Origin of the sequence: Lachnobacterium bovis (assembly GCF_900111325.1) — a bacterium.
Taxonomy (GTDB): Bacteria; Bacillota; Clostridia; order Lachnospirales; family Lachnospiraceae; genus Roseburia; species Roseburia bovis_A.
The window spans coordinates 1-57,671 of sequence record NZ_FOGW01000004.1; the positions used below are offsets into that span (position 1 = coordinate 1).

Genomic DNA, 57,671 nt, shown 5'->3' on the forward strand with positions numbered 1-57,671 from the left:
GACAGCAGTTGCTGTAAGTGACTGTTTTTCATTTCCTTTAGAATCTAAAATTTTTGCAATAACATTTTTAATAACTTTTCCAGCGCCTGCAGTTACAGTTACTTGTACAGTTTCATCTTTATTTTTCTCTAATACAACTTTGGTGTCCTTTTCTTTAACAGAATATCCCTTTTGTGTTGCATTTGTAGATTGTTTTATGGTAGCTACCGATGCACCAGTTTTTTTAGAGTAGAGATTTCCTGATGTTGGATATACTGAATCCTTTGTGATATTATCAGTTGGAAGCGCAGCCGGATCAAAATTTTCTCCATTTTCTGAAACAAATTTCCCTGTTACTTCTTTTGACCATTTGTAAATAGTTTTAGCATTGACTTGGACTGTTTTAACTATGTATAAATTAGGAGTAGTTTTCATTTCATTAAAGTTTCCTTCGGTAACATCTACTTTAGTATAATTATCGCCATTTTTTGTGCAATAAGTTGCGTCTTCACTAAACGCATCACCTACTGGTTCTTCTTCGATTGTAACTCCTGTATCAGTAGCACTCGTTGGTGTGTCAGCTTTAGTATAATTTTCACCATCTAATTTATATACATTATCTGTACCCCACTCATATTTGTCAACAACCGCTGTAGCAGGAGCTTCCTCTTCATAAACTGTTCCATCTTCAGCAACTACTTTCTCTCCTACAGCCGCCTTAACCTCTTGAGCGAAACTACCAACAAGTGGTACACTTGGTGCTAAACTAGTGCCAACAACAGTAGCACTTAATAAACCAATAAGTAATTTTTTCTTTAAACCTCTAATCATCTTGAGTGACCTCCTTATTTTAAAAATAAATTATTTTTCCCCGTTTTTGCTTTTGGATTTCATGTTATTTCCCCTTCTCCAAAATAAAAACGTCTAAATATAAAGATAATTTAGCGATTATCCTTATGTTTAGACGCTCTTTTTATACAACCACGGTCAAGATAAATTAATGTTAGGGATAATGCCTCTGCATCATTCAATTTTCAAGTCCTACATACAATTACTTCTTTAAGCTGTTGCCTTCTAAAATAATTCTTAAATGTAAGCCTCTGTTCTCTCTTACTGCTTACACTTTCTTTTTCGAACTAAATCTAAAAAAACATTATAGGTAAATTTATCTTTTTTTATAATGTATTCTCAATTTTTAATGAAAATTTTATGTCAGTTCACTATTAGTTTACCTTGGTAGTCAAACATTAAGTAGAAATTAAGTATTAATTAAAATTAATTAAGTCAATAAATAAGTTCTAATCTTTATGTCTGTATATTTTATTTAATTTTTACTATTGATATATAACTTATTATATTCATTTTATTTTTTCTGTCAATATCTTTTTTTTATAATTTTTACAACTTATAATACAAATTATTAACTTTGTTAACATTTTGTATCTTTTTCATGATTTATAAAATTTGTCTTGTACATTCTTTTTTTATTAAACAAACGCTGTAATTCCCTGCTTTTGTCCCCTCACACTCTTATTTCGTTTATAAGTAATAAAAAGTTTATAAACTTTTCTAAAATTTTTCATCCAAATCTATTTTATTATAATTTTTTTATTAAATTTACAATGATTTATTAAGACTATGTAAATACGATAACTAACCTGATAATACGTACGATTAGAGGAATCTTCCCTGCACTTGACTTGAAGAATAATGTAAATTGATATGTTATCAGAATCTCAAAAAAAATAGGTACTGGATAAAACTTTTTTATCCAATACCTAGTGGTTTATTTATCATTATTTTTATAATTCTACTCCATTTTCAATCAATAATTCACGTGCGGTTTCAACTGAATCTACACCTTGTGCATTTTTGACTGGAGCAAATTCTTTTTTACGATCTACTTCGAATGATAAGCAATTATCCATCATGTAGACCATATCTAAAATTAATAGTTCAAATTTGTAAGCATTTGGCTCTTCTGGTTTAACTAAATGTCCATCTTCAGCCATGTAAGGAACTTTTTTCTTAACTACGTGAACTGGGAATTTATTATCTACGATTTCCCAAAGTTTATCTACTCTGAATAAATAGTTCAATATAACACCAAATCCGTATAAAAGTGTTCCTTTTTCGTCCGTTGAATATGCCATTTCTTTAGTAAGTTCATAGTATTCTATGATTGATGGTTTACCATCTTCTAAGCAAAGTGCTCCAACTCTTTCTTCTGGATCAGCTTTTCTTACTACCTTGGCACCACATTCATTACCCGAATCGATTGTTGCTCCGATGAAAACTGGATCAGCAATTCTTTGTAAAACATTGTCAACAGCAAAAACATTTAACCACTTAATCTTTCTGCTATTTAAATCTTTATCTAAACCAGCTCTAACCATTGATGAGAACCAGCCACCATTACCGTTAGGTGACATTGCAAGTGATTCTTTTGAGTCTAATAAAATATTGCCATCAAAATCTACTGATGGAACCATATCCTGTACGAAAAATTGAACATAATTTTCATCATATCCAAAATAATCGTGCTCTTTGAAAAATTCTTTTGTTTCTTTATCATTCTTTTCACTAGTCATGATATAAAGTGGCACATAAGCTTTTGCTTCATCTGTAACTTCTTTTAAATTACTAATTAATTGCTCGAATATGTACAAATCCTTATGGATTCCCATATTAAACATTCCCTTAGCCTTATTAAAGCCAAGTCTTGTTCCTTGTCCACCTGCGAGTAAAATTGCTCCAACTTCACCTTTTCTGATAGCTTCTAAGCCTAATTCTTTGTAGTGACTTTTATTTTTTTCGATATCAGATATTTCCATTGCTCCTAATGGAGAAAATTCACCACGTTTTTGACCTTGACCATTGATCAAATCGAGTAAAGACCAATCCATATCTGTAAGTTGATGATCTAATTTATTAGGAATATCTTTAATATCTATATTGCTTAAGTAGTTTTTTAAATACTTCTGATTAGTACTATTAAGCTTATCTAGTATTTCCTTTTTCATTCTTTTCTCTCTTTCCTCATTTTACGTTCAAAATTTAGTTTATATTTTAGTAAAAGTAGTTTTCAACTAAATATAATATCAAACTTTTAACTTTTTTTCTAGGGAAAATCGAAAAATAATCTTTAACTAAACCTATCTATGTAGTATTGAGAATATTTCTCTAGTTCTTTATTAAACTTTTTGTATCCCATTTTTTCAGCTAATGTCTTCTTACTTGAAAAGGCATTAGTACCTAATCCAAGGCGTTCTCCTTTAATCTTAAAGCCCATTGATGCAAGCGTTGTTGGCAACATATCCATAATAGTTATTGTTCTATTTTTATTGCCTAAAACAGGTTCAACACTAGAATTAATAAAACAATTATAAACTGTTCTAACTTCGTCAGATGCACCTTTTACAAGATATCGATCCATTCTAGGATGATCTCCTTGAATTACAATTACAGTGTTTTCAAAGAAATCCTGTGTCTTACACCAATCAATAAATGAAGACAATTGACGATCTGCACATTCAACAACATCAGCAGTTAAACCTTTATTGCATTCTTCTTGACCATGATTGAACTTTTTAGAATAAGTATCACCACACAATCGACATCTATTTCCCATTGGAAAATGTGTATCACATGTAAGCATTGTGAAATTAAATGGTTGTTTTTTAGATGATATACGAGTCAATTCATTTTTAGCGTATTCGTATAATTTTTCATCTTCAAAGCCCCAACCAGAGCGATAATCCTTAGGAACTAATTTTTTCTTTCTAGCAGTATTTAGATCAAAAATATTATAATTTCCATGAGTTTTGAAATATTGTTTTCTACCAGCAAAATTAGCATCTGAACCACATAAAAATTCTTGATAATATCCTTCTTTATCAAGAACTTGTCCTAAAGTTGTGACACCTGAGGCAAATTTTTTCAGTTTACCAGTTTTGTTATACATATTTGGAAACTTAAATGGCAATCCTGATGTTGATGAAAAAATAGAACCAAATGTCCAATCATTACCACATGTATTCCTAATTCCTCTTAAATTAGAATTAGTAGAAAAAGAAATATTTTCTTGTGCTACTTTTTCCATGTTAGGAATTAAGTTCATATTATTAGGTTGGTATCCACCATACTTCTTACTTGCATATGTTGTTTCAAAACTTTCTACATATATATATATAAGATTCTTAGTAGGATTAGCTTTTTCAACAGTTTCTGCTCCAGCGTTATCATCTACAGATGCAACCTCGACGCCCTTATCTTTAGTTATTATAGCCTCTTTTGGATCAATATAATCAGTTTCATAAATCTTAGTATGATTAAACTGCATTACAGCATAAGACATATAATCAATTTTACTATTACAGTAAACTAATGATACTATAAAATAAATAAGCGCTAGTAAAAAGGAAACTATTCTACATATTTTTTTCTTTCTAGCTACTTTAGCTTCCTCGTTAATAAACAATAAGTCATTACGTTTTCTCGTAAAAAACCATTCAACAAAAAACACTAAAAAAATTATCAATAACGAACCAATAGCCGCTGGAATAGCTGCCAAAATAACCTTTTCTGTTATACCAGTATCGCTTCCTTTTAAGGGTGATCTAAGTGTAAAAATTGCAGCATCTATACTTACTTTTATATTTTTTTTATACCAATTACTTAATGGAAAAATTATAGACGCCAAAAAAATTGATACAACTATAAAAATATAATAAAAAAAGCTTCTTATTAATTTTAATTTTGATACTCTCATTACACTATCCTTCTTTTTATATTATTTATCATCCCTAGCTTCTCTTGTAACTCTATTTAGTTCCATTTCGAAGTCCTGTCTATTTTTTGCATACATTGTTTGTAAAATCAAACCTGTAAACAACGATTGTAATGCGGCTATCATAACAAATCCACTCATAATTAAAGTAGGAATTTTAGGTACTAATCCTGTCTTTGTATAATGTACAAATATTGGTACAAAGAAAGCACCTGAAATCACTGCTAAAATAAGAGCTATAACGCCAAAGAACGCAAGTGGTCTATAAGTTTTAAACAAACGAATTATTGTCTTAATTACTTTAAATCCATCTGAGTAAGTATTTAATTTAGACTCACTTCCTTCTGGTCTATCTCTATATTCTATAACTGAATTTTCTACATACATATTCTTATCAATTGCATGTATACTCATTTCTGTTTCAATTTCAAATCCTTTTGATAAAACCGGAAAAGTCTTAACAAATCTATAGCTAAACGCTCTATAGCCAGTCATGATATCTTTGATATCATTTTTAAACAATAAATTTATACTACCTCTTACAATTGAATTTCCAAAATTATGGAATGGTCTTTTATTTTCTTCAAAATATGTTGAAGATAATCTATCTCCGACTACCATATCTGCTTTTTTATTTAAAACTTTATCAACTAATGGTTGAACCTGATCTGCTGGATATGTATCATCACCATCAACCATAACATAACATTCTGCATCAATTTCGGCAAACATTCTTCTGATAACGTTACCTTTTCCTTGCTGATACTCGTATCTTACTACTGCCCCCGCTTTTCTTGCAATCTCATCAGTTCCATCACTTGAATTATTATCATATACATAAATAACTGCTTCAGGTAATTCTCTTCTAAAGTCCGTAACAACTTTTTCAATTGTCTTTGCCTCGTTATAACAAGGTATTAAAACTGCTATCTTGTCCATTTTTTTACCACCTTAAAAATCATATTTTATAAAACTTATAATTATTGTTACTTGCTATTTTTGCAATTTTTAATTTTGAATATACAATAATCACTTTATTATACAACAGTATTAAATTTCTGTAAACGATTCTGTATTTAACAAAGAATATTTTGGTGCAATCATAACTGCAATTCCCATAGGAACTAATAACACAAGTGGGAACACATATCTTAAACTATACGCTAATGGTGTTGCCACAATCATAGTTATCCAAATTCCAATTGCTGGCATCAGTGCTAAATATGAACCGCCTCTACGTCTTCTGTATCCTATTACAACAGACAAAAAAATAAACCAAGCAAACAGAGCACTACTTATTTTTTTATCTACTGAATATAAATTCTGAAATGAAAAACCACATTTATCTTTAACCACATCTCTTATCGGATATGACAATGTAAACCACATAGTATTATGTATATAGCCTGCACCATTTTGTCTACTTATATCCCAAAAGCCTTCATTAGCCAATGCCCAGCCTTTTAAAGCTTTAATAGGATTTTTCCTAACAATATTTAGGTATGTTCTAAGGAATAATCTATAATGATCATTTAAATATTCCTTGTTAAATGATGGCGCCCACTTGATTTTATCTACAATTAAAGGGCAATACAATTTATGTATATCTTCTTGCGGTATAATATTATTAATTACTTCCATATCTTCATTAGATACATCACCATTGTTTTCAATAATATAGCATACTTGCTGTAATGGAATTCCAAAACTTTCTACTTTATCATCCACATTATATTTAAAAGAATCATATATAGGTCCTCTTATCACTGAAAAAACACATATAAGTATAAATGATATTATAGCGCTATATTTTAATAATCTTTTTTCTTTATGATATGCAAAATAAACTAGTAATACAACTGTAAAGAAAAAGAATGCATATATACCATTATTCCTTGAAAAAGATATTAAATATGCTAAAACAGAATACAACAGTATTGTTTGCCATTTAATAAATTTTCTTTCTTCAGCTCTATTCCAAAAAATATTAAATAATAAAACTGAAAAAGCAAAAAAGAAAATCGAAAAAAATGTATCTTTCCACAACGAAACTACATACAACGGTATCAAATTAAATAAGCCAAAATATATCGTTGAAAGAATTATAAATTTTTTTGAAAAACCTTTTTTATATAAACTGTATAAAAAGCAACTTATAACTAAAGCCATCGCTATTGCTTGAACAATTGTGCATAAGAAAATCACATGGTACTCACTTAATGCAAACAAGCCACCTATTCCATACATTATTTCCCAAATCCATGTATATAATAATGGTTGATGGTTATTTATTACTGCCTCTCCTTTTGCCATTAATAACGTATATGTTGTATCAGCAAAAACTCCACCTGGATAAAAGGTTAACACACAAGGTAACCAACATATAATGAGAAGCATAAAAAAAGCAACAAACACTTTTACATTTTTAGTTCTTTCTACATATTCATTTTTCTTTTGTGATAAATTAATGATTTTTTCAATAATTGTTATCCCAACATTAGTCAATAAAAAGCAACAAATAAATAGGCATATATCTAAAACACCAAATTTTGAAAAAAATGCTTCTTTATTACTTGAAAAAATATCACTTGTTATTGTAATTTTATTTGCAAGAACTATCATAATAGAAAACATTATTGCAAATAAATTTTTTATAACAAAAAGATATCCATTTTTTGGAGTCATCTTAAATTTCATATCTTTTTTTAACATGTTTATACCTACTTCTTTTTATTTTTTAAATTTTTAAAAGCCTTATCCGCTAACTCAACCACAGAAAGAATACATAAATATTTACCAATTTGAATCAATCCATATGCTCCGGATGAATAAAATGGTCTAATATACACTTCCATATCTTTTGTAAACCAAGATGTGAAAAATGAAACTCCAAAAATCAAACAATATGCACTTAATGCGATTCCTGTTATCATTAGCCAACATTCTAAATTATCATACTTTTTCTTTATCAATTGATAAAGAACACAAATAGTTATCACTATATATGAAAGAACTGCAGCTAGATTAATAATTTTAGATGTCTTTTTGTACATTTTTATCACACGATTTGATACAATTGCAAATTTTTTTGATTGAACCATTTTGGTATCTTCTTCATTTAATTCAAGTGGTGCATAAACGCCATAACGAACTTCATAATATCTTATTTTTGCAGGATTAGGGTATAATGGTAATTCGCCTTGCATCTTACATTCTGAATAACTTGAAATTTTATTCATATTTTCTACCGATAACATCATGTATTTTGGCAATTCATTATACTTAACACAAGTGGCCTGTTTCGTAAAAAAGATTCCTTCCTTAGTTTTAATCTTTCCATCTTTTCTTGCCGCCTTTAATTCAATATGAACTTTTTTCCAAAAATCATTAGCTGTATTGGCATCTTTATATAATCCCTTATTTTCTGCTGCTTGTCTAAGAGACCATGTTATTAAATCACCTTTTACTTCTTTGCCTCCACCCCAAGTCTTAATGGATTCATTTACTTCTTTTTTTATAGTTCTTAGGGTACTACTATTTTTTAATGCTGTATTTATCGCATCTTTTGAAATCCAAACAGATTTATTTTCATTTTTACCATCTATTCTATATAAATCAGACATTGCGTCCGCAAAATATCCGCCAGTTCTATCATTCACCATAAAGACCCCATAATATTTTTTATTTATAATTTTTATGGTAAATGTACAACAAACTAACATTATTAACGGTAATAAGAATAAAACTGTTTTTTTAATTTTACCTTTTATATCTAGCTCTTTCTTGCCATTAATTAAAAAAGTATCTATAAGATTTAAAATTGTAACTACCAACACGAAAGGCATTACCCATATTGAGTCTTCTCTTAAATAATAAAAATAACACAAAACTGCTCCTGTAGCCAAATTCCATCCCAAAAGTTCTTTAAAACTTTTATTTCTTCTAAAGAAAACTCCAATCATACAAGAAAAAACAATAACTGTCATATCAGGAATTAAAGCATTTCTATACATTCTTTGTCTTGCTAAATAATCCAAACTTATCGGATTAAATAGTAATAAAATATATACTATTTTTAATATATAATCTGATTTTATTTTTTCTTTTATAGCTAATACGAACGTTAATGCTGCTAAAATATCAAGACCACTTAACACAACTGTATAGGGAATCGATGTTTTAACACAAAAAGCTAACAACAAAGAATATGACATTCCCTTTACCAAAGTTTGACTATTATATTCGCCTAACCAATTAAATTTAGCCAATGAATCAGCATAATTAAATAATAAACCATCATCACTTCCAAAATCTGGTCGTATAAGATATGCCATTTTAAAATTCACACAGATACGTACTATTGAAAATAATACACATATCCAAAATAAAATTTTTGAAATATCCTTTTTTTTAATTTTAATTTTTGTCATTTTACTTCCCCTTAATCTCATACTCTACTTAAAAATAAATAGTTTACTAATTACATAATTCAATAGAATAACCACTACTTGTGCTACTATCTTCACTAATAAACTTCCAAAGCCTAACATATTGATAAATACTAACAATATTGCTTCTTCAATAACCAGCGTAATAATTCGTCCAGAATAAAAAGATAACATTTGCTTCATAAAATCTTTAATATTATCAGTTGGTGACGCAAATACCCAAACTCTATTAGTCAAAAAAGCAAACATAACTGTAATTATCCATGATAAAACATTTGCAATTAATGCATCCATTTTCATAGGAACGTTAAACAATGCATATGTTGCAACACTTACTATAAAACTAAGGCCACCAAAAAATAAATACAATAATATTTCCTTATTTTTTTTATAAAATGGATTAAATATATTCAGCACAGGCAAAGACATTATCTTATCAAATATATCTTCTTTCATATAATTATTATTTTTTTCAATGTCCATTTTCTTTTTCCTTTCAAACATTATAAGGCTTTTTCTATTCCGTCTAATGCAAAATCTGGTCTCGCCATTGATAAATTAATATTATAAAATGGATCTCCCTCTATTAAGATTTTTCTCCATTTCTCTTGCATATAAGCAATTTCACCAGCAAATCTAAGTTTTTTCTCTGGTGTATCTTCTTTGCCTCGGCTCTTAGACTCATAATGTAATGCAGTTACATTTGGATCATATACGTTCCAATATCCCGCCTTGGCTACTTTTAAACAAAAATCAACATCATTAAATGCAACTTGTAACTTTTCTTCTAGGCCACCTACAGAATCAAATATCTTGCGCGATACCATAAACATAGCCGCTGTAATTGCACTATAGTTTTGTTGTGTAAATACTCTATTATTATATCCACCAACTTTTCCATCTAATCCAGGATATAAATTCTGAGCAACTCCGCCTAAACCTACTACAATTCCAGCATGCTGAACAGTCTTATCAGGATAATACAAATGAGCACCAACTATTCCAACGCCAGATCTCATACAATTGCCTAGCATTCTTTCCATCCAATCAGGGGATGTAATTTCAATATCATTGTTTAATAATACTAAATATTCACCTTTGGCATATGATGCTCCGAAATTATTAATTGCAGAATAATTAAATATACTCTGCCATACTACGACCTTTATACCTTTTTTCTTAAGTTCTTCGTAATACTCAAAGGTTTTCTCATCTGTACTATTATTTTCTATTATAATAACTTCATAATTGTCGTATGTAGATTTTTCAATAGATTCTATACATCTTGCTAATGTTTCAACTTGATCCTTATTAGGAATCAAAATAGAGACTAATGGATGCTCTTTTAATTGGTATTTCAAATCTAATACACTGTATTTTTCATTTACTACTATATCAGCTTTTTGATTTATTGTTTCTAAGTGCTTCTCTAGAACCTTTTTTTCTTCTTTTAAAATAACACTAATATCTACATTTTGCTTTACACTATGCACTAACACTTTAGGTAAATGTACTATTTCATTAGCATTTTCACAACATTGTAAAAGAATGCTATAAATATTTGATTCAACCTTTTCTAAATCTAAATTTTTTATAAACTCAATATTCATAAATGTTGATTTACTGATTGCAAAAACATTTCCAATGTAATTACAACTTCTTAACATATCAACACTATAATCCGGCTTGAAATCTGGTGTACAATGCACTCCATCTAATATATAATCTGAATCTGTATAAAAAACATCAAATTTTTTATCTATGTAACTATTTGCCAATTCATATAGATAATTTGGTGCGAACTTCTGATCAAGTCGAGTAAATAATATTATGTCTGCCACCGTAGCTCTTGCAACATTTTGAATTTGTTCTGCTATGCTCTTATCTTTATCTAGTATCATTTTTTCAAAAGAATTATGATATTCATATTTAATTCCATAATCCTCTGAGCATTGCTCTTTTTCTAAAATAACACTCTTCCATTCTGTATAAATCTGATTTTCTAATGAAACTATAGCATTATTACATGCCTCATCATTTCCTTGCAAAATAATAACTTCTATTGATGGTTTATTTAACATTTTTAAAACTTTTTTACTTTGACTATCTAATTCTTTATTAGATACTGCTTTATCTAAAAACCATTCATTGTATGTTTCATATGATTTTTTCTTATCTTTTATTTTATTTGCTATCCCGCTTATACCGTATTTAGTATATAAAAATTTTGCTTTCTTTAATTTAAACTCAAATGCTTTATAATTCATGTCTTCTCCTACTTAACTATTTAACAAAATCTTTTGCTAATAATATTTTGCTACTCTCCTTTTGCAATTTTTCACTTCATTGTTATGTTCTAATATATCAAAACACAACATTTATCATTATAACATATCTTATATAAATTTCCAAAAAAAATGAATGCGTAACAAACGCATCCACCTTTTCTCTATTGCAGTTTTAATCCAACATTCAAGTCTATTCTTAAATTCATTTGCAATATTTACTCTATTTTTCCTAAAACTCTCATTTAAATACTCCTAATTTATCTCATATATACTATACCCATCCTGTTGACAAAGTATTTTATATTCAATTTTTTCTTGCTTTAAGATTTTTTCATTTTTTTGTTTAGCCAAAACATATTTGACACCTATTTTCTTTAAATCTTTAGGATTTATTGTTAAGGCTACACTATCATTTGAAAATAATTTTATATTTGTTTTTTCATTAGTCATAGAAACTATATAATTCAAATATCTATTATATACGAAATTTTCTTTGCCTTTAGGATCTAATTTATTCCATTTTTTAAAATCCGGATAAAAGCTAGTTGCACTCAAGCATTTTGCTCCATTTGCCATTGCAAAATTTGAAATCAATTTTTCATCTGGATCCATAACCATCCAATATGAATTTGAATCTTTTTTTACTATTTTTTCAATTTCTCTACTGATTGGATGATTCGTAATTGGAGATATTCCCGTACATACTGGATTAACAAATGCACCTGATAAAAACATTACAATGCACATACTAATAGCAAATAATTTCTTATATCTTAAAAGTGCCATTAATGCAATCACAACTAAAATTGCAATCTCTAAAATTAAAATTTTCTGTGGTAAGTATAAACGCATTTCATCTGTTATCATCATTACATACGCTAATCCGTATAATATAGATGTTAATATTAATTGCGATTTTTTATACTCATCTTTATATTTCCAAATAATATTGATACTCCAAATGTTGAAAATAACACCTGTAAATCCATATCCCATTTGCATTCTGTTTATATAACTAAATAATGTGTATTTTGCAAGTCTTGGTGTAAAGCCAATACACATAAAAACTATTTCTACTAATACACATACTAATAAAGCTTTTCCTATTAATAACTCATCTTTTGCTTTAGCAGAATCTTCTTTACGGAGTATTCTCGCGATGCTTGGAAATAACATTAAAAATAAAGGTGTAAAATGAATAAATGTAGAAACTTCCGAATTATTAAATACATTAGAATCTCTAAACGCTAATGTAAGTGATGAAAGTCCTGTAAAAATATCCTTCAAAGTAGAATCTCCACCAACAGAAATTCTTTTTCCGGGATATACAGTATTCATTAATAATTTAAAATCTGCTCTAGATGTTAAAACAACATAACCAACTATTCCAACTGCAATAATTCCTGCTACAATTACTCTAACTAAGACGTCATATATATTCTTTTTTACTATATTTTTTTCTAGATCACTTGTTATTCCCCATTTTTCTCTATCACGAAGCAATACTGTCACAAGTAAAACAAAGCTTACAGCACCTGCAACAATTTGACATGATGGAAAAATAGATAATACAAAGCCTGCTGCCATAAATCCAGCCAAAATAGTAAACATCCATTTTAAAAATTTATTTGTATTTACAATCAAATAATAACCTAAATCAAATAACATCATCGCATAAACAAATACTATTGGCATATGTGGTATCATCCACCATTGTAATGCGGGTGAAAAACCAATCATACACATTCCTACAATGGATAAAATATTATTTTTTTTAGTTAATATATAAAACATCTCAAATGACGAGATAAAAAGTGCTAACACTAAACCGCACCAATAAAAACTAAGTCCCCTTGCATTACCAAAAATCACATAACCTATGTTAAATGGTTTGGCTAATAATGTAATATCCTTTATTGGGGCATAATAGTCTAATACCATATTAGTTTGATCTATAGACATTTGTTTGCTGTATTTTCTATAATTATTATATTTTTGTGAAAAATACGTTGGTATATGTACCGCATATTCATCACTTCGTATGTCTCTTGATTTTCCAATAATTTTATACTGTCTAGCTTCCATTTCATTAATATGAGTTGGAAAAACCTCATCATACTCTCCCATTGATGAACCATGTAATCCTAAAATAACGCATGCTATAAATATTATTAATGCTATAACATATCGAAATCTTATCATTACATCTAATATATTATTTATACTTTTTTTAAAATTTTTATTATTATTTTTCACCACTTTTATCTAACACCTACCCGAAAAAATTTCGATACCCTTTCATTTACACAATAACTTATATTATATCACATTTATATATTGATTCAAACAAATTGATACACAATTGCCAATCATTTATTTCACATTTTATAAGCCAAAACGTCTTAGACTAAAAAAATAAAATATAAAAACTCAAAAAAAATACCGACCTCTATCTGTTAGATTTAAAATAGTATCTTTTTTACTAGATTATACTCTAGTGAAATAAATACACTTTTTATCTAACCTCTAGAAGTCGGTAAATTACGTTTAATTATAATAAATTATTAACTTCTCATTAGCACTAAATATATATTAAAATCAACTATAAATTACTACAGTTGTACCAATTGGAATATTATCATATATCCATTTTGCTTTATTAATATCTAATCTAACACATCCATGAGATACACCAACGCCTAATCTCCCATCTTTAATATGTGTTGGTGATGAAGTCTGTGTATATAATACTGAATGGAATAAATATCCTTTATAAATTCTTGTTGCATACCAGCATCTTGCTGAACCAGAATCAAAATAAGGTTTTTTATTTACGATGTGGAATAATCCTTCTACTGTAGGAGTCGAAGCTTTTCCATCTCCACATAAGAAATAGTCTACTTCTCCCCATCTACCCTGGGATCCACTAAATATTCCAACTTTGTGTCTTGATCTATCTACAAGGATAAGGTATGGTGATGGGCTACTATATCTTTGAGCAATATTAATCATCGCATCTGTTCCAACTATAGGTGGGGGAGTTGGATGTAATCTTTCTTTTACGTCATTATACAAATTCTGATCAAATTGAGCCTTAGCTTGTCTACCTTCAATTATTCCGATTCCGCCAAAATGCTCAAGGAGCGAAACATCATCATCTCCATATGCTCTTACTAAATCTGGATAATGTGAAGAATAGAAATAATAATCATAAATTGGGGCTAATTCTATTCCACCGTAAACTGTTACAGGATTTTGAAGCGTGGTAACACCACTCGTATGTCTTCCCTCTGCTGCACCATGATTAATATAATGTTTATAATATTCAGGATAATTATTTCTAAATATCAAACGCAAATCTCTATACTCATATCTATATGAGCGAACATCAAAAGTATCATTTCCTTTTCTTTGTTCTCTCATACCAAACTCAGCAAAATGTTTAATTGCACCTGCATCATCATCTGCATATAATCTCTTTAAATCAGGATATCTGTTTATATACTCATGAAAATTATATACCTTTGAATAATCTATACCATTGATTTTAGTAATAATACCTTGTAAACTAGTAACACCACTTGTATGTCTTCCTTCTGCTGCGCCATGTTTAATATAATGTCTGTAATATTGAGCATAATCTGAGAAAAATGCACCACGTAAATCCATATATTCATACCTATATGAACGTACATCAAAGGTATCATTTGCTTTTCTCTGCTCTCGCATACCAAATTTATAAAAATGTTCTAAAGCGCCTGCATCATCATCTCCATAAAATGCCTTTATATCTGGATTGTTCTCTATATAGTAGTGATAATCATAAACCTTAGAATAATCTTCATTGTTTACTCTTGTCAACGGATTTCTTAACTCTGTAACTCCTGTTGTATCTTTTCTATTTTCTCTTAGACCATGATTAATGTAATGTTCATAATACATTTTATAATTTCTTCTAAAATGAGCTCTTAAATCCGGATATGCATATCTATAAGACTTTGGATCAAATGATTCTTTTGCCTGTCTTTGTTCATTCATTCCAAATTCGGCAAAATGTTTTATATATAACGCATCATTATCGCCAAAAGCTTTCTCTAAATCCTTATTATGCAATTTATAATAATCATAGTCATATACTGCAGAATAATCTTTGCCATTATAGGAAGATATGGTTTTCTGAAGTGTTTCACAGCCGGTTGCTACTCTATTTTCATACTGACCATATTGAACATAATGTTTATAATATTTAACCAAATTATTTCCAAAGGCTGCTCTTAAATCTGGGTTTGCATTTTTATAAGATTTAACATCAAAATTAGGACTTGATAATCTTCCTTCTGACATACCAAATCTTATGAAGTGTTCGAATACGGCGCTTGGATTATAAGGATACTCCTCTCTAACATCTGGATTGTTCTCTATATAGTAGTGATAATCATAAACTGCACTATAATCTACACCCTCATAAACTGGTGAAATTGGTTCCACCCTAGGAACATCTTTTTCTTCTTCAAACGATTGTAGCTCATCACTTTGCTCATTTGTATATAATTTTGACTCTTCATTCGATTTTTCTAATTGCTCTTCTTTTTCTAAATTCGAGCCATTCTCTACATCTTGCTGATTAGAATTTTCTTTAATTTCTTCTGCTCGTACATTTTTCAAATTACCAACATTAAACGTTGCAGCAATAATTCCAGCTGAACATATAATTTTTAGAATCTTAAGACCTATATCTTTATCACGATGCATTTTTTATCCCCTCCTTTTATTTTTTTATTATCATAAGTCTCCTTGTTAATCTAAAAATTATATCGGTACATCTTATTTTTTTACTTTTATTTCAAATATTCTTTATAGAATTTTAATATTGCTTTATAAGAATTTTATTTTTTTTACATAACATTATCTTTAATATTTTTTCAAAAAATTACGAGTCTTCATAATTGATATTCAACCAAAAAATACCGACCTCAAATCATCAATTCTTTTCGATTAATCTAATGATTTTTGGTCGGTATCTTATTATTTTTTTATATAAAACTTATATTATCTTTATGACAAATTATAGGTTCTTAATTACTATGAATCTTACTAGCTTTTGACACTTACTCCGCCTGTTAATCAGCCGGGGTTTTATTCGCCACTTGTTCCTGGTTGTCCTGATGGTTGTTCTGGTTCTGGGTCTGGTAAAGGTCCATCAGCTTTTCTTCCTTCTGCATGACCAAATATAATATAATGCATATAATATTTCTTTAAGTCATTACCAAATGCACCTCTTAAATCTTCGTAATTGTTTTTATACTGTTGAACTTTAAAATTAGAACTAGCCTCACGGCCTTCTTTCATTCCAAACTCAACAAAATGTTTTAGTAATCCTACTTCATCAAGACCAATTGCATCTTGTAAATCTTTATATTTATTATAATATGCATTTGCATCATATACTAACGAATAATCAACACCATTATATGTTGTTATTGGATCTATTATTTCATCTGTTTGCTCTGATGTTTTACGATTTTCGTTAAATCCATTATAAATATAGTGTAGATAATAGCTCTCTGTATCATTACCAAACGCTCTTCTCAAATCTGGATTTGCATTTTTATAAGATACAATATCAAAACCATCCTTTGCATTACGGCCCTCTTTCATACCGAACTCAACAAAATGTTTTAATAATGCTATATCATCGTCTCCGAATGCTTTTGCCAAATCAGGATACTCTTTATATTTAGCATAATCATAAACTTTAGAATAATCCCTTCCATTATATTTGGTTATAGGATTCATAACTTCATATGAATCTTGTTTTGTAGCAACTCTTTCTTCATTAATTCCGTAATCAAGATAATGCTTATAATAACTATATCTATCATTACCAAATGCACTTCTTAAATCAGCATATCTATTCTTATAACTCTTCCAATCAAATTTCGAACTTGTTATTCTATCTTCTTTAATTCCAAATTCAACAAAATGTTTTAATGCTTTTTGCTTATCTCCCTTGCAAAACATCGCAACATCAACATTCTCTTTAACATATGTATCATACTCATATACTGGTGAATAATCTACACCTTGGTAATACGTAGGATATGTACCACCTGCTTCCGCTTTAACTGTTGCCGTCGGAATCACATTTGTCAACACTAGGGTTGTTGTCATAACAACACCAAAAAGTTTCTTTTTAAAATTTTTATTAATCATTTTCTCCTCCTTTATAGAATTTAAAAATTAGTAATACTACAAAAATAATTAACTCATATTTGAGTTTTTTTATTTATATTTTATATCGTTTTGTAATAAATTAAGCTTATATCGATTATTATTTTTAATGTATTCTTAAGTATGTCTTTATAAGCTATTTATATAATTAAAAAATCTCTATCTAAACTTTTATAGAATAGATAGAGATTTTATTTTTAATATTTTTTCTTAATTCTCATTTAATATTGTTTATAATTCTATTATATTTTACTTTGTGCATTTCTCTTTTCATTCACTCCATAATTAATATAATGAATATAATACTCTTTATTATTATTTCCAAATGCTTTTCTTAAATCTGCATAATTTGATTTATATATTTCTAAATTAAAGCTTGTCTTTGCTTGACGACCTTCTTTCATTCCATAATCCACAAAATGTCTAAGAAGTGCTTCTTCATCGTATCCAAATGCTTTCTTTAAATCACCGTACTTATTTACATATTCATTGGCATCATATAATACAGCATAATTTCTGCCATCTAAAACAGTCATAGCTCCCACTATTTTATTTTCCATACCTGATGTGTGACGATTTTCTCTTTCACCATTTTCAATATAATGTCTATAATATTTTTCTAAATTACTTCCAAAAGCACGTCTTAAATCTGGATATTCATTCTTGTATGAATATACGTTAAAACTCTGTTTTGAATATCTTCCTTCTCTCATTCCAAATTCAACGAAATGTTTTATAAGTAATTCATCATTATTTCCAAATGCTTTTTTCAAGTCTGGATTATTATTAGCATAATAATCTGGATCATATACTGCCGAATAATTAGTACCTCCATAGCTTGTTATTTTATTTCTTGGTAATAACGAAATTGCATTTCGTCCTTCCATTACTCCGTAAAATAAAAAATGTTCATAGTATAAAGGATAATTATTTCCAAAAGCATTTCTTAAATCTGGGTAATTTTGCATATATATCTTACAATTAAATGATGATTCGCCTATTCTTTGCTCATTCATCCCAAACTGCATAAAATGATCAAATAATTTAGCTTCATTATTTCCTATAACGCTTGCAACATCACTATAACGATTATAGTAAAACATACTGTTAAAAATCCTCATCCATAATGGAGTAGGTGCTGTTCTTCTTGGTTCTAATCCATTCCATAAACTTTGTACTATATGTTCCCTATCACCAAAAGGAGGTCTTAAAAAATATTTAATAGAATTCGATACTCCATCGTTTACATCATCATCTTCCCACGTTACATCTACATCATACCATACTTCTCTTAAATTAATGGTAACCCACTGATGTGTTTCACTAGTCAAACAAGCAGCTTCTATTCCCATGGCATTACTTAACATCTCATATGCTTTTGAATATCCTGAACAAACAGATCTTTTTTCTACTACTGCACTATATGCACTTTGGTCTTTTTGTGTATTTACGTATGTAACACTTTCATCAATTAGTACTTCTAGTTTTCTTAATTTTTGCAGTTTAGTTGGATAACTATTTGCGATTGAATACCAATTATCTAACTGTGCTTTAAATGCCTGTTTTGCATTGTTTCTATTTTGTCCATTTGCAAAATCACTATATACATTTGGTGTTATAACTTTTGTATTACCGTTATAATTACCATATGTAAATACATTATTCAAAAAGAAAAATTGCGGATTATCTATCGTAAAAATAACAGCTATATCTTTTGCTCGATTTTCACTAATGCTTGTTCCATCGTAAGTTACTAACCCAACTGTATACGAATTACCTGTTATATCACAATTTTTTGTACTGTTTAATACTTCTTCACATTTTCCGTATAAACCATCATACAATCTTTTTTCTGCTGAATTTAATTTATTATAATGTGTTCGTGCACCATATCTTGACCAATATGGATCTGCATAATATTGAGTTTCAAAATTTCTATAGCCGTCATTATTTTCTTCTTGTTGTAGATAATCTTTTAAATTATCTACTTTTTCAAAAACAGGCTGCTTATAGCCGCTTTCGTTTTCTGATGCCATAACTTTTTCTGTTTGAAAAGTTATAACTCCAAGAGCTGTTGCTATAAACGCAAATAGAAAAATCTTACTCCTTTCATAAAACACTTTCATCAATTCTTTCATTTCATCTCTCCTTTATAAATAGTTTTCTACAACGTTTATTATCGCCATTTTCACTGTTTTTCATTATTTTTTTATGCTTCTATATTTTATTTTTATTATACTCCTTTAATACTTTTTATTATTAGAAAAAAATACCGACCTCTACTCACCAAATATAATCTGATTTTTAAGATCGGTATTATCTAGAATCTTTTCTAAAACTATCTTTATTTACTTTTAATTATGGATACGATTCTCAGTATGACCTATTCTCATATAATGTTCATAGTATTTTGCGAGATCATCACCAAATGCGACTTTTAAGTCTACATTATTCTCTTTATAAGCTTGAACATTAAATCCTTCAATAGAATTTCTACCTTCACGCATTCCATACTCCACAAAATGTTTGAGAACTGCTTCATCATCATTTGGATACGATGCAGCAACATCACTATTATTTTCAATATAATGAATGTAATTATAAATCAATGAATAGTCTACTCCATTTAAAGAAGTAACGCCATCTCGGATTGATGTCACTCCTGTTGCTTGTCTACCTTCTCTTTGTCCATTTGAAATATAATGTAAATAGTAACGCTCTTTGTCATGTCCAAAAGCTTCTCTCAAATCTTTATACTCATATTTGTATGATTGGAAATTAAAATTCTCTGCTGCTTGTCTTCCTTCTTTCATTCCAAATTCAACGAAATGTTTAAGTGTAGCAACATCATCATTTGGAAAAGCTGCCGCAACATCCTTATTATGCTCAATATAATAATTGTAATTATATACAGCTGAATAATCTTTTCCAGCATACTTTGTTATAGGATTAAGTAAAGTAGTTACACCTGTTGCTTTTCTACCTTCTTTTTTACCATTGCTAATATAATGCAAATAATATCTTTGCTTATCATTTTTAAAGTTTACTCTTAAATCAGCGTATGCATTTCTATATGAAAGCCAATCAAAATTAGGACTAGACTTTCTGCCTTCTTTCATTCCATTATTAATAAAATGTCTTAATATTGCAATGTCATCATCTTTGAAAGCATTCTTTACGTCTGGATTATTTTGAATGTAGTATTCATAATTATATACTAGTGAGTAATCTTTTCCAGCATACTTTGTTACTCCACCACCTTGTCTAGTTGGGCAATTTAGTGCATTTCTACCTTCTTTTTGTCCATTCATAATGTAATGCATGTAATATCTCTTTAAGTCATTACCAAATTCATTTCTTAAATCTTTATATCTATTCATATAAGATTTAACATCAAAATTAGGGTTTGCAATTCTTCCTTCGCTCATTCCATTATTAATAAAATGTCTAATTAGTGAATCTGAATTACTACCATATGCTCTTGCTGCATCTGGATTATGAATTTTATAATAACCTGGATCGTATACTGGAGCATAGTTAACACCTGCATACCAAGTACTAAATGTTGATACTCCTAACAATTCTGCTATATAGCGATCAACTAATGTATATCCATAATTCTTAGCTGCTGCCCATCCTTGACGATTAGGGTTTTCTTGAATTCCTAACCATTGAACATAAGGTGCTTTAGGACTTGTATCTGAATATACATATTTATATCTTGGATCAACTACTGGATTTCTTAACTTTTGAATTGATGCATAAGCCTTAAGATGTTGAACCTGAGCTCTTACACCTTCTCTTACACTTCTAAAACTATTTCCTTGAGCTCCGCCACCAACTGCACCTATTCCTGCAAAATTATATTGACTACGATGAACATCACCACCATACTTCAAAAAGCCTGTTTCATTCATCGCCTGTGCGAATGCAACTTCTGTTTTTACACCTTCAGCTTCACATTCTTCCATATAGATTTTACAAAAATGATAAATAGTTGGTGCATCAGAATTCTGATAATCACTTGGATACTTTGCGTGTTTCTCATAGTAATTAATCATTTGATTAACTGTTACACTTGGGCTGCCCATTATTGGATACAAGTGATCAGATAAATTAGCTTTTACTGATTCCACTGAGCCGCTCATAAACACTGTCGAAATTAAACAAGTAAAGACTAGTAAAATACTAAATAATTTTCTTTTAAAATTCTTCAAAGTATTTATACTCCTTTTCTATTCTCGTATTTTCCATTGTTTATGTAATGCATATAATATCTTGTTAAATCATTTCCAAAGGCTGCTCTTAAATCGCTATAATTATTAGCATAAGCTTTTACATTAAATGTTGCACTTGCCTGACGACCTTCTCTCATACCACATTTTACAAAATGCTCAAGTGTTAAAGCATCGTCACCGCCAAAAGCATTCTTAATGTCACAATTATTATTTACATAATAATTGTAATCATATACATCTGAGTAATCTACACCTTTATATGTTGTGACAGGATTCTTAACTTCACTACAATTTGTAGTTGTTCTATTTTCTCTATATCCCATTAACATATAATGTTCATAGTATTTTTTCATATCATTTTTAAATGCTGCTCTTAAATCTGAATTCGCATTTTTGTATGATACAACATCAAATGTTGAACTTGCTTTACGTTTTTCGTTCATGCCAAATCTTACAAAATGTTCAAGTGCGCCATAATCATCACAATCAAAAGCCTTACGAATATCTTCATAAAATGCTATATAATCTTCGTAATTATATACTTTTGAGTAATCTACACCTTTATATGTTGTTACTGGATTATAAATTTTATCGCAATTTGTTGTTGTTCTATTTTCTCTGAATCCCATTGATATATAATGATTTACATATGCCTTAAAATCATTTCTATATGCTGCTCTTAAATCAGAATTTGCATTAATATATGATTTAATATCAAAGTTTGCTATTGCTTGACGTTTTTCATTAATACCAAATTTCACAAAATGTTCAAGTGCTTTATAATCATCATCTTTGAAATAATTTTTTAAATCAGGATATTTGTCCATATAGTAATTGTAATTATATACCTTAGAATAGTCTTTACCATCAAATGATGTAATTCTTACTACTTCATTACAATTAACAGCTACTCTATTTTCTTTATATCCCATTGTCATGTAATGATCAAAGTATTTAACAAAATCATTTCCAAAGGAATCTCTTAAATCAGAGTTTGCATTTTTGTATGATTTAACATCAAAGTTTTCGTTTGCACGTCTGCCTTCTCTCATTCCGTTATTAACAAAATGCTCTATTAATTTAAATTCATCTGTTCCAAATGCACCTTTTAAATCTGCATTATGTTCAACATAGTATGAACCATCATATACTTTTGAATAATCTTTACCTTTATATTTAGTAACAAATCCTTTAAGACTAGTACATCCTGTTCCATGTCTTCCTTCTTTGCTACCAAATTCAGCAAAATGCTTATAATATTTACTCCAGTCTTTACCAAATTCGCCTCTTAGATCTGAATACTCATTATAATATGATTTAACATCAAAGTTTGCACTTGCCTGACGTCTTTCATTCATACCATTATCGATAAAGTGTCTATATAATGCCATTTCATCGTTTCCAAATGCTTTTTTAAGATCTGGATACTTATTAGCATAATACTCTTTATCAAAGACTGGCTTCATGTTAACGCCTTCATACGATAAACCTTTAGTTAAGCCATAATATTTAGCAATTGCTGTTGCATCAGCTATACCTAATCTAGTTCTACCTGATTTTGGTCCTAAGAAATTACCCATATCATATGCATTTGATTGATAACCATGTTCAATGATAATTCCTGGGAAACCATTTAATTTACTATTTTTTATAACTCCATAGTAATCTGCTATAGATCCATCTGCATATTTTGTGCCGTTTTCTGAATTTCTTGTTCTAACTCCGCCATTGTGAAGTCCAAGTTTTGCTAATTCATTTACAGCTGCTTGGGATAATGCATGACCGATTTGACCGATTGTACTATTTAATCCATAGTTTGGAGCATATACTTCTGCGCCGTTTGCTCCTGCATTAGATGACATATTACAGTGTAATGCAATGTATGCTGTGGCACCTACGCTCTTAGCATATACAACTCTTTGATAGTTATCATCCCCTGAAGATGTCCCTGGATGTGGACAACTTGCACTATTTCTTGTCATATATACAGTAACGCCTGAATATTTTCTTAATTCATCTCGACAAGCCACTGCTATATCAAAATTAATATCAGCCTCAGCCATTCCGCCTGCACTAGTTCCACCATGAGTTGCATCATGACCTGGATCTAGAACTATAACTATGTTTCTGTTAGCTTGATAAGTTTTCTTAAAGGTTTGTAGCTTACTTTCTCCTGGATTTAGAGTATATTTACCTAAATCCTGATCAGCATCTGCTAATGCCTTCTCGATACTATTTGTTGTTATAGTATTTCCATCTCCATCCATCGTAACAACGTTATTTGTTATTTTCTTTGAAATATCATTATTAGCGCCATCCTTTGAATTGTCTACTTTTGTGCTCGTATTAGTGTTGGCTATTGACACTTCTGTTGGCTCTTCATGGGCTTTCTTAATATCATTATATGCCTCATTATTCGTTGTCACAAAACTAGCCGCTTGTTCCTTAATCTGCTTCTTTAACTGTCCACTATTGACATCTGAGCTCGGGATCTGATACCAAGCAAATGTTGCACCAAGAGACGTAGTTAAAAGCAATGAACTCGCTTTTAAAAATCTTTTTTTCATTTTTTTTCATCATTCCCTTCTTTTTTATAGTTTAGGCTATCCCCTGTTGCGTGGATGAAGTATTAAATTATAATCAAGAATCAAAAAAGACTCTATCTCACCCTATATAATAACATTTATGTTTTTTCTTGTCATTATTTTTAATAATTCTTCACAAAAAAATCACATTTAAATTTCTTACTGCAATAAAAGAAGCGACCTTCCGTAAAGAAAAGTCGCTTGCTTTAATAAATGTTTAATTTTTTAAATATTCCATATAATAATTTTTAAGAACATCTCCACATTTTACATAAAGATCAGGATTTGCATCTTTATACGCTTTGACGTCAAAGTTTTCACTTGCACGTCTTCCTTCGTTCATTCCGTTATTAACAAAATGTTCTAAAGTTGCTATATCATCAAATCCAAAAGCATTTTTTACATCAGGATTATTATTTATATAATATTCATAATTATACACTTTAGAATAATCTACACCATCTAATTCTGTGACAGGTTCTATAACTTTGTTATCAAATCCCGTTGTTAATCTATTTTCAGTTTTTCCTGATTCCATATAGTGTTTGAAATATTTTACATAATCATTACGGAATGCTCTTCTTAAATCAACATATCTGTTTTTATATGATTTAACGCTAAAAGTCTCTTTGGCTTGACGACCTTCATTCATTCCGCAATTTACAAAATGGTCAAGTACTTCTTTATCACTTTTATTTTCAAATGCTTTAGCTACATCTAGATTGTGTTTAATGTAAAAATTATAATCGTATACATCTTTATAATCTTTTCCATTTAAAACTGTTACATAATCCATCAACATATCATCGCATCCTGTTGCAATACGATTTTCTGCTGCTCCGCATCTCATATAATGTAAATAATATTCTTTTAAATTATTTCCAAATGCATTTCTTAAGTCTGCATATCTATTTTTATATGATTTTACGCTAAAGTTTTCTTTTGCTTGGCGACCCTCATTCATTCCGCAATTAACAAAATGTTCAATCGTTTTGTTTTCATCTAAATTAAATGCGGCTTTTATATCAGGATTATTATTTACATAATAATTAAAATCATATACTTTAGAATAATCAGTTCCTTTATATGATGCTGTTGCATCTACTACTTTATCTCTAAATCCCGTGGCTTCTCTATTTTCATTAGAGCCACAATAAATATAGTGTATATAATATTGAGACCAATCATCTTTATACGCATTTCTTAAATCTTTCCATCTGTTTTTATATGAAACAACATCAAAAATTTCATTTGCTTGTTCAGCATTTTTTATTCCGTTTGTAACAAAATACTCTAATGCTCCGATATCATCTAAATTATACTTTTCTTTAACTACTAAATTATGTTCTTTATAATAATTAAAGTCATATACTTTAGAATAATCTACTCCATTATAATTTGTAACAAAACCAACTATTTGATTTTCATATCCTGTTAATGTATTTTTTCTGCTCGCTTCATGACATCCTTCAGAAAGAAAATGTCTATAATATTTTTCTAAATCTTTTCCAAAGGCATTTCTTAAATCTAGGTTTGCATTTTTATATGAATTAACATTAAATTCTGCAGAACCTTGACGTCCTTCTGCCATTCCAAAATCTATAAAGTGCTCGTAATACTTTTTATAATCTTTTCCATATGTAGATAAAAGGTCAAAGTATTTTTCTCTATAGAATTTAGGATCAAAAATCATGTTTCCCTGGCGTCCTTCTGCCATTCCATAATCTAGGAAATGTCTATATAGTGCTATATAATCATAGCCAAATGCTTCTCTTAAGTCCGCGTATTTATTTGCATAAAATTGTGAATCGAAAACCAAAGAATAATCACGTCTTGATTTTAAGCCGTCATCAAACCAGAAATCCAAGTCAACATACGTAGAACTCATTCCAAAGCTTTTTGCGTCACCAGTCGAACTACATTGCCAATAATCATACTCGCCTTTATATGCTGTTTTGTCCACATAATTTGCTAGCCATATTCTATGTTTTTGAGCAATTTTGTCAGCATTTAACTGGTCTCTTAACATAGATGCATTTGCATATACCATTCCTGTATAGCCTAAGCTCTCAACTTTATCACAAAACGCATTGCATATATCTGTTGCCTGTTCTTTAGATAATTTAGCTTCATATAAACGTCCTGTATTATTGGCTGCATACTCATAATCAATTACAATTGGTAAAGAAATATGATAGTTAGCAATTCTCTTCAAAACATACTCGGCCTCATCAACAGCTTCAGGTTGAGTAATTGCTTGAGAATAAATATACACACCAACGGGAATATGTGCATCGATTGCACCTTGTAGGTTTTTCCTATAGTTTTTATCTTCTCCTAACACTCCCTGTGCACTCTTACCACGATATCCAACTCTTATAAAAGCAAATTCAACGCCTGCTGCTTTTGCCTTTTTCCAATCTATATCACCTTGGTATACTGATATATCAACGCCTCTTTTTAAATTTTTACAAGCTTTGCCTGATATATTTTTATTTTTAAAATTATCAAATACTATCTTATTTGCCGATCTAGCTTCTTTCGATGCCAAATCATTCTTTGCTTGCTCAATTTCATATTGCGGATCGTCAATTTGTGCAACACACTTTGTTTTCTTAGTATTATTCAACAGTATACCTGCTGCCATAGCTACAAGTAATACTATTGAAATACTAATTAGTAGCATCTTTCTCCTTTCTTTAAGTTTAGAAAAAATCTTTTGAGTCATGTGACCTCCCTCTGAGGCATTAACTAACTATTCAAGAACAATGCTACCGATAACATTTACACCTAACTGTTCAAACAATTCAAGTTGTTCGTCGATGTCAACATATGATGTCTTACTTACTTCTTCAGTAACTACAACATTTAATGGATTCTTTGAAGTTGCAACTTCTTCAATAAATTCATTACTGTTCATAAATTTTACTTCTACATCTTTAAATAAGTTCTTAGAAATTATTTCTTGCATTTTTACATTTTCATTGTCATTAATAAAAATTATGGAACTTAAACATTTTGCTTTAGTTAATGCAACACATTTGTGATTTATATTTTTAAGAACTTCTTGTTGTGGTAACACTTTTCTTCCAAAAAGTCCCATAATTTTCTGATCTAATTTACTAACTTTTTTATCATTGACTGAAACAACACCTAAAACAGAAATTCCAAAAGAATCTCTTACTTCTGTTTCATTTTTCAATGTTTTGTCTAATAAATATCTTAAGGCTAAAACTATCAAACTTAAGAAAATACCTAAAGCTGCTCCAAGAACAACTAATTTTTTATTAACTAGTTGTAAAGATGGTACTTCAACTTCTACTTTTTTATTTTTACTATTTCCAGTTGAAATTGTGCCATCTGTTGTATCTATATATACTAAGTTATCTTTTTCATCTAATGATAAATTTTTAACCATTGCCTTATAATATTCTCTTGATAATTCATCTAAGTTATTTAAATTATTTACTATAGATGTATTAATTTTATCCATTTTTAAAGCAACATTTGATTGTTGTTCTAAGATTTCATTATCTGATGTTTTGATTAATCTATCTGTTACTTTTGTTAAAGTAACTCCATCGTTTTGTGATTTAATTAAATTAGCATTGTTCTCAATTTTATCTTCAACAATTTTCGCCAAATCTTCTACTTGTTTATCATTTGAAGCTGTTACAGTAATTTGAATTACTTTAGAGTTGTCATTAGCAACATTCACTTCTACTTTATCATTCTTTGACATTTTTGATGTTTTATCACCAACTCTAACTAATTCAGAAACATATTCTTTTGAATCTTCAAATTTATAATCTTTTACAAATGATTCATAAATATCGTTATCACTTAAAAAACTTTTTAAAGTTGTTTCAACATCATTTTTTTCTTGTGGCTGTGACACCTTATAGACAAATTTATGCTGATAAACTTTATTAGGATCTAAGTTCATCAAAATTGATTTATTTGAATAATCAACGTAACTTTTATATTTATTTAAATAAATTTTATATGCATTAAATCTACATTCTGCGTCTTTTTTTTCTGCTTCATTAAGACTTGCTGTTACATCATCATAAGATATTTTGCCACCTTTTTGTGCTATTTTTTGCATTTCTTTAGCTGCTTTAACTTCTTTATGTGATTTATAAATTCCTACACCATCTAATAAAAGCATACCAACTATTGCACATACAATAATTGATCTCCATTTTAATACGATACGCATAAGCATATCTTTAACGTTTACTACTACTTCTTTTCTCATTTTTTCCTCCTATTTACCATATCCCATAACTGTGTTGATAATTCTTTGACTAGTTTTTCTTTTGATACAAGTAAAACTACTCCATAAACCCCAAAAAATACTGTTGCAACTATCGCCATATATATAAAATCCTGTACTCTTGATTTTATGTTAAGCGGAATATCTTTTATTAAAAACACTGCAACAAATGCCAATACATTTGCAATTATAATCTTACCATAGCTTATTTTTTTAAAAAGCTTAATATTTACTTCCGTCATTGAACAAAACTGCACTACAAATACCGCAATCTCAGCTGCTAGTGTTCCTATAGATGCACCTGTTGGACCGAATTTAGGAATAAATATAATATTTAGTACTAAATCAACTAAAGCACCTACTATTGATGAATACAAAACATTTTTTTCTTTTCCTAATGGTACAAGTAATTGGTAACCTGTAACTGCTGTAAATGCAATAAACACTATACTTGGCATTATTACGACCATTGGTGTTATTGCTTTAGCAAATTTGTAGTTTGCGATAAAGTAAATTCCCTCTCTTGCAAAAAATGAAAAGAATATAACTACTGGTAATGAAATTAATAATGAAAAATCTAATACTTTTTCAATTATTTCATAGAATTCCTTCATTCTTTTTTCTTTTACAAAAATTGAAGCTTTAGGTAATAAAACTGCACTTACTGATGTTACTAAACTTACTAAAATTGTTTTTATTTTTACAGCTGTACTATAATAACTTACTGCATTTTCGCCCTTCATAAATCTAAGCATAACAATATCTAAATTAGTATAAATTGTTGTTGCAACTGTTAATGCAAAGAAAATAAAAATAGGTTTGTAATGTCTTTTAAAATTATAATTTCCAACTGGTTTTAACGTAACATATTTCTTTAAATTAATTAAGTTCATTATATTTGATGCAGATGATGCAAAAATCAAAATTGCTCCATACCACATATAATCTTTTGGCTTATGTACTAAAATAAACATAAGAACAATTGATACAAGCTTGAAAAATATTGATCTTTTAGTTATATATGTATATTCTTCTAATGCTTTGTATAACCACTCTACACCAATCGCATTTAACAAAATTATTGAACTCATTACTAAAATAAGCCACTTATCACTATATAATTCTGGAATAAATATAGTAATTCCACCTAATACAACATATGCAAACACTGCTGTAATTAAGTTAATAAATAGAATTTCCTGCGTTATTCTAGATAATTCTTCTTTATTCTTTCTATTTTGAGCACATATTCTAACACCATATGTTGGAATACCTAGCTGCGCAAACATTGAAAAATAAGTAACGATTGTCGAAATCGAATTAATTTTTCCATTCATTTTTACGCCAAGCGTATCTGCTATGTACGGAAATGTTATTAATGGAAAAATAAATGCTGACATCGAAAGAATCGTGTTCATTAACGCATTTACTTTAACTGATTTCTTTTTCATCATTTACCTCCAATGTTTCTATTATATGAATTGGACTGTATTCATTATTATATTTATAATTAGGCATATCATCATTTTTTACCCAATCCCAATCAATATCGCCTAAATTTGTATAGAATTTCATATATCTTTCATCATAAAATGGAAGCTTTTTAATATTTTCATTATTTGTAAGTAACTTTTTATTATATACAATTGCTTCATAATATCTTAAAGTAACACCACTTTGTCCTTTTTGTGTTATATCTAAAATACATTTTGATGACTGCATTCTTCTTAACATTTCATCATATGGCAAATATGTATTCATTGAATATTCTTCACCAATTTGATTAATTTGATTTTGATTTAATCCTAGTAATTTTACATCTACGTTCACTTGATTATCTTTAATCATGTTTTTTAAATTTAACATCATATCAAATCTATCTTTTACGCAACCTAAATAAAATAAATCTTTTTCATTACTAGCTTTTGTATCAAATTTAAAAGTCGAATACAATGTGTTTTGATATTTAAAACCATATTCTTTTGCATCAATTGGATCAAATGTTATAATTTCATCGAATTTAAATTGTTCCATTAATGACTTAGCAACGGATACACTTGGATAATTAGCTGACATTGGGTCAATTAATAACATCACAACTTTTATTCCGGCATTACGTAATTGTTCTAAATTTGCTAATTCAATTTTTTGTAACGCCTCATTTGTAAATAAAACTGTCTTTTCTTTATTACTACATGTGTTATCCTTGATGATCTTATTTATCATCTTTTTTTTATAAATAAGTTTGTAGTAAAAATTTTTTATAATAGAATCTATTTTTCTGATGTATCTATTACTTGATGTTGCTTTAATATATGTTTCATATAGGAATTCAACATTTTGTAATTTTTTTAAATCTTCTAGCATATAGTTACTTATAATTCCATAATTACTTATGCTTATAACGTAATATTTCATCTAGCTTTTTATCTCCTTTACCCTATTGTCATCCTTTAACTTTGTATAATACAATGCCAAAAGAGCAAATGTTACAATAGTCATTCCAGAACTACTTGACATAAATCCTGGGTTAAAAAATGGTTTAATCAGCCAAATCACAAAATTTAATAACAATATTATTTTTGCAATATTATCTTTACACCATTTAACACTTATTTCAAAAAATGTATAAATCAATCCACCTATAATTAAGAAAAATCCAATCACACCGAATTGATACATGTATGACATATATTCTAGCTCATAACTATGTGGATTCGATTCTGAACGTATAAAATCTTTGACATATGAACCTAATCCATGACCAATAAATGGTGATTCTAAGAATCCTTCATACAGATGTTCAAATTGATCATTTCTTACACCGTCAGATGCTTCAACCTGTGTTCCTGAGAATCTATATTCTAGCGCTCCTGAAACATTTTCTATAATTTTTCCATCTTTATACAAGAATAAAAATGCAACCGCTAGTAAAACACATATAATTCCGGATAGAATTATTAACATATTTTTATAAGTTAATCCTTCTTTTTTGAAGTAATAGAATATTCCAATTAATGCCATTGCTAAGAACTGAACTATTACAACCCTAGAATATACAATCATCGAATACGCTGCCATTACTGCAATCAATGCGAATTTTCTACTTATTGACTTCTTGCCGCAAGCTAACTCTATACTCATTAAAATCAAAGGTATAGTATCATTTGAGGTTGTGATTCTATAACAGGTTATTGGTCCCATTTTAAATTCAAGACTCATCCACTCGGCATTCAATAGTTTTTCGAAAATAACACCTACTGCATCATATGATACCACATGAACTATAAGAGCCATCTCGATAAGAATCTTAAGTCCCACATAAAAAATAACAGCCATCCACAGTACTTTAATTGCTCTGTCTATATCAACCCATTTGTTTTTAAAACATAACAATGCAATTATAATTACACTTATTAATGAAAAAAATGATTTAAGGAATGTCTTCAAACCAGGGGTATATCCACCTGCAATACTTAATATTCCCCATAAAATCATAATTACTACTATTTCGATTAGTCTTATTGTATACCGATCCACTACAATTTTATTTTGTCTTAGCATTTCTACTGCAATACAGCCAAAAATTCCAAGCACCAATAAAATTTTTACAGGAATTCCAATAATAGATCCTGATGGTAGTACAAAGGAAAACAGCAATACATAAAACAACCATTCAATTATTTTCCCCAATATTATTCTCCTTTCTCTTGCTGTCTAAGACTTTTTACAAAAGCCTTTCCATCTTTTACTCCCCTAATCATAGCTGATAATTTTTTTATTTTTTTGTCTTCACAAACTATAGTTTTAATAAAAAACTTATAATATTTACCCTTTTCTTCCTTTATATCAATAGAATTTCTATGCATATACATATAAATTATTCTATTTCTAACAATATAATACTTTCTAAAAGCTGAATGATTTAACACTGTAAACTTCTTGCCGAAAACTTTTTTTGTTTTACCATGTCCTATTTCATGCATTAAATGTACTGTGTTAATTCTATAAATTTTATATCCATGTTCAACTAATTTTGCACAAAAATCATGATCAACTAAATCAATGAATAATGGTTCAAAGAATCCGCCGACTTCTTCCCATGTTTTAACTGATGTTAGTGATGCTGAAGTTATACATTTGTCTAATTCTTCAACATCCCCTTTAAAACCAACAACCTCTTCATAATTTCTGTCCAAAATAAGTGGACTAAGTGAACCTACTTTATCTAATGTTGTCATATATTTCATATATTCTGACATTATATTTTGAGGTACAACCGAATCTTGATCTAATGTCAAAACATACTCATACCCATTTTCTTTTGCAAATTCAAACATTTGATTTAATGCTCTTGCAATACCTACATTTTTATTATTCTTTACAATTGATAACTTATCATAATTCTTTAAAAGGGTATTTTCTATTTCATCAATGTTGTTAGATCCATTATCAATACAAACAACTGCATCAACTTGATCAATTACAGCTTCAATGTTTTCTTTTAATCTATCTTTTTCAGGATTATATAATGTAATACCAGCAACTGTCATTTTTTCACCTCTAAATCTCTTGCAAATTTATTTTACTCTTCTTTTTCCTCGTAGGCTTCTTACTAATAATGCCCACATGAAAAATACACGATTTTTTATCATTTTGCCAACACCATAATGACTCATTGATGATACATTATCACCATGTCTTCTGTAATGGAACAATACCTTTTTGTAAAAATATGATCCACCATGAATATCTCCTAATACTCCAATCCATTGATCATGCATCTCAATATAATTTGGAATAGGAAGTGCATATTCTAAAAGTTCTCTTTTAAAAGCCATACAACAACCAATGTATGAATTTTTAACGATATTTTTTATGGCACCATTTTTTGAACCTCTATATTCAATAAATGATGGAATTGTTACTTCTTCTTTCTCGTTAAACACTTCTGCATCATGTACCACAACAGATGCCTTTGTATTCTTAAATACTTCTAAAACTTCTTTTACTTTTGTTGGTTCCCAAATATCATCTTGATCACATAAAAAAAGATAATCCCCTTTAGCTTTTAATAGTGCATTCTCAAAATTCTTCTTAACACCAGCTTTAGGACCATCTATTAATCGGATATTAGAATACTTATTTGATAATTCTTCAATTATTTTTCTTGTATTATCTGTCGAAAAATCATCTGATATAACTAATTCATCTTCCTTTGTCAAATTGACCATTATTGACTCTATTTGTTTTTTTATATATTTTTCACCATTATAGGCTGCCATACATACTGATACCATAATAACCTCGCTAATCTATCTAATCATGCATATTCAAATGATTTAAAATAATTTAAATCCCCATTTAAAGAAATATTTAAACATCGATTGCACATGAATTTTAAATAATTTTTTGTTTTTATGTGAACCTTTTTCCCATTTATGAATTACAGTAGCTCCTGGATAATATACTAATTTTGATACTTTATTTACTCTCTTACATAAATCAGCATCCTCTAAATACATAAAAAATCTATCATCAAAACCTTCTAATTTTCTATATAAATTAGTTCTTATTACTAAAAAGCTTCCCTGTCCAAATGGAACATCAAATACTTTAGTGTAATCCTTATCTTGCATAGTATGCTTAGCTTGTCTTTTTTTGAACTTATTTTTCATAAACATTCTGATAAACATATCAAAAATTGTAAGTTCAGTTCTATAAACAGCTTGTAAATTACCCTGCTCATCCTCAAGTCTTGGAATAACCATTCCAATTTCACTATTAGCATCCATAAAATTTATTATTTCTTTAAATGCATCTTCTTTAAATAAAATATCAGGATTTACAATAGCATGATATTTAGAATCGATTTCATCTAAAATCATGTTATGGCCTTTACCAAAGCCTTGATTTGTGTTGTTAGTTCTAAATTCAACGTCTTTAAATTGTTTTAACTGTGTTTTAAATTCTTCTCTTCTAGCAAATTCTTCTTCTGTCGAACAATCTGTATTATCTACGATGTATATTGTTTTATCAATAGAATCGCTAGTAAATTTTTCTAGCGATTCTATTGCCTCAACAACTTCACCATAATTTTTATAAACTACAATTGATAAAGTTAATGTTTTCATTTTTTTCCTCTGATTTTTTATTTTGATCCTTCTTTGTCAAAAACAACTTTAAATGTCTTAAATAATATTTTAACATCTAATAAAAGTGACCAATTTTCAATATATTTAGTGTCAAGACGTACAACCTCATCGAAATCAGTTATATCACTTCGTCCACTTACCTGCCACATTCCTGTTAAGCCTGGTTTCATACTAAGTCTAATTTTATGATGCAAATCGTACTCTTCGTACTCATTTGCTGTTGGTGGTCTTGTACCAACTAAGCTCATATCGCCTAATAAAATATTCCAAAATTGTGGTAATTCATCAATACTTGTTTTACGAATGAAGTTACCAATACCTTTTCCTGGTCCCTTTTCTGAACCGATAATTCTTGGATCATTTTCCATTTTAAACATTAATCCGTTCATTTCGTTTTGAGCCATTAATTCTTTTTTTCGCTCTTCTGCGTCTAAATACATTGATCTAAACTTATACATATAGAAAATACGACCATTTTTACCTACTCGTTTTTGTTTGAAAAAGATAGGACCTGGTGATGCTTTTTTTATTGCTGGTCCAACAAAAATAAGTGCAATACCTGTTATAAGTAATCCTACTAATGCTCCAACAATATCTACTAAACGTTTAAGCGCGATTTGCCATCCTGTAGCTGCATTAATTGCAGTTGTGATAACATGTTGATCCCCAATATTTTCAACAAATTCATTTGGAAGATCATCTGGTAAAAATCCCATTCCAACATGAACTGTAACACCCATACTCAAAAATGTATTTATTAAATCTTCAACTTCAAATTTTTCTCTGAATGTATCAATATAAACCTCATCTACTACATCTTTTTTGATGTACTCAACTAGTTCTTCTTTACCTTTTAAAGTCTTAATTCCCATCACTTCATCTGGTAGATTCTCACCTGATTCTAAAAATGAAACACTTGAAATCTTAAATTGTCTAAATTTTTTATTAAGAATACCTTTTAAACAACTTTCAACATGTTCTTGTGATGAAATAACTAACATATTTGATTGATTTTTTTCTTTTGTAAGCATCTTTCTTACTACCTGTTTCCAGATAATTCTACCTAAACTACATGCAATAATAGAAACACCCCAACTTAACAAGAATACTGTTCTTGATAATAAGTATGATTCCTTTACCACATATTCGTATAAAAGTAGTAACAATTGAATAATTGTAACATGTTCAATTGTATATAAAATTTCTGCTAACGCGTCTCTTTGGATGATATGTTTATAATTCTGAGAGAAAAATACAACTACAATATCTAAAGCCACTAAAATTATAGCAAGCTTAGTGTACATTTGCTCTCCTTGTAATAAGCTTTCTTTGTGTCTAATACTATATGATAAGAAGAAAGCAATTTCCATAAATATAATATCTAGAATTTCGAAATCCCAGTGTTTCATCCAGTTTATATTTTTCTTGCGATACATAATTTCCTCCTTAATCTTTTCCGACTTTATATTATGTTTCCGCTGTCTGTTTTAACTAGAAAAACACTTTCTTTCCTAGTATCACATTTAAAATCTGCAAAAACTAACAATAATAGTGGATTATATGCCATCTCTAGCATATGGTGCTCCATGAAACATGATAAAGCAACTACCATTATAGCTCCTACAAGCACTAGTCTTTTTGCTTCAAGAGCTTTTTTAGCTATAACAACCCACATTATCAATACTGTTGCTAATACAATAGCTCCATACATTAGTAAAATTCTAATATACGAATCATCTAAAAAGAAATAATTTTCGTGGTAAACTGTTGATTTTCCAAAGCCCCACTCTTTTATAAATTTACCAAATAAACCTATTTTATATTTCTTTATACCTTGCGATGAATATGTCAAACGCATACTTAGTTTTTGATCTAAACCGGCCCACTTTAAATTTGCTGGATCAAATTTAACTGCCATAAAAATAATAAGTGCACTAAGTGCCATTGGAATTAATGCTATCAATTTAAATAATGGATATTTTCTGATATCAAAAAACTCCTTATAGGTCATTGATTCATAATTCATTTCTTTATATTTTTCTGATAACTCATATGTTTTTACAAAGAGTAATACAAAAGCGAACAAAACAAGACATGCATAATTAGTATAAGCTACACTTTCAACTAACACAAATCTCGCAAGAAATATAGTCATAATTATGTCCATAACTGTCACTATTCTGTTCTGTATACAGCATCCTACCACAACTAGAAATAAAACATGTGCAGAAAAATCAGTTGGATATATTACTCCAAACGATCTTCTAGTTCCTTTTTCTAGCAATTCATAAGTCAGGTTTGGAATCAATCCTGTAATACTAGCAACAAATGCTGCACCGATAACAACTGTTCCAACCCAGAAATACACTCGTAGGATTTTATCAATATTAATTTTAGATGCACCTATTATCAAAAATGCAATTTCTATCAATACTGAATATCCACTTATCAAACCTGCAATTGTAAAAAGCAAAAATAATCCGCCGTATTTTATTGCCTCTGCTCTTGTTATTTCTTTCCTGTTAAAGAAAATCTTTAAAGTTGTATAACAAGCTATCAATCCGTAAAAAATCAATCCAAACTTAGGCGGCCACTTATCAATAAACATGGTAGTATCTAAAAAATCATGTAATAAGATAAGTCCATACACTAGTAAAAAACCTATTTCCCAATAATCATGTCTATTTTTAGTCTCCATTTATCTTTACCTCAATACTTACCTCTAATAATACAATTTTTTATCTAATTTCCAAATTCGTTTTATATCGAACAAGAATTTAGAGAACTTACTATTATAAAATTCATCACTCATGTGTAATTTATTAAAAACAGTAAATACTTTGTATTTATTTTTTACGCAGCCATACATATATGGACTTCTTGCCTGAATTTTGCTATTTGTTTGTTCTACAACTTTTCTATATTTTTTCTTATCTGGACTCTTTATTAATGCTACTTGATAATAACTTCCAATAAACATTGATGTTTTCTTAGCCCAAAATAATTTAGCACCTTCAGGATCAGGGCACTGCGCTAGTTTCTCTTCATAGCTTAACATACTGTCAATTACCTTATGGAAATGTGGTAATCTCTTCAACTGATTCTCAGCCGCAATACTTTGGTTAACATCTCCTACTCGATACACATATACTTCTTCTTCAACTAACTGAACTGTCTTAGCCATACATGCTGGCATTGTTGCATATTCCTGATCTTCGTAGAAAATACCTTCAGATAATTTATAATTTTGGCTTGTGTAAAAATCTGTTTTATATAAAATACCATGATACTGTACACCATTAAAAATATCTGGCCAAATATCCATAATCTCTTTTAAAGAATATATTCTATCTTTATTTGAATCGCGATTTACAATATCTCTTTTTGTATATTTTTTAGTAGAGATATCATAATCTACATAACTTGATAAAACAACATCTGCATCTGATTTTTCCAAAGCATCCATAAGTTTCTCAAGATTCTTGGTAATAACCCAATCATCTGCATCAACACATTTAAAAAATTTAGCTGTAACATGCTTAACACCTTCATTAATTGCTGAGCCATGTCCACCATTTTCTTTATTAATAATCTTAAATGTATCTGGATATTTATCTACAAATTTCTGTGCAACTGCAACACTATTATCTGGAGTACCATCATTAACGATAAGTACTTCCAATTTTTTCATTTTATCTGCATCGTCTAAAATGAATGTTGATAATCCTTTGTCTAAAAATTTTTCTGCATTATATGTTGGTATAACAATTGATAATAATTTATCCATAATCTTCTCTAACCTCTTCTTTCACATGATAATAATATAACACAAATTCCGCTTATTTGCGACATTAAAGCGTCTATTTATTCGCCTTTTTTTATTTTTTTCTCAGTTAATAGTCTTTTTTTATTTTAATATTCTGTATACTAATGAACCTAATCCAAATATTTTGTAATTTGACTTTCTTAAGGCCCAAATACTTTTTTTTGTAACAGCGTTATATACTCCAGGATAATTATTTTTCATTTTTTTATCAAAGTCAATCATTTCCTGTTTAATTCCTTTTTTATTTCCCATACTCAAATAAATTTGGAATTGATTTTGAGCTGATAACGCTATTCCCGAATCAATATATCTTTTTTTATAAGTGTCTATGTTATTATTTCTTTGTGAAAAAGCAAATAAAGAATTTAATACTCTTTCGTGCTCGCCACGTCTTTTTTGCATTGATTTAATGTCAACACTTTGACCATTTCGTCCAAGTCTATACATATATACGAAGTGATTATCATAATATATATTTGTACAATATGGAATTGGATATAAAATATATTCCGCATCTTCGTAAAAACAATGCTCGTCAACTCTTACATTATTTTCTTGTAATATAGATGTTTTTACTGTAAGGGAATGAATTTTTACTATTGGCTCTCTTACAGCTTCTATAAATTTCCAAGCTCTTCCATAATGACTTTCATTTAATGCAGAATATCTTTTATCCAATATTTTTTCTGTTTTATCTTCTATACAATAGTAGTTTGATGCAACAATATCGCTATCTACTTTTTTTAAAGTTTCAATAAAGCTAGGAAATTCAGGTGTATTTACCCAATCGTCTCCATCTACAACTTTAAAATACTTACCTTTAGCTTCGCTAATACCTCTATTAATTGTAGATCCGTGTCCACCATTTTCTTTATCAATTACTCTAAATGTGTTTGGATATTTTTTTTCATATTCTTTAGCTTTTTGAGCGGTTGAATCCTTCGAACCGTCATTTACAACAAGCACTTCTATATCATCTATAACTGTCTCTGCAATAAATGAATCTAAACATTTTTCTATATATTTTTCTACATTATATGCAGGAATAACTATTGTAAGAATCTTATCCATTTTAATTGTCTCCTTTACTTCTTAATGCTTTTCGATAAAATACTTTTCTCATTTTGGTTGGCGAATATACCATTGCAACTGTCAAAATACAACTTATTATATATTCAATGAAATTCGTTATTTTTAATTTATGTTCTAAAGAACGTAACTTTAAATATCTTTTTCCATATCCTGCTCCGCCACGTCTAGAATAGAAATCCTCATTCGTTCTTGCTTCCACTAAAATTTCTGACAAATTATCTAATTTATATCCTTTTGCCATTGTTCTAATCCATAAATCGTAATCTTCTAATTTAGGATAATGTCTGTAATTTCCCGCATCTAAAATTGCATCTTTTCTAAACATTACTGTCATATGATTTACTGGATTTCTATATTTACCATAATTTCTTACATTTTGAAATCCTTGAGGCATTTTTTTAACGCTCTTATAAGAACCATTATCATAAAATTCTTGAATAGCACCGCCACATACAGCTACATCTGTATTTTTTCTTAAAAATTCATATTGTAATTGTAATCTATTTTTTCGTGCAATGTCATCTGTATCCATTCTCGCTATAAGTGAATTAGAACACATTTTAACACCTTTTTGTAATGCTAGCCCTAATTGAACATTTTCTTTAAACTGAAATGTCTTAATATTAGGATATATTTCTAAACAATCTAGTATAACTTCTTCTAGTTCGTCTGTTAATGGACCGTCTTTTATCAAGACTATTTCATCTGGTTGTAGTGTCTGATTTATAATACTCATAAGTGCTTCTTTAAAATAGCTAGGCTTTTCTTTTTTATAAACCGACATAAGAACTGAGATACCCATTTTGTTTTTCCTTTTATCCTTTCTTACACTTAAATACTGATGTAAGCGTACTTTTTCTACTCACTTATAATGTTTGGCACACAAATTTTCTTACAATGTGTTACCGTACACTCATATGATAGTTTTCATAAAAAAAGCCCATGAATTACTCATGGGCACTTTATTAATGCTTTTTCATGGCTGTTGTCTGACTTTGCTCTACACCTTCTGTATTTTCTTTTACAAAAAGAATCTTGAATGTAAGTAATAAAATCTTTATATCTAGCCATAGTGAATAATTTTCAATGTATGTAATATCCATCTTTAGTTTATCGTATGGAGTTGTGTTATATTTTCCCCACACTTGAGCATAACCTGTTAAACCTGCTTTAACTTTAGTTCTAAAAGCAAATTCTGGAATCTCTTCCATGTACTGTTCTGCAATAATTTGTCTCTCTGGTCTTGGTCCAACCAATGACATATCACCTTTTAAAATATTAAACAACTGTGGCAACTCATCAAAATGTATATTACGTATAATATTACCTACTGGAGTAACCCTTGAATCACCTTTAGCTGCAAGTCTTGCTCCTTTTTTCTCTGAATCAGTTGTCATACTTCTAAATTTATAAATTTTAAATGGTGTATGATCTCTCGTCAAACGCTCTTGGGTATATAAAATTGGACCCCAATCATACAATTTGATACATATTGCAATCACTAACATAAATGGTGATGCCAACAAAATACCTATTAAAGATAGAATTATATCAAAAAATCTTTTGAAAAATCTCTGTGTAATTGACAATCCTTGATTTCGTAATAAATATAATGGCGTATCAAATAAATGAATATTATCTGAAGCTCTAAATAAAATATCCGAAATCTTTGGCGTACAATAAACTCTGATACTGTTTTGATAACAATATTTCATAACATCGTTTCTTGTTTCAGCTGGCAAATCACATAATACCACGCCCTGATACTCACTGATTGTCTCAAATAATTTTTCCTTACCTACTGTACAACTTATTGTCGCACAAATATCATATTTATCTCTTCGTGTATTAATTTTATCAATCAATTCATCTGGTGGATACATACCATATACCACTATCATCTGACGTGGTGGATACAATGCTTTATAACCTTCTCTAATAAGAATACTCCATAAAACAATAAAACCAACCTCTATCATCATAACATCTATAAGTGGCATTGGATTTACATAATCCCTGCAAATCAAACATAATTCAAAAAATGCTACAATATTTCCAAGTAATAAGGCTAATACGTTTGATAAAATAATATCTGTCAATCTTAAATAGCCTATTCTATAACCGCCAAATACTTTTGTAAAAAAGAAAATGAACAATAAATACATACCAATAACTGCCCAGTTTCCTCGTCTAAAATATGGTGTAATACCTGACACGCCAATGTTCCAATTAGCGTAATACTTATACCATAATATTGCAAACAAAATGCCGTAAACAATAAGTGAAACTACGTTTGCAGCAAAATTTAACAAATGTTTGTAACGTTGTCTTTTCATTTTTTCATCTTACTCCAATTAATGTTTCTTATTCCCCAAAGCCATTTTCAACAAGTTTAATCATTGCCTCTAATGCCTCTATTTCATCTTCTCCTTCACATTTAAAAGTAATAACATCGCCGCATTTGATACATGCTCCTAATACACTTAAAACACTCTTTGCATTAGAAATAGAATTATTGTGTTCAAATGTAATTTTACTTTTAAATAACATCGCTTCCTTACAAAGCTCACCTGCTGGTCTTAAATGCAAACCAGTAGGATTTTTAATTAGTACTTCTTGTGAAACCATAATAACCCCCTTGTCTTGTCTCTTTAAACAAGCAACCCTGCTGTCAGTATTATTTTTACTAAAACATTATACACTATTTTGTTCATTTTTTAAACTTTTGTATAACATTTTTAATTTGTATTGTTTGAATTTCCATCATTACCTGAATCTGTAGTACCTGCCGATGAATTGTTATTTGATTGACTTTGGCTAATGGTCTTAATAACAACCTGTAAAGTAACATCAGAATATTCATACTGGGAAGAATCTAAATTAAATTTTATTTTAACATTATGCGATCCTACTCCCATGCCTGACAAATCAGCAGATGCTGTTATCGCATCTGCATTCAATTGCGAAATCAATTCAGGACTAGCTGTTACTTTCGTAACAACATTTGAATTTGCAAAGCTAGCTTGATACTTACTAGTATCTAACCCGCTTATTTTAATATTACTTGTTGGAACTGTCAAGGTAACTGACTGTTCTTCTTGTCCATTCATATACATGTGAACTGCAATCTTGCTTTCTTTTGCGTTAACTAAAGCTATTCCTTCAGGCAATAAACCTTTAATGTCATAGTATGTATCAGTTCTTGTTGTTACATTCGAAGCATCTAATGCATTTGATGGAATAACTATTTTTTCAATTTCCTTAAGTTTTTCTTCTCTTCCCTTTACAACGATGGTTTTAGGTTCTGGAACCAGACTCACTTCTGCTCCCTGTCCATTCGTCACCTTAGGATTAGACATTTGAACGTTTAGTTGCTTTGTTTTTAAAATTTCCGCTCTAATTACAACCTGATTATTACTTAAACTTAATTTATCTGTTTTTATTTCTTTTCCCGCAGAATCATAAAGTTTTGGTTTGACGCTATCAGAAATATCAATTTTCATATTTCCAACATCAATGGTTGCAACAACTGAATGAACTTTTTTCACTTCTGAATATGGTCCTGAAACCTTTAGCACTGTTGGTGTCTCGACCTTAACATTACCAAGTGCATATCCTTGTGCTACTGTTCCAGTCGTATTTGCTGAAATCACAAATTGTTTTGTCTTTAATTTTTCTAATGCCAAATCAACATACTTAACCTGTGAACTATATTTAAGTTGATTATTATATCTTTTACTTTCAATTTTAATTGGAACTGCAGCTGTTTTCTCATCCTCAGATATCATTGCTTCTGAGAAATCAGCTGTAGCAACAAAATCGTCATCTCTCATTTTGTCTATAACTGTCTTCTTAGCTGTAACAGAAAAGGTAACTGTATTAGCCCCATCTTTTATATCTGCCCATTTTCCCATATTCGTTATAAACTCTGTATTCTTCATTTCAACATTAACTGTATAAGTTCTAATCTTAACTGGGTCATTTATATTATAAACCATCAGCCACAATGCAAATGAAAATAAAATAGCTAATATTTTAAATCCGAGGTTATTAGTTATTTTTCTTAGAATTTTTTCTAACATCTATTAACCTCCTCTTCAATATCTCAAATTTAGTTGCCTCATGTGTTCTATTTTGTACATATTTAAGTTTCTTGCGAAGATAGTCTTCATCAACATCTCTATAAATCTGTCCTCTTAAAGCAAATGAGACCTTTCCTGTCTCTTCTGAAACAATTAGAGTCATAGAATCACTTACTTCACTTATTCCAACTGCTGCACGATGCCTTGTTCCAAGTTCTTTACTTAAAGCTAAACTATCTGACAAAGGCAAATAACATGTTGCAGAAACAATTCTATCACCTCTTATGATTATCGCACCGTCATGTAAAGGTGTATTTTTTTCAAAGATGTTAATAAGTAACTGTCTAGAGACAATACCATCTACGTTAATTCCTGTTCGAACATAATCTTCTAATTCTATTTCATCTTCTATAACGATTAACGCACCTGTTTTTACTTTTCCCATAGCGTAACAGGCCTTAATCAACTCTTCTATAGTTCGATCGGAAAATTTTTCAGACACATCTTTATTAGCTATAAAGAAAGGAGCAAATATATTTTTTTGGCCTAAATTTTCTAATGCTTTTCTAAGTTCTGGCTGAAAAATAATTACAAGCGCAACAACACCTACATTAAATGTATTTTCAGCAATCCATAATATTGTATTCATTTGAAATACTGCAGCAACAGCCACAAACACTAAAATTATGATTATACCCTTAAATAAATTCCAAGCTCTAGTGTTTTTTATCCAAATAAGGACATGATAAATTAAAACTGAAATTATTAAAATTTCAATCAAATCAACCAAAGTCACTTGAAAACTCGGCAAATTCAAGTACAAAGATATACGTTCTTTAAATACTTCCATGCTTGCCAAAAAATCTTGCATATACTTTCACCTTTCCTCCTAATTATTGATTGTCTTTCTTATTATATTCCGATAATTCCTTCCCAATGTTTGTAGTATTTCCAAAATGTTTAACTGTTTTTTCTTGTTGCTGAATAGTCTTCTTAGGTACCGCTTTTACATAGTAATAATAACTATCATCTTCAAATTGTACATTTTCTGTACGTGAATAATCTAAATTCATAAAGAAAAATTTCAAAACGAATCCTAAGATTGTCGCAACTATACATCCAATTACAACTTCCACAGACTTATCTAACATGCCTATAATCATATAACCTATTATATAGCCTATAATCTGTGTGATTGCACCTGCCACAATTGCAATTTCCCATGCATTATCAATCGAACGACTTCTAATGACATATACAACAATTGTTGCAACAACCATAACTATCATAACTACGGCAAGTTCTCTATTTCCAAAAATCTGATCAAGTGCAACTGTAATTTTAGTTGAACTTTCTTCAGAATTAGCTACCATTACATTCTTTAAATCAGCCGCATTATTTCTAACGCCCTCTAAAAAGTAAAAAATCAAAGTTCCAATAGAAACTGCTATAACCGAAAAAATATTTCTTAATAATCCAGTACCCATAGGAACTAAATATCCCATTTTATATTTAAGCATAATAGATGAAATAACCACTAAAATACCATCTTGTGGCGCAAATCTATAATATAACATTATAAACAGTGTAAATAATAATAATGTTACTATCATAACTTCTAGTGATAATTCATACATATTTATCAATACTACTACCATGGCACACCACATTATTGCATCTCGTGGCAATAAGCTACAAATACATGCCAAAATAATTGCTGCTGGCAAATTGCTTATCTTATCATAGTATCCTATATAATTATTAATGGTAAAAAACACTACAAATGCTATTACAAACTTAACAAGCATTCTAAGAAAAAAATCATGTTTTTCACATAGGCGAATTATACCATTTCTTATTTCTAGTAATTTCATAAAGCCTCCTAGTTGTTTATTTCTTCGTCTTCATATAATTTATTTGCTCTTTTTACGTGTTCATATAATTCTTTTAAATTACGTCTTCCTATTGTATATCGATGATAATACACAACATAAGTAATTAAAAAATAAACAATCATAAAAATAACATACATTATAACCATAATTATACTTATATGTTCAAGGTCAAAAGAACTAAATGCTTTAATTATTGATTTTGCATAATATATTCCTATTAGAATGACTATAATTGCAAACGAAATTGTTCCTGTAAAAAAACTTTTTATTAGTTCTTTCCATATATAATCGCTTCTATAGAAATGACCCATTTGGCTATTTTTAGTTCCTTGAGTCATATCATATTTTGCAATATGATATAATTCTCTAACTCTTTCTTCGTTAATCATAGTTCCACCTTCCTATAAATTCAAGTTATATTTTGAAATTATAAGCTTTTTATCCCAAATAAATTTATTTTTAAATGTTACTTTTCCTATTTAAATATAATAATTAAATTATTTCACACTTCAAATTATTATAACACAGTAGCAAAAAATTTAAAACACAAACAGCGTTCGTTCACAAAACTTTCATTAAATTTTAATGTGAAAATTTAGAGCAAAAAAAGACCCCTAACTAGTTCCGTAATGTGCAATTCCGATTTATCATACACAAAAACCTAACAAATCGAATTTGAGCATTTTTAACTAATCAAGGGCCATTTTCTGCTATTTAGAATCAAGAAAACGCATCCTATTTTTGTTATCTTTTTTCTTCTTTGGTTCAACAGGTGCATCTGGTTTCTTAAATGCTTCTTGCAAACCACTTGCGACTTCTTTCTTACATTCTTCACACAACTTACCAGTACAAATCGGTTTACCGCATTTTTCACACAAAATACCATCTGGACTAGGTGAAGACAAAATTAGTCTCTCCTCTCTAATCCATAACTTAATCTGCTTGACAGTAACATCGTTATCTTTTGCGATTTGATCAAGGGACGCATTAGGGTTTTTTTCCAAATACTGTTTTACATCCTGAAATTTTTGTTCAATTTTTCTCTTACAATCCTCACAAATCCTTGGTCCCGATAAATAATTAAATAATCTTCCACATTCTTTACAGTTTATAATTTCCATATGCTCACCTAGTATCCTTTTCCAGTACAGATTGATAAACAATATACTCTTTCTATACCTTTTATTTTTAGTTCCTCAGAAATAGCATCCATTGTGCTTCCTGTGGTATATATATCGTCAACTAAAAGTATTTTTTTATATTTGTTGAATAAATTTTCTGAATAAAAGCTTTTTTTTAGCATATTTTTTCTTTGCTGTGTCGTTAATTCTTTAAGAGGCTTGGTATTTACTACCCTTTTTAAACTCTTATTATCAACCGGAATACCTGTTAAACGTGACAATTCTCTAGCATAAATCTCACTTTGATTATAACCTCTCTTTTTTATTTTTTTAGGATGCATAGGAACAGGTATAATAACATCTGGCTGTATTCTTTGTAACCATTGATTATATTTTTTATAAGTATATTCCGCATAAAATTTAGCATATTCTCTTTTGTTTGAATATTTAAAAGAATACATACTTTTTACCATTTCATTTTTATAAACGAAAAGTGATTTTCCTTGATTAAAAATATGTGATATTTTCTTACAATCTGAACAATATTCTAATCCTTCATCTAATAATTGATGACCGCATTTTATACACATTGGTTCGTTTATTGTTGTAATTTTTTTCATACATTTTTCATGGATTTTAATTCGGGGAGCACCCGGCAGAAAACTTTTTTGAACTAATATTTCGTCACAGATTGGACATCTTAATGGATAAACTATATCTAAAATCGATTCTTTAATTTCATTTATAATAGTTTCTTTTTTCATATTATTTACTTCTCTCATAGTACGAAATTTTACCATAAATATTTTTATTTTACAATACACATTGACTTTTATAACTATTTTTCATATAATATAATAAAAATCAACACTTTAAAGCGTTGATGTGTAACACTTTTAAGTGAAAAAGGAGGAGACTATGAAATTAAAAAAATTATCAAGATCAATTGCACTTGTTTCTATTTTATCAATCAGCTGTTCTTTATTTGGCGGCTGTAGCCTTAAAAATGGTTCATCTCAAAAGCAATCTTTCAATAATGACGCCAAATACAAAGTAGGAATTTGTCAATTTGTGAAGCATCCTGCACTTGATCGTGCAACAAAAGGGTTTAAAGATTATCTTACAAAAAAATTAGGGGATGATGTTACTTTCGACGAGCAAAACGCTCAAGGGGATGCTGCAGTATGTACTTCGATTACTACAACATTTACTTCAAACAAATATGATTTAATTTTAGCTAATGCTACCCCAGCTTTACAAGCAGCTTCAGCTTCAACTAACAAGATTCCGATCCTTGGAACTTCAGTAACTGATTATGCAACTGCTTTAGGAATCGATTCTTCTAAATGGTCTGGTAATACAGGAAAAAATATTTCCGGAACATCAGACCTTGCACCACTTAGTGATCAGGCTGATTGTGTTAAAGAACTATTTCCAAAAGCAAAAACAGTTGGAATTTTATATTGTTCATCTGAAGCCAATTCAGCATACCAAGCCAAAGAATTCAAAAAATATATTGAAAAATATGGTTATGTAACAAAAGATTATTTATTTAATGATTCTAATGATGTTGCTTCCGTTGCTAAAACAGCTTGTGATAACTCTGATATACTTTATATTCCAACTGACAACACTGCTGCATCTTGCGCAGAAGCAATTAACAATGTCGCACTACCTGCAAAAACACCTATTTTCTGTGGTGAAGAAGGTATCTGTAAAGGCTGTGGAGTTGCAACTCTTTCAATCGATTATTATGATTTAGGTGTACAAACTGGTAAATTGGCTTACAAAGTATTAAAAGAAAAGAAAAATCCTAAAACATTAAAAATCGAATATGCAACAAAACTCACAAAAGAATACAATGAAGAAAATTGTAAAAAATTAGGTATCAAAATTCCTAAAGATTACAAAAAGATAAAAAAATAAAAAGGAGTTTTCTCTATGTGTACATTTATTAGTTTAGGTTCTAGTATTCCAAATATAAATCAACTTTTTAATGCATTGCCAGGAAATATCGCTCAAGGACTAATTTGGGGACTTTTAGCACTTGGTGTATTTATTACATTTCGCTTACTTGATTTTCCTGATATGACAGTTGACGGTTCGTTTACAACAGGTGCTGCCGTAACAGTTATAGCAATACTTAATGATGTTCCTGTTCCAATTGCACTTGTAATTGCTGCAATTTTTGGTATTATTGCTGGTTTAATAACAGGTATTCTCCATACAAAATTTGGAATACCTGCAATTCTTTCCGGTATTTTAACTCAAATTGCTTTATGGTCTATAAATCTAATGATTATGGGAAGTGCAAACGTTGCGCTTAGTGTAGATAATTACTCTCTAATAATCAGTGCACGAAATATTAATTCTGCTATTATAATCGGATTAATTTTTTGTACTGTTATTATTTCTATTCTTTATTGGTACTTTGGAACAGAACAAGGTTCGGCCATAAGAGCAACTGGCTCTAATCCAACAATGAGTAGTGCCTCAAGCATTAACATCAATTTAATGAAAATAATTGCTTTATGTATTTCTAACGCACTAGTTGCACTAGCAGGTGGTCTTATTGCACAATATCAAGGATATGTTGCCATCAATATGGGACAGGGTGCCATTGTTATCGGTTTAGCTGCTGTTATAATTGGAGAAGTAATTGGCAACGCAATCCTCGGTAAAAAAATGAATTTTATTGCAAGACTATTTTTTATAGTTCTTGGCGCAATTATTTATTACACAGTAATTTGCATAGTTTTATGGCTTAAAATGCCCGCTGACAGTTTAAAACTTTTTACAGCTATAACTGTAGCAATCTTCCTTGCCGTTCCATATATTAAAGGAAATAAAACTTCTTCCTTTAAAGCCGCTGGTAAGAAAAGTAAATTAATTCACGGAGGACAAAAAAATGCTTAAACTCATAAATATCAAAAAAACTTTTAATCCTGGCACTATCAATGAAAAACGTGCTTTAAACGGAATTAATTTAACATTAAATGATGGAGATTTTGTTACAGTGATTGGTGGTAACGGTGCAGGAAAATCAACTCTATTAAATGCCATTGCTGGTTCTTGGCCTATTGATGATGGTTCAATTTTAATAGATGATATCGATGTAACTGGTATCCCAGTTTATAAAAGAGCTAAATTTATTGGTCGTGTTTTTCAAGATCCTATGTCTGGAACTGCTGCTACAATGCAAATTGATGAAAATTTAGCCTTAGCTGCGCGCAGAGGCAAAAGAAGAACTCTTCGTTGGGGCATAACTTCAAAAGAGAAAAAAGAATACAAAAAAATGTTATGCGAATTAGATTTAGGATTAGAAAATAGAATGACTTCTAAAGTCGGTTTATTATCGGGTGGTCAAAGACAAGCTTTAACTTTACTTATGGCTTCACTACAACGTCCAAAATTACTCTTACTTGATGAGCATACTGCTGCTTTAGATCCTAAAACTGCTGCTAAGGTTCTTGCTCTTACTGACAAAATAATTAAAGAACATCACCTTACAGCTCTTATGGTTACTCACAATATGAAAGATGCCATAGCTCATGGAAATCGTCTAATTATGATGGACAAAGGCCAAATTGTACTTGATATTTCTGGAAAGGAAAAAGAAAAATTAACGGTTGAAGACTTACTTGCGAAATTTGAAGAAGTAAGTGGTGTTGAATTTACATCCGATAAAGCTTTGTTAGCATAATAACACTATTTTTAGTCGAATGGACATTATAGAGAAAAATTTTAAAATTATCTGTAAAAACAAAAAAATCGCTGATTCCATTTGGTTTCAGCGATTTTATAATGTTATTAATTAATACGAATTCTACTGATAATTCCGAGCTTTTCGGCTTTTTCTTCAAAATCTTTTTCTTTTGTATGTGAGGTTATAAATCCAACTTCATTTGGAATTACACCATCAACAATTTCAACATTACCGAATACTTTTCTAACTTCATCTAAAGATTTATCTGTTCTTACAAAGAATCTGCTTTCCGTATCTTTGTAATCTAATAAATTTAATTTTTCTTCTGACCATTCAATTTCTAAATGTTTATCCTTATTCTTCGTCATCTCTACTACATCGGCTACAACAGCGCTTGCAGTTGGAAGACTTCCGGCACCACTTCCGTAAAACATTGCATCACCTAATACATTACCACGTACAAATACCGCGTTAAACACGTCATTTACGCTATATAATGGATGACTACTATCTAACATATAAGGTGCTACCATTGCGACATAATTTGAGCCTATCTGACGACTTGATGCAAGAAGTTTAATTGATCTATTTAATTTTTTTGCATATTTAAAATCATCTGCTGTTATTTTAGTTATTCCTTCACAATGAATATCTTCAAAATTAACCGTTTTACCACTTACAATTGATGTCAAAATAGCAATTTTTCTACATGGATCATAACCTTCAATGTCTGCTGTTGGATCCTTTTCTGCGTATCCTTTTTCTTGAGCATCTTTTAAAACTTCATCAAAATCTGCCCCTTCTTCTGCCATTTTTGTAAGCATATAATTAGTTGTACCATTTAAGATACCTGTTATTTCTTCTAAAATATCAGCTGTCAAACAAGAATTTATATTTCTAATAATAGGAATTCCACCACCTACTGATGCTTCGAATTGAAAATTGACACCATTTTCCTTTGCAATTTCAAGTAAATGTGCACCTTTTGCGGCAACTAATGCTTTATTAGATGTTGTAACATGTTTTTTTGCTTCTAACATTGCTTTTACAAATGTATAAGCAGGCTCAACTCCACCCATTGTCTCTACAACAACTTTTACTTCATCATCATTTACAATCGTTTTATAATCATGCACAACGCACTCTTCCATAGGATCGCCTGGAAATTCCCTTAAATCTAATACATATTTAACTTCAATTTCTTCTCCAGCTTTTTTTTCTAATTTCAAACTATTCCTTCTAATTACTTCAACAACACCGGAACCAATTGTTCCATATCCCATAACTGCTATTTTCATTTTTCTCACTCCCTAGATAAAATTTTTGCATAATGAATACCCGAAATGGTTTCAATTTCATCAACAAGTAAATCCATATCCTGTGCATCTTTGAAAAAATCAATACTGACTGTTAATGTTGCAATTCCATTAACAGGTACACTTTGATGAATTGTAAGGACATTAGCACGGAAATCAGCAATTGCTTTAAGTACTAATGATAATAATCCTGGTTCATCATCTAATTGGATAACGACATTGACTGTTCTTCCTCTCTTATTCTCATGATATAAAAATATATCGTCCTTATACTTATAAAAAGAACTTCTACTTATTCCAACCATTTCAGTTGCATCTTGTACGGATGATACTTTTCCAGATTCAATAAGCCTTTTAGCTTCTACAACTTTTAACAAAACGTCTGGTACTGCTCTTTCTCGCAATACATAATATGTTGCCTTTGTTGCCATGTAATTCCTCCCACGAAGTTACTATTAGCCGATATTCGTAACTTGTATATAATTTTAATCTTATAAAAACATTACATAACCAAAAGTCTTTATCACTGTATCGGCCTTTATTTGTATCTACCACACCGACACTTGTCTTTATACGAAAGATACTATCACAAAATCATTATGTTTTGCAACCCCTTTTTACCACTTTTTTTAATTAAAGTAATAAAGACTATGAATTATTATTTTTTTTCTAAAGAAATCCACTGTAAATATCCCATTATAAATTGATCTAGGTCACCATCTAATACTGCATCAACATTACCTGTTTCAACATTATCTCTATGATCCTTAACCATTGTATATGGCTGCATTACATATGATCTAATTTGGTTGCCCCAACCAATTTCTTTAACTTCACCACGTATTTGTGCATCTCTTTGTGCATTTTCTTCTTCTTTTAAAATTAACAATTTAGCTTTTAACATCTGCATTGCTTTATCTTTATTCATATGCTGAGAACGTTCATTTTGACATTGAACTACAATTCCTGTTGGAAAATGAGTAATTCTAATTGCAGATGATGTTTTATTGATATGCTGTCCGCCTGCTCCACTTGAGCGATATGTATCAATTCTTATATCTTCATCTTTGATTTCAATATCGATATCTTCGTCAATATTTGGCATAACATCACAAGATACAAAAGATGTTTGTCTCTTTCCAGCTGCGTTAAAAGGAGAAATTCTTACTAATCTATGAACACCCTTTTCAGATTTCAAATAACCGTATGCATTTTCTCCACTTACCTGAAATGTGATTGATTTAATACCAGCTTCATCTCCATCTAATGAATCTAATACTTCTAGCGAAAAACCTTTTTTATCGCACCATCTTGAATACATTCTAAATAGCATTGCTGCCCAATCGCAAGACTCTGTTCCGCCTGCTCCTGCATGCAATGATAAAATAGCATCGTTACTATCATGAGGACCTGATAAAAATGTTTTCAAATGAATTTCGTCATACGTATGAATGAAATCATTTAACATTTCTTCGACCTCTACAACTATTTCCATGTCATTTTCTTCATTTCCAATATCAATCATATCAAAAATGTCATTATAAAGATTATATAGATTCTTAAAAGTTTCAACGTCATCTTTCATACTTTTTAACTTTTTCATCTTATTTTGAGATTTCTCTGGATCATCCCAAAAATTAGGTGCTTCCATTTCTCTTTCTAATTCTTGAATTTTCTCTTTCTTATTATCTAGGTCAAGTGCTACTTTTAATTCTTCTAATGAATCTTCATATTGACTTAACGTAAATTTAAAATTATCTAATTCTATCATTTTCCTTCCTCTTTCTGTATGTAATTATCTTTTTTATCAAAAAAATAATTATAAGTGCTGTTATTCCACCACTAGTATCTATACAAACATCTCTAAATTGTCCTGCTCTTTGCGGCACAAATAATTGATGAATTTCATCTGTACTCGCATATAAAGCAACTAAAAATGCTGCTGCTATATATCTATTCGAGAAAAAAGACACATCCTTTAAACACATAAATATCAAAATTGCTAGAATAGCATATTCTGAAAAATGCGCTGTTTTTCTCACATAAAATTCTATATTTTTTAATGTTCGTTGAACTCCATCTTGTTCTAATTCTATATTACTTATTTTATTTACAGTATTAACAACCGCAATACTTATTTTTTTACTTAAAGATGAAGATTTTGAACCAGTTTGTGCTGAAAAACAAAAAATCACAATACACCATGCTATAACCAATATGATGTTTAATTTTTTGAACACTTTAGAATTCCTAAAACTAAGTAAAGCTGCAAAAAAATTTGCAGCCCTATTTTCCGTTGATCTTTTCATTTAATACCTCAATTGCTTTTTGTACTTGATTATCTTTATTTATATCATACTCAGCAGTTTGATTTTGTACATTAAATTTAACCTCTACGTCAGGCTTAATACCCTTTCCATGGATATAATGGCCATTAGGCGTATAATATCTTGCAGTTGTAATCTTAATAGCATCACCATTTTCTAATTTAAAGATGGATTGAACTATACCTTTTCCGAAGCTCTTTTCGCCAATTATTGTACCATATTTGTAATCTTTAATTGCTCCTGCAAATATTTCTGAAGCACTTGCACTATCACCGTTAATTAAAACCGTTATCGGATATTCTAATTTATTTTTTCCATCAGAACGTGCAACTTCTTTATTACCATATTTATCTTTTGTATATACTACAATTCCCTTTGGAAGTATATTATTTAGCATATTAACTACAGAAGTTAACATTCCTCCTGGATTAGAACGTACATCAAAAATAAATCCTTGTACGCCTTGCTTTTTTAATGCCTCTATAGCAGCCTTAAACTGTTCATCTGTCTTATCTTGAAATTCACTAATAGAAATATAGCCAATGTTGTTATTTAAAACTTGATATGACACACTAGGCAATTCTAAATTTTTACGGATAAGCTCAACCGAAATATTTCTATTTTCTGAAGCTCTAAAAACTTCAATACTAACTTTTGTATCAGCCTTGCCTCTAAGTCTTTGTGCAACTTTAGCTAATTCTTGATTTGCAACATCTTTATTGTTGACTTTTACAATAACATCGCCTTCCTTTAGGCCACCCTTACTTGCAGGCGAATCATCATATACTTTAAGAATTTTGATTGATTTATCGCTTGGATCTTGTGTGACATGTGTTCCTATTCCACAATATTCACCTGAAGATTCCTGTTTAAATGCCTTATACTCTTCTTTTGTATAATATGTTGAATATTTATCACCTAATCCCTCAACAATACCTGTATACATTTTATTTTTAACTTTTTTTACATCATAATCCTTGTAATAATAAAGATCCATATAAGTTCTTAATTCATTGATTTTATCCATCGATTTTTTATCAAGAATCTCGTTTCCAACATGCATCTTATTATTTGCTTTAAAAACAAAATAACGACCTGTTGCATAACTATACAAATAAGCACTTCCAAAAGTTATAATTAATGTTATGGCAACCCCAGAAATAACTCCCGTTACGAACTTGTTTTTTAACATTTTTAAAATTTTTTTCTTTTCTTTTATGTCTTGTGTATCTAAAAAATCTTCAGCATTTTCTAAATCTTCAAAATCGTTTATTTCTTTTGTATCTTTTTCTTCTTTTAAAGATTTAGGATTCTCATCAACTGAATCATTTTCTTTATTTTCCAACATTAATTCATTCACCCCCAAATAAGTCTCTACAAACAAGAAGGCTTCCAAATTGGAACATCCGAAATATTCCATTGGAAGCCAAATTTTACTATCTAACTTTTTATTTTTATTAGACTTTATTATACTCTAAGATGTTTTCTAATTGTAATCATACTACCAAATAAACCAATACCTACACCTAAAAGTATTGCAACTGGAACTAAAGTTGTAAATATTTGTCCAACTGGGATAAAGCTAACAATATTGTTAATTACACTAAATCTATCTTTAATATAACCAATAATCTTTCCGTAAAGTGTATATAAAAGGATTAATGGTAAAATTGCACCAACTAAACCAATGATAATACCTTCTACGATAAATGGAGCACGAATTAAGAAATCGGTAGCACCAATTAATCTCATGATTGCAATCTCTTCACGTCTTACAGAAATACCAACTGTTACTGTATTACTAATCAAAAATACTGCTACACCAAGTAATATAATAATAATACCTGCTGATATATATCCAATCAATTTGTTAAATGCTGTTAATGTTTTTGCAATTTCTTTTGAATGGTTAACTTTTCTAACACCATCCATACCCTTAACGTAATTTACTAAGTTCTTTTGCATTGAAACATCATTTAAAAATACTTCATAATGATCTGAATTTTTTAACGCATCTTTAAGGATTTCTGCTGTATTTGATGGCAATTTTCCTTTATTATCTGTTACATTTGTTTGATCTTTAGTATTGCGTAAAGATACATCCTTCTGTTTATTTGTATCATTCTTTTCAGTTTTATCTGTCTTAACTTGCATTTTATTTCCAAAGTCTTTTGCAGCCTTTTTGTTTGATACATAAATACATTTAGCAACTTCGCCACGTTTTTTAATTTTCTTGCCAATTTCATCAATCTGTTTCTTTGATAATCCATCATCAAAAAAAACTGTGATTGCTACATTTTCTTCTGCATCCTTAACCATACCATTGAAATTATTAACAATAATATAGAATAAACCAAATAAGAAAATACATGCAGACATTGTTGCAATTGACGCAAGTGAAAACATTTTATTTCGCCAAATATTTTTTATACCTTGTTGAATACTATATAATGTTGAACTAATTTTCATTTTCGATATCGCCCTGCTTGCTATCGCTAACAATAACACCTTTCTTCATAGTTATAACACGTTTCTTCATAACCTTAACAATTTCCATGTTATGAGTTACTACTACAACTGTTGTGCCTCTATTGTTGATTTCCTCTAATAACTTCATAATTTCCCAAGCATTATTATTATCAAGGTTACCTGTAGGCTCATCCGCTAATAAAATCTTAGGTTCATTTACTAAAGCTCTAGCAATAGCGACTCTCTGCTGTTCACCACCTGATAACTGACGTGGAACTGAACGATATTTAGCTGCAAGTCCAACTAGCGAAAGCATCTTAGATACTTTCTTTCTAATGTGTAAATTATTTTCTCCAATAACTTTTTGTGCAAATGCAACGTTCTCGTATACATTTCTGTCTTTTAAAAGTCTAAAATCTTGAAATACTACACCAATATTACGGCGAAGCTTTGGAATCTGTCTTCTTTTAATTTTGTTTAACGGTTTATCGTTAATCCAAATTGTACCTGTTGTTGGCTCTAATTCTTTTAAAAGTAATTTGATAAATGTTGATTTACCAGAACCACTATCACCTACAACGAAAACAAATTCTCCTTCGTCAATATTTATTGATATATCGCTAAGCGCAGGAACTCCTGCTACATACTCTTTGCTGACATTTTCCAGCTTAATCATGACAATCTCCTCTGTTTATTATTACTATTTCTAAATTGCTACTAGATGTTTTCTTATATTTTTTTATACCACAAAAAAACATCCACTAACATAGGATATTACAAAAGGGAAGAAAAATCAAGTTTTAATAATCCTGTTCTTCCATATACTTCATATATTTCACAACCAT

The 57,671-nt window shown here is 29.4% G+C and carries 46 protein-coding genes (1 of these 46 running past the window's edge); 3 read left to right on the forward strand and 43 right to left on the reverse strand.

Annotated elements, in window-relative coordinates:
• The 35 genes from BMY79_RS00020 to BMY79_RS00190 form a co-directional block, all read right to left on the reverse strand.
• A partial coding sequence (locus tag BMY79_RS00020) for a hypothetical protein (RefSeq protein WP_143065797.1) occupies nt 1-810 on the reverse strand: 810 nt, incomplete at its 3' end.
• 971 nt (nt 811-1,781) lie between these two features.
• A complete protein-coding gene (locus tag BMY79_RS00025) occupies nt 1,782-3,002 on the reverse strand; it encodes a UTP--glucose-1-phosphate uridylyltransferase (protein ID WP_022748663.1) in 1,221 nt (406 codons plus the stop codon).
• A 122-nt stretch (nt 3,003-3,124) separates the two neighbouring features.
• On the reverse strand, nt 3,125-4,750 hold the full coding sequence (locus BMY79_RS00030; RefSeq protein WP_074730254.1) for an LTA synthase family protein: 1,626 nt from the start codon (nt 4,748-4,750) through the stop codon (nt 3,125-3,127).
• A gap of 21 nt (nt 4,751-4,771) precedes the next feature.
• Nucleotides 4,772-5,707: a glycosyltransferase family 2 protein gene (locus tag BMY79_RS00035; protein WP_027421922.1), complete on the reverse strand. Its 936-nt coding sequence runs from the start codon at nt 5,705-5,707 to the stop codon at nt 4,772-4,774.
• Nucleotides 5,708-5,818: 111 nt separating this feature from the next.
• Entirely contained in the window at nt 5,819-7,480 is a 1,662-nt protein-coding gene (locus BMY79_RS00040; protein WP_074730255.1) for a DUF6020 family protein, read from the reverse strand.
• Between the two features lie 8 nt (nt 7,481-7,488).
• Complete coding sequence (locus BMY79_RS00045; RefSeq protein WP_074730256.1) at nt 7,489-9,198, reverse strand: hypothetical protein; 1,710 nt, start codon at nt 9,196-9,198, stop codon at nt 7,489-7,491.
• 24 nt (nt 9,199-9,222) lie between these two features.
• Nucleotides 9,223-9,699, reverse strand: a complete 477-nt coding sequence (locus tag BMY79_RS00050; protein WP_027421919.1) for a GtrA family protein — start codon at nt 9,697-9,699, stop codon at nt 9,223-9,225.
• Between the two features lie 20 nt (nt 9,700-9,719).
• The gene (locus BMY79_RS00055) at nt 9,720-11,483 is read right to left on the reverse strand and encodes a glycosyltransferase family 2 protein (RefSeq protein ID WP_074730257.1); all 1,764 of its coding nucleotides are present in this window, start codon (nt 11,481-11,483) and stop codon (nt 9,720-9,722) included.
• Nucleotides 11,484-11,756: 273 nt separating this feature from the next.
• Nucleotides 11,757-13,763: a DUF7657 domain-containing protein gene (locus tag BMY79_RS00060; protein WP_074730258.1), complete on the reverse strand. Its 2,007-nt coding sequence runs from the start codon at nt 13,761-13,763 to the stop codon at nt 11,757-11,759.
• A 339-nt stretch (nt 13,764-14,102) separates the two neighbouring features.
• Entirely contained in the window at nt 14,103-16,256 is a 2,154-nt protein-coding gene (locus BMY79_RS00065; RefSeq protein ID WP_074730259.1) for a L,D-transpeptidase, read from the reverse strand.
• Nucleotides 16,257-16,640: 384 nt separating this feature from the next.
• Complete coding sequence (locus BMY79_RS00070) at nt 16,641-17,717, reverse strand: hypothetical protein (RefSeq protein ID WP_074730260.1); 1,077 nt, start codon at nt 17,715-17,717, stop codon at nt 16,641-16,643.
• Between the two features lie 260 nt (nt 17,718-17,977).
• A complete protein-coding gene (locus BMY79_RS00075; RefSeq protein ID WP_027421916.1) occupies nt 17,978-19,873 on the reverse strand; it encodes a transglutaminase domain-containing protein in 1,896 nt (631 codons plus the stop codon).
• Nucleotides 19,874-20,089: 216 nt separating this feature from the next.
• Complete coding sequence (locus tag BMY79_RS00080) at nt 20,090-21,871, reverse strand: glucosaminidase domain-containing protein (RefSeq protein ID WP_242941471.1); 1,782 nt, start codon at nt 21,869-21,871, stop codon at nt 20,090-20,092.
• A gap of 86 nt (nt 21,872-21,957) precedes the next feature.
• Entirely contained in the window at nt 21,958-24,540 is a 2,583-nt protein-coding gene (locus BMY79_RS00085) for an N-acetylmuramoyl-L-alanine amidase family protein (RefSeq protein WP_074730262.1), read from the reverse strand.
• 235 nt (nt 24,541-24,775) lie between these two features.
• Nucleotides 24,776-27,286 carry a glycoside hydrolase family 25 protein gene (locus BMY79_RS00090; RefSeq protein WP_074730263.1) on the reverse strand — a complete coding sequence of 837 codons (2,511 nt, stop codon included), beginning with the start codon at nt 27,284-27,286 and terminating at the stop codon, nt 24,776-24,778.
• A 27-nt stretch (nt 27,287-27,313) separates the two neighbouring features.
• On the reverse strand, nt 27,314-28,819 hold the full coding sequence (locus tag BMY79_RS00095) for a hypothetical protein (protein ID WP_029066963.1): 1,506 nt from the start codon (nt 28,817-28,819) through the stop codon (nt 27,314-27,316).
• Nucleotides 28,816-30,288 carry a flippase gene (locus BMY79_RS00100; RefSeq protein ID WP_242941472.1) on the reverse strand — a complete coding sequence of 491 codons (1,473 nt, stop codon included), beginning with the start codon at nt 30,286-30,288 and terminating at the stop codon, nt 28,816-28,818. The genes BMY79_RS00095 and BMY79_RS00100 overlap by 4 nt, the downstream gene beginning before the upstream one ends.
• Nucleotides 30,269-31,255, reverse strand: coding sequence for a WaaS/CpsH family glycosyltransferase (locus BMY79_RS00105; protein WP_027421912.1), 987 nt, complete (start codon nt 31,253-31,255; stop codon nt 30,269-30,271). Before BMY79_RS00105 ends, BMY79_RS00100 begins: the two co-directional genes overlap by 20 nt.
• Nucleotides 31,256-32,530 (reverse strand): O-antigen ligase family protein, encoded by a 1,275-nt coding sequence (locus BMY79_RS00110; protein ID WP_022748637.1) that lies wholly within the window; start codon nt 32,528-32,530, stop codon nt 31,256-31,258.
• Nucleotides 32,531-32,532: 2 nt separating this feature from the next.
• On the reverse strand, nt 32,533-33,390 hold the full coding sequence (locus BMY79_RS00115) for a glycosyltransferase family 2 protein (RefSeq protein ID WP_074730265.1): 858 nt from the start codon (nt 33,388-33,390) through the stop codon (nt 32,533-32,535).
• A gap of 27 nt (nt 33,391-33,417) precedes the next feature.
• Entirely contained in the window at nt 33,418-34,137 is a 720-nt protein-coding gene (locus tag BMY79_RS00120; protein ID WP_022748634.1) for a glycosyltransferase family 2 protein, read from the reverse strand.
• A 42-nt stretch (nt 34,138-34,179) separates the two neighbouring features.
• Nucleotides 34,180-34,971, reverse strand: coding sequence for a glycosyltransferase family 2 protein (locus BMY79_RS00125; protein WP_022748633.1), 792 nt, complete (start codon nt 34,969-34,971; stop codon nt 34,180-34,182).
• Between the two features lie 17 nt (nt 34,972-34,988).
• Nucleotides 34,989-36,428 (reverse strand): sugar transferase, encoded by a 1,440-nt coding sequence (locus BMY79_RS00130; protein ID WP_027421910.1) that lies wholly within the window; start codon nt 36,426-36,428, stop codon nt 34,989-34,991.
• Nucleotides 36,429-36,454: 26 nt separating this feature from the next.
• Nucleotides 36,455-37,690 carry a hypothetical protein gene (locus BMY79_RS00135; protein WP_029066959.1) on the reverse strand — a complete coding sequence of 412 codons (1,236 nt, stop codon included), beginning with the start codon at nt 37,688-37,690 and terminating at the stop codon, nt 36,455-36,457.
• A gap of 24 nt (nt 37,691-37,714) precedes the next feature.
• Nucleotides 37,715-38,779 carry a glycosyltransferase family 2 protein gene (locus BMY79_RS00140; RefSeq protein WP_022748629.1) on the reverse strand — a complete coding sequence of 355 codons (1,065 nt, stop codon included), beginning with the start codon at nt 38,777-38,779 and terminating at the stop codon, nt 37,715-37,717.
• A gap of 120 nt (nt 38,780-38,899) precedes the next feature.
• A complete protein-coding gene (locus BMY79_RS00145; RefSeq protein ID WP_074730266.1) occupies nt 38,900-39,889 on the reverse strand; it encodes a glycosyltransferase family 2 protein in 990 nt (329 codons plus the stop codon).
• Between the two features lies 1 nt (nt 39,890).
• Nucleotides 39,891-40,712: a glycosyltransferase gene (locus BMY79_RS00150; protein WP_022748628.1), complete on the reverse strand. Its 822-nt coding sequence runs from the start codon at nt 40,710-40,712 to the stop codon at nt 39,891-39,893.
• 163 nt (nt 40,713-40,875) lie between these two features.
• The gene (locus BMY79_RS00155) at nt 40,876-42,246 is read right to left on the reverse strand and encodes an exopolysaccharide biosynthesis polyprenyl glycosylphosphotransferase (RefSeq protein ID WP_022748627.1); all 1,371 of its coding nucleotides are present in this window, start codon (nt 42,244-42,246) and stop codon (nt 40,876-40,878) included.
• 28 nt (nt 42,247-42,274) lie between these two features.
• Nucleotides 42,275-42,538: an HPr family phosphocarrier protein gene (locus tag BMY79_RS00160; RefSeq protein WP_022748625.1), complete on the reverse strand. Its 264-nt coding sequence runs from the start codon at nt 42,536-42,538 to the stop codon at nt 42,275-42,277.
• Between the two features lie 110 nt (nt 42,539-42,648).
• Nucleotides 42,649-43,992, reverse strand: a complete 1,344-nt coding sequence (locus BMY79_RS00165; RefSeq protein ID WP_074730267.1) for a CdaR family protein — start codon at nt 43,990-43,992, stop codon at nt 42,649-42,651.
• Nucleotides 43,961-44,863 carry a diadenylate cyclase CdaA gene (gene cdaA, locus BMY79_RS00170; protein ID WP_022748623.1) on the reverse strand — a complete coding sequence of 301 codons (903 nt, stop codon included), beginning with the start codon at nt 44,861-44,863 and terminating at the stop codon, nt 43,961-43,963. Before cdaA ends, BMY79_RS00165 begins: the two co-directional genes overlap by 32 nt.
• A 22-nt stretch (nt 44,864-44,885) precedes the next feature.
• A complete protein-coding gene (locus tag BMY79_RS00175) occupies nt 44,886-45,866 on the reverse strand; it encodes a hypothetical protein (RefSeq protein WP_074730268.1) in 981 nt (326 codons plus the stop codon).
• 8 nt (nt 45,867-45,874) lie between these two features.
• Complete coding sequence (locus tag BMY79_RS00180) at nt 45,875-46,276, reverse strand: hypothetical protein (RefSeq protein ID WP_027421904.1); 402 nt, start codon at nt 46,274-46,276, stop codon at nt 45,875-45,877.
• Between the two features lie 321 nt (nt 46,277-46,597).
• Nucleotides 46,598-47,008 carry a flagellar protein gene (locus BMY79_RS00185; RefSeq protein ID WP_022748619.1) on the reverse strand — a complete coding sequence of 137 codons (411 nt, stop codon included), beginning with the start codon at nt 47,006-47,008 and terminating at the stop codon, nt 46,598-46,600.
• An 8-nt stretch (nt 47,009-47,016) separates the two neighbouring features.
• Nucleotides 47,017-47,772, reverse strand: a complete 756-nt coding sequence (locus tag BMY79_RS00190) for a ComF family protein (protein ID WP_074730269.1) — start codon at nt 47,770-47,772, stop codon at nt 47,017-47,019.
• Nucleotides 47,773-47,926: 154 nt separating this feature from the next.
• On the opposite strand from BMY79_RS00190, the gene BMY79_RS00195 reads away from it, so the two are divergent.
• The 3 genes from BMY79_RS00195 to BMY79_RS00205 are packed head-to-tail and all read left to right on the forward strand — an operon-like array spanning nt 47,927 to nt 50,711.
• Complete coding sequence (locus tag BMY79_RS00195; protein ID WP_074730270.1) at nt 47,927-48,934, forward strand: ABC transporter substrate-binding protein; 1,008 nt, start codon at nt 47,927-47,929, stop codon at nt 48,932-48,934.
• Nucleotides 48,935-48,949: 15 nt separating this feature from the next.
• Entirely contained in the window at nt 48,950-49,924 is a 975-nt protein-coding gene (locus BMY79_RS00200) for an ABC transporter permease (protein ID WP_022748615.1), read from the forward strand.
• Nucleotides 49,917-50,711 (forward strand): ABC transporter ATP-binding protein, encoded by a 795-nt coding sequence (locus tag BMY79_RS00205; protein ID WP_022748614.1) that lies wholly within the window; start codon nt 49,917-49,919, stop codon nt 50,709-50,711. Before BMY79_RS00200 ends, BMY79_RS00205 begins: the two co-directional genes overlap by 8 nt.
• Before the next feature lie 107 nt (nt 50,712-50,818).
• On the opposite strand, the gene BMY79_RS00210 is transcribed toward BMY79_RS00205, so the two are convergent.
• From BMY79_RS00210 to BMY79_RS00245, 8 genes are all read right to left on the reverse strand, one after another.
• On the reverse strand, nt 50,819-52,012 hold the full coding sequence (locus tag BMY79_RS00210; protein ID WP_027421899.1) for a homoserine dehydrogenase: 1,194 nt from the start codon (nt 52,010-52,012) through the stop codon (nt 50,819-50,821).
• Nucleotides 52,013-52,017: 5 nt separating this feature from the next.
• Nucleotides 52,018-52,461: an ACT domain-containing protein gene (locus BMY79_RS00215; protein ID WP_022748612.1), complete on the reverse strand. Its 444-nt coding sequence runs from the start codon at nt 52,459-52,461 to the stop codon at nt 52,018-52,020.
• A gap of 227 nt (nt 52,462-52,688) precedes the next feature.
• Nucleotides 52,689-53,801 (reverse strand): peptide chain release factor 2, encoded by a 1,113-nt coding sequence (prfB, locus tag BMY79_RS00220; protein WP_022748610.1) that lies wholly within the window; start codon nt 53,799-53,801, stop codon nt 52,689-52,691.
• On the reverse strand, nt 53,785-54,339 hold the full coding sequence (locus BMY79_RS00225; protein WP_022748609.1) for a VanZ family protein: 555 nt from the start codon (nt 54,337-54,339) through the stop codon (nt 53,785-53,787). The genes prfB and BMY79_RS00225 overlap by 17 nt, the downstream gene beginning before the upstream one ends.
• Nucleotides 54,317-55,705, reverse strand: a complete 1,389-nt coding sequence (locus BMY79_RS00230; RefSeq protein ID WP_051604839.1) for a S41 family peptidase — start codon at nt 55,703-55,705, stop codon at nt 54,317-54,319. Before BMY79_RS00230 ends, BMY79_RS00225 begins: the two co-directional genes overlap by 23 nt.
• A 119-nt stretch (nt 55,706-55,824) precedes the next feature.
• Nucleotides 55,825-56,826 (reverse strand): cell division protein FtsX, encoded by a 1,002-nt coding sequence (locus tag BMY79_RS00235; RefSeq protein WP_022748606.1) that lies wholly within the window; start codon nt 56,824-56,826, stop codon nt 55,825-55,827.
• A complete protein-coding gene (ftsE, locus tag BMY79_RS00240) occupies nt 56,816-57,502 on the reverse strand; it encodes a cell division ATP-binding protein FtsE (protein WP_022748605.1) in 687 nt (228 codons plus the stop codon). The genes BMY79_RS00235 and ftsE overlap by 11 nt, the downstream gene beginning before the upstream one ends.
• Nucleotides 57,503-57,626: 124 nt before the next feature.
• Nucleotides 57,627-57,671, reverse strand: the 3' portion of a protein-coding gene (locus BMY79_RS00245; protein ID WP_022748603.1) for a PucR family transcriptional regulator. The gene runs 1,044 nt beyond the window's last position; the window shows 45 of its 1,089 coding nt (coding positions 1,045-1,089); its start codon lies off the right edge, out of view; the stop codon is at nt 57,627-57,629.

Bases quoted from the DNA above. Each gene is read 5' to 3' on its own strand.
- BMY79_RS00095 (WP_029066963.1), bottom strand. From the start codon at position 28,819: ATGAGAAAAGAAGTAGTAGTAAACGTTAAAGATATGCTTATGCGTATC.
- BMY79_RS00070 (WP_074730260.1), bottom strand. From the start codon at position 17,717: ATGATTAATAAAAATTTTAAAAAGAAACTTTTTGGTGTTGTTATGACA.
- BMY79_RS00035 (WP_027421922.1), bottom strand. From the start codon at position 5,707: ATGGACAAGATAGCAGTTTTAATACCTTGTTATAACGAGGCAAAGACA.
- BMY79_RS00215 (WP_022748612.1), bottom strand. From the start codon at position 52,461: ATGGCAACAAAGGCAACATATTATGTATTGCGAGAAAGAGCAGTACCA.
- BMY79_RS00130 (WP_027421910.1), bottom strand. From the start codon at position 36,428: ATGTATCGCAAGAAAAATATAAACTGGATGAAACACTGGGATTTCGAA.
- BMY79_RS00155 (WP_022748627.1), bottom strand. From the start codon at position 42,246: ATGAAAAGACAACGTTACAAACATTTGTTAAATTTTGCTGCAAACGTA.
- BMY79_RS00135 (WP_029066959.1), bottom strand. From the start codon at position 37,690: ATGGAGACTAAAAATAGACATGATTATTGGGAAATAGGTTTTTTACTA.
- BMY79_RS00075 (WP_027421916.1), bottom strand. From the start codon at position 19,873: ATGAAAGAATTGATGAAAGTGTTTTATGAAAGGAGTAAGATTTTTCTA.
- BMY79_RS00090 (WP_074730263.1), bottom strand. From the start codon at position 27,286: ATGACTCAAAAGATTTTTTCTAAACTTAAAGAAAGGAGAAAGATGCTA.
- BMY79_RS00065 (WP_074730259.1), bottom strand. From the start codon at position 16,256: ATGCATCGTGATAAAGATATAGGTCTTAAGATTCTAAAAATTATATGT.
- BMY79_RS00145 (WP_074730266.1), bottom strand. From the start codon at position 39,889: ATGGATAAGATTCTTACAATAGTTATTCCTGCATATAATGTAGAAAAA.
- cdaA (WP_022748623.1), bottom strand. From the start codon at position 44,863: ATGCAAGATTTTTTGGCAAGCATGGAAGTATTTAAAGAACGTATATCT.
- BMY79_RS00050 (WP_027421919.1), bottom strand. From the start codon at position 9,699: ATGGACATTGAAAAAAATAATAATTATATGAAAGAAGATATATTTGAT.
- BMY79_RS00200 (WP_022748615.1), top strand. From the start codon at position 48,950: ATGTGTACATTTATTAGTTTAGGTTCTAGTATTCCAAATATAAATCAA.
- BMY79_RS00085 (WP_074730262.1), bottom strand. From the start codon at position 24,540: ATGAAAAAAAGATTTTTAAAAGCGAGTTCATTGCTTTTAACTACGTCT.
- ftsE (WP_022748605.1), bottom strand. From the start codon at position 57,502: ATGATTAAGCTGGAAAATGTCAGCAAAGAGTATGTAGCAGGAGTTCCT.
- BMY79_RS00105 (WP_027421912.1), bottom strand. From the start codon at position 31,255: ATGAAATATTACGTTATAAGCATAAGTAATTATGGAATTATAAGTAAC.
- BMY79_RS00140 (WP_022748629.1), bottom strand. From the start codon at position 38,779: ATGGATAAATTATTATCAATTGTTATACCAACATATAATGCAGAAAAA.
- BMY79_RS00025 (WP_022748663.1), bottom strand. From the start codon at position 3,002: ATGAAAAAGGAAATACTAGATAAGCTTAATAGTACTAATCAGAAGTAT.
- BMY79_RS00160 (WP_022748625.1), bottom strand. From the start codon at position 42,538: ATGGTTTCACAAGAAGTACTAATTAAAAATCCTACTGGTTTGCATTTA.
- BMY79_RS00165 (WP_074730267.1), bottom strand. From the start codon at position 43,992: ATGTTAGAAAAAATTCTAAGAAAAATAACTAATAACCTCGGATTTAAA.
- BMY79_RS00100 (WP_242941472.1), bottom strand. From the start codon at position 30,288: ATGAAAAAGAAATCAGTTAAAGTAAATGCGTTAATGAACACGATTCTT.
- BMY79_RS00230 (WP_051604839.1), bottom strand. From the start codon at position 55,705: ATGTTGGAAAATAAAGAAAATGATTCAGTTGATGAGAATCCTAAATCT.
- BMY79_RS00150 (WP_022748628.1), bottom strand. From the start codon at position 40,712: ATGGGTATCTCAGTTCTTATGTCGGTTTATAAAAAAGAAAAGCCTAGC.
- BMY79_RS00120 (WP_022748634.1), bottom strand. From the start codon at position 34,137: ATGGTATCAGTATGTATGGCAGCCTATAATGGTGAAAAATATATAAAA.
- BMY79_RS00225 (WP_022748609.1), bottom strand. From the start codon at position 54,339: ATGAAAAGATCAACGGAAAATAGGGCTGCAAATTTTTTTGCAGCTTTA.
- BMY79_RS00040 (WP_074730255.1), bottom strand. From the start codon at position 7,480: ATGTTAAAAAAAGATATGAAATTTAAGATGACTCCAAAAAATGGATAT.
- BMY79_RS00205 (WP_022748614.1), top strand. From the start codon at position 49,917: ATGCTTAAACTCATAAATATCAAAAAAACTTTTAATCCTGGCACTATC.
- BMY79_RS00115 (WP_074730265.1), bottom strand. From the start codon at position 33,390: ATGACAGTTGCTGGTATTACATTATATAATCCTGAAAAAGATAGATTA.
- BMY79_RS00030 (WP_074730254.1), bottom strand. From the start codon at position 4,750: ATGAGAGTATCAAAATTAAAATTAATAAGAAGCTTTTTTTATTATATT.
- BMY79_RS00185 (WP_022748619.1), bottom strand. From the start codon at position 47,008: ATGGAAATTATAAACTGTAAAGAATGTGGAAGATTATTTAATTATTTA.
- BMY79_RS00235 (WP_022748606.1), bottom strand. From the start codon at position 56,826: ATGAAAATTAGTTCAACATTATATAGTATTCAACAAGGTATAAAAAAT.
- BMY79_RS00190 (WP_074730269.1), bottom strand. From the start codon at position 47,772: ATGAAAAAAGAAACTATTATAAATGAAATTAAAGAATCGATTTTAGAT.
- BMY79_RS00180 (WP_027421904.1), bottom strand. From the start codon at position 46,276: ATGATTAACGAAGAAAGAGTTAGAGAATTATATCATATTGCAAAATAT.
- BMY79_RS00055 (WP_074730257.1), bottom strand. From the start codon at position 11,483: ATGAATTATAAAGCATTTGAGTTTAAATTAAAGAAAGCAAAATTTTTA.
- BMY79_RS00195 (WP_074730270.1), top strand. From the start codon at position 47,927: ATGAAATTAAAAAAATTATCAAGATCAATTGCACTTGTTTCTATTTTA.
- BMY79_RS00125 (WP_022748633.1), bottom strand. From the start codon at position 34,971: ATGAAAACATTAACTTTATCAATTGTAGTTTATAAAAATTATGGTGAA.
- BMY79_RS00045 (WP_074730256.1), bottom strand. From the start codon at position 9,198: ATGACAAAAATTAAAATTAAAAAAAAGGATATTTCAAAAATTTTATTT.
- prfB (WP_022748610.1), bottom strand. From the start codon at position 53,801: ATGATAGAATTAGATAATTTTAAATTTACGTTAAGTCAATATGAAGAT.
- BMY79_RS00175 (WP_074730268.1), bottom strand. From the start codon at position 45,866: ATGAAATTACTAGAAATAAGAAATGGTATAATTCGCCTATGTGAAAAA.
- BMY79_RS00210 (WP_027421899.1), bottom strand. From the start codon at position 52,012: ATGAAAATAGCAGTTATGGGATATGGAACAATTGGTTCCGGTGTTGTT.